This is a genomic window from Phyllobacterium brassicacearum (assembly GCF_003010955.1).
Taxonomy (GTDB): domain Bacteria; phylum Pseudomonadota; class Alphaproteobacteria; order Rhizobiales; family Rhizobiaceae; genus Phyllobacterium; species Phyllobacterium brassicacearum.
Genome location: NZ_PGGO01000033.1, coordinates 1 through 42,900 on the forward strand (window position 1 = coordinate 1; position 42,900 = coordinate 42,900).

The 42,900-nt window shown below is 56.9% G+C and carries 47 protein-coding genes and 2 pseudogenes; 22 read left to right on the plus strand and 27 right to left on the minus strand.

What is annotated here, in order from left to right:
• Positions 1-107: 107 nt before the first annotated feature.
• Positions 108-404 (plus strand): annotated as a pseudogene (locus tag CU102_RS30665) (DUF779 domain-containing protein); the annotation flags it as partial.
• A 173-nt stretch (positions 405-577) separates the two neighbouring features.
• On the plus strand, positions 578-2,527 hold the full coding sequence (gene acs, locus CU102_RS26175; RefSeq protein ID WP_106714004.1) for an acetate--CoA ligase: 1,950 nt from the start codon (positions 578-580) through the stop codon (positions 2,525-2,527).
• Positions 2,528-2,583: 56 nt separating this feature from the next.
• Here acs and cobO read toward each other — a convergent pair whose 3' ends face one another.
• Entirely contained in the window at positions 2,584-3,222 is a 639-nt protein-coding gene (cobO, locus tag CU102_RS26180) for a cob(I)yrinic acid a,c-diamide adenosyltransferase (RefSeq protein WP_106714005.1), read from the minus strand.
• Positions 3,223-3,335: 113 nt separating this feature from the next.
• Here cobO and CU102_RS26185 point away from each other — a divergent pair, with 113 nt between their 5' ends.
• Entirely contained in the window at positions 3,336-4,847 is a 1,512-nt protein-coding gene (locus CU102_RS26185; RefSeq protein ID WP_106714006.1) for a UbiD family decarboxylase, read from the plus strand.
• Positions 4,844-5,422 (plus strand): UbiX family flavin prenyltransferase, encoded by a 579-nt coding sequence (locus CU102_RS26190; RefSeq protein WP_106714007.1) that lies wholly within the window; start codon positions 4,844-4,846, stop codon positions 5,420-5,422. Before CU102_RS26185 ends, CU102_RS26190 begins: the two co-directional genes overlap by 4 nt.
• 4 nt (positions 5,423-5,426) lie before the next feature.
• On the opposite strand, the gene CU102_RS26195 is transcribed toward CU102_RS26190, so the two are convergent.
• From CU102_RS26195 to CU102_RS26240, 10 genes are all read right to left on the minus strand, one after another.
• The gene (locus CU102_RS26195) at positions 5,427-6,116 is read right to left on the minus strand and encodes an NnrU family protein (RefSeq protein WP_106714008.1); all 690 of its coding nucleotides are present in this window, start codon (positions 6,114-6,116) and stop codon (positions 5,427-5,429) included.
• 163 nt (positions 6,117-6,279) lie between these two features.
• Positions 6,280-6,444: a cbb3-type cytochrome oxidase assembly protein CcoS gene (gene ccoS, locus CU102_RS26200; RefSeq protein ID WP_106714009.1), complete on the minus strand. Its 165-nt coding sequence runs from the start codon at positions 6,442-6,444 to the stop codon at positions 6,280-6,282.
• On the minus strand, positions 6,441-8,702 hold the full coding sequence (locus CU102_RS26205; protein ID WP_106714010.1) for a cation-translocating P-type ATPase: 2,262 nt from the start codon (positions 8,700-8,702) through the stop codon (positions 6,441-6,443). The genes ccoS and CU102_RS26205 overlap by 4 nt, the downstream gene beginning before the upstream one ends.
• 4 nt (positions 8,703-8,706) lie before the next feature.
• Positions 8,707-9,495 carry a DUF2189 domain-containing protein gene (locus tag CU102_RS26210; protein ID WP_106714011.1) on the minus strand — a complete coding sequence of 263 codons (789 nt, stop codon included), beginning with the start codon at positions 9,493-9,495 and terminating at the stop codon, positions 8,707-8,709.
• 46 nt (positions 9,496-9,541) lie between these two features.
• Positions 9,542-9,730 (minus strand): hypothetical protein, encoded by a 189-nt coding sequence (locus CU102_RS26215; protein ID WP_106714012.1) that lies wholly within the window; start codon positions 9,728-9,730, stop codon positions 9,542-9,544.
• Positions 9,727-10,635, minus strand: coding sequence for a cytochrome-c oxidase, cbb3-type subunit III (gene ccoP, locus CU102_RS26220; protein WP_106714013.1), 909 nt, complete (start codon positions 10,633-10,635; stop codon positions 9,727-9,729). The genes CU102_RS26215 and ccoP overlap by 4 nt, the downstream gene beginning before the upstream one ends.
• Positions 10,626-10,799, minus strand: a complete 174-nt coding sequence (locus CU102_RS26225) for a cbb3-type cytochrome c oxidase subunit 3 (RefSeq protein ID WP_106714014.1) — start codon at positions 10,797-10,799, stop codon at positions 10,626-10,628. Before CU102_RS26225 ends, ccoP begins: the two co-directional genes overlap by 10 nt.
• Position 10,800: 1 nt before the next feature.
• Positions 10,801-11,532 carry a cytochrome-c oxidase, cbb3-type subunit II gene (gene ccoO, locus CU102_RS26230; protein ID WP_106714015.1) on the minus strand — a complete coding sequence of 244 codons (732 nt, stop codon included), beginning with the start codon at positions 11,530-11,532 and terminating at the stop codon, positions 10,801-10,803.
• A 3-nt stretch (positions 11,533-11,535) separates the two neighbouring features.
• Positions 11,536-13,194 (minus strand): cytochrome-c oxidase, cbb3-type subunit I, encoded by a 1,659-nt coding sequence (gene ccoN / locus CU102_RS26235; protein WP_106714016.1) that lies wholly within the window; start codon positions 13,192-13,194, stop codon positions 11,536-11,538.
• 56 nt (positions 13,195-13,250) lie between these two features.
• Positions 13,251-13,406, minus strand: coding sequence for a hypothetical protein (locus tag CU102_RS26240; RefSeq protein WP_106714017.1), 156 nt, complete (start codon positions 13,404-13,406; stop codon positions 13,251-13,253).
• Positions 13,407-13,541: 135 nt separating this feature from the next.
• Between CU102_RS26240 and CU102_RS26245 the strand changes: the two genes are divergently transcribed.
• The 6 genes and pseudogenes from CU102_RS26245 to CU102_RS26270 all read left to right on the plus strand — a co-directional run bounded on the left by CU102_RS26245 (position 13,542) and on the right by CU102_RS26270 (position 19,142).
• Positions 13,542-14,081, plus strand: coding sequence for a cytochrome c oxidase subunit 3 (locus tag CU102_RS26245; protein ID WP_106714018.1), 540 nt, complete (start codon positions 13,542-13,544; stop codon positions 14,079-14,081).
• 4 nt (positions 14,082-14,085) lie between these two features.
• Positions 14,086-14,376, plus strand: a complete 291-nt coding sequence (locus tag CU102_RS26250) for a cytochrome C oxidase subunit IV family protein (RefSeq protein ID WP_106714019.1) — start codon at positions 14,086-14,088, stop codon at positions 14,374-14,376.
• Between the two features lie 164 nt (positions 14,377-14,540).
• Entirely contained in the window at positions 14,541-14,993 is a 453-nt protein-coding gene (locus tag CU102_RS26255) for a c-type cytochrome (protein ID WP_106714020.1), read from the plus strand.
• Positions 14,994-15,016: 23 nt separating this feature from the next.
• Positions 15,017-16,324, plus strand: a pseudogene (locus CU102_RS26260) (cbb3-type cytochrome c oxidase subunit I); the annotation flags it as partial.
• Positions 16,325-16,434: 110 nt separating this feature from the next.
• The gene (locus CU102_RS26265) at positions 16,435-17,259 is read left to right on the plus strand and encodes a CbbQ/NirQ/NorQ/GpvN family protein (protein WP_106714021.1); all 825 of its coding nucleotides are present in this window, start codon (positions 16,435-16,437) and stop codon (positions 17,257-17,259) included.
• Positions 17,259-19,142 carry a nitric oxide reductase activation protein NorD gene (locus tag CU102_RS26270; protein WP_106714022.1) on the plus strand — a complete coding sequence of 628 codons (1,884 nt, stop codon included), beginning with the start codon at positions 17,259-17,261 and terminating at the stop codon, positions 19,140-19,142. The genes CU102_RS26265 and CU102_RS26270 overlap by 1 nt, the downstream gene beginning before the upstream one ends.
• A 54-nt stretch (positions 19,143-19,196) precedes the next feature.
• Here the strand turns inward: CU102_RS26270 and hemN are convergent, their stop codons facing one another.
• The gene (hemN, locus tag CU102_RS26275; RefSeq protein WP_106714023.1) at positions 19,197-20,549 is read right to left on the minus strand and encodes an oxygen-independent coproporphyrinogen III oxidase; all 1,353 of its coding nucleotides are present in this window, start codon (positions 20,547-20,549) and stop codon (positions 19,197-19,199) included.
• 221 nt (positions 20,550-20,770) lie between these two features.
• On the opposite strand from hemN, the gene CU102_RS26280 reads away from it, so the two are divergent.
• Genes CU102_RS26280 through CU102_RS26295 form a run of 4 tightly spaced genes read left to right on the plus strand, consistent with a single transcriptional unit; the run spans position 20,771 to position 23,296 of the window.
• On the plus strand, positions 20,771-21,061 hold the full coding sequence (locus CU102_RS26280) for a DUF2249 domain-containing protein (protein ID WP_106714024.1): 291 nt from the start codon (positions 20,771-20,773) through the stop codon (positions 21,059-21,061).
• Positions 21,062-21,092: 31 nt separating this feature from the next.
• Positions 21,093-22,439 (plus strand): hypothetical protein, encoded by a 1,347-nt coding sequence (locus CU102_RS26285; RefSeq protein WP_106714025.1) that lies wholly within the window; start codon positions 21,093-21,095, stop codon positions 22,437-22,439.
• A gap of 10 nt (positions 22,440-22,449) precedes the next feature.
• Positions 22,450-22,983: a DUF2249 domain-containing protein gene (locus CU102_RS26290; RefSeq protein ID WP_106714026.1), complete on the plus strand. Its 534-nt coding sequence runs from the start codon at positions 22,450-22,452 to the stop codon at positions 22,981-22,983.
• The gene (locus CU102_RS26295) at positions 22,976-23,296 is read left to right on the plus strand and encodes a metal-sulfur cluster assembly factor (protein ID WP_106714027.1); all 321 of its coding nucleotides are present in this window, start codon (positions 22,976-22,978) and stop codon (positions 23,294-23,296) included. The genes CU102_RS26290 and CU102_RS26295 overlap by 8 nt, the downstream gene beginning before the upstream one ends.
• Before the next feature lie 161 nt (positions 23,297-23,457).
• On the opposite strand, the gene CU102_RS26300 is transcribed toward CU102_RS26295, so the two are convergent.
• On the minus strand, positions 23,458-23,757 hold the full coding sequence (locus tag CU102_RS26300) for a DUF1194 domain-containing protein (protein WP_245425577.1): 300 nt from the start codon (positions 23,755-23,757) through the stop codon (positions 23,458-23,460).
• Between the two features lie 336 nt (positions 23,758-24,093).
• Complete coding sequence (locus CU102_RS26305) at positions 24,094-25,311, minus strand: NnrS family protein (RefSeq protein WP_106714028.1); 1,218 nt, start codon at positions 25,309-25,311, stop codon at positions 24,094-24,096.
• 370 nt (positions 25,312-25,681) lie between these two features.
• On the opposite strand from CU102_RS26305, the gene nirK reads away from it, so the two are divergent.
• From nirK to CU102_RS26320, 3 genes are all read left to right on the plus strand, one after another.
• Positions 25,682-26,809 (plus strand): copper-containing nitrite reductase, encoded by a 1,128-nt coding sequence (nirK, locus tag CU102_RS26310; protein WP_106714029.1) that lies wholly within the window; start codon positions 25,682-25,684, stop codon positions 26,807-26,809.
• 118 nt (positions 26,810-26,927) lie between these two features.
• Positions 26,928-27,872 carry an SUMF1/EgtB/PvdO family nonheme iron enzyme gene (locus CU102_RS26315; RefSeq protein WP_106714030.1) on the plus strand — a complete coding sequence of 315 codons (945 nt, stop codon included), beginning with the start codon at positions 26,928-26,930 and terminating at the stop codon, positions 27,870-27,872.
• Positions 27,869-28,570 carry a Crp/Fnr family transcriptional regulator gene (locus CU102_RS26320; RefSeq protein WP_106714031.1) on the plus strand — a complete coding sequence of 234 codons (702 nt, stop codon included), beginning with the start codon at positions 27,869-27,871 and terminating at the stop codon, positions 28,568-28,570. Before CU102_RS26315 ends, CU102_RS26320 begins: the two co-directional genes overlap by 4 nt.
• On the opposite strand, the gene CU102_RS31200 is transcribed toward CU102_RS26320, so the two are convergent.
• The 3 genes from CU102_RS31200 to CU102_RS26335 all read right to left on the minus strand — a co-directional run bounded on the left by CU102_RS31200 (position 28,567) and on the right by CU102_RS26335 (position 29,844).
• A complete protein-coding gene (locus CU102_RS31200) occupies positions 28,567-28,731 on the minus strand; it encodes a transposase (protein WP_170115312.1) in 165 nt (54 codons plus the stop codon). The two genes, CU102_RS26320 and CU102_RS31200, sit on opposite strands and share 4 nt — an antisense overlap.
• Before the next feature lie 288 nt (positions 28,732-29,019).
• Positions 29,020-29,631, minus strand: coding sequence for a class I SAM-dependent methyltransferase (locus CU102_RS26330; protein WP_106714032.1), 612 nt, complete (start codon positions 29,629-29,631; stop codon positions 29,020-29,022).
• A 24-nt stretch (positions 29,632-29,655) separates the two neighbouring features.
• A complete protein-coding gene (locus tag CU102_RS26335) occupies positions 29,656-29,844 on the minus strand; it encodes a DUF1059 domain-containing protein (RefSeq protein ID WP_106714033.1) in 189 nt (62 codons plus the stop codon).
• Between the two features lie 445 nt (positions 29,845-30,289).
• Between CU102_RS26335 and CU102_RS26340 the strand changes: the two genes are divergently transcribed.
• A complete protein-coding gene (locus CU102_RS26340) occupies positions 30,290-30,739 on the plus strand; it encodes a pseudoazurin (RefSeq protein ID WP_425351608.1) in 450 nt (149 codons plus the stop codon).
• Positions 30,740-30,857: 118 nt separating this feature from the next.
• Positions 30,858-31,019: a twin-arginine translocase TatA/TatE family subunit gene (locus CU102_RS26345; RefSeq protein ID WP_106714035.1), complete on the plus strand. Its 162-nt coding sequence runs from the start codon at positions 30,858-30,860 to the stop codon at positions 31,017-31,019.
• Between the two features lie 81 nt (positions 31,020-31,100).
• On the opposite strand, the gene CU102_RS26350 is transcribed toward CU102_RS26345, so the two are convergent.
• Genes CU102_RS26350 through napE form a run of 6 tightly spaced genes read right to left on the minus strand, consistent with a single transcriptional unit; the run spans position 31,101 to position 35,715 of the window.
• Entirely contained in the window at positions 31,101-31,805 is a 705-nt protein-coding gene (locus CU102_RS26350) for a cytochrome c3 family protein (RefSeq protein WP_106714036.1), read from the minus strand.
• 6 nt (positions 31,806-31,811) lie between these two features.
• Entirely contained in the window at positions 31,812-32,303 is a 492-nt protein-coding gene (locus tag CU102_RS26355) for a nitrate reductase cytochrome c-type subunit (protein ID WP_106714037.1), read from the minus strand.
• Entirely contained in the window at positions 32,273-34,774 is a 2,502-nt protein-coding gene (gene napA, locus CU102_RS26360) for a periplasmic nitrate reductase subunit alpha (RefSeq protein ID WP_106714038.1), read from the minus strand. The genes CU102_RS26355 and napA overlap by 31 nt, the downstream gene beginning before the upstream one ends.
• The gene (locus CU102_RS26365; RefSeq protein WP_106714039.1) at positions 34,752-35,036 is read right to left on the minus strand and encodes a chaperone NapD; all 285 of its coding nucleotides are present in this window, start codon (positions 35,034-35,036) and stop codon (positions 34,752-34,754) included. Before CU102_RS26365 ends, napA begins: the two co-directional genes overlap by 23 nt.
• Positions 35,029-35,529, minus strand: a complete 501-nt coding sequence (gene napF / locus CU102_RS26370; protein WP_106714040.1) for a ferredoxin-type protein NapF — start codon at positions 35,527-35,529, stop codon at positions 35,029-35,031. The genes CU102_RS26365 and napF overlap by 8 nt, the downstream gene beginning before the upstream one ends.
• A gap of 9 nt (positions 35,530-35,538) precedes the next feature.
• Positions 35,539-35,715: a periplasmic nitrate reductase, NapE protein gene (gene napE, locus CU102_RS26375; RefSeq protein ID WP_106714041.1), complete on the minus strand. Its 177-nt coding sequence runs from the start codon at positions 35,713-35,715 to the stop codon at positions 35,539-35,541.
• A gap of 377 nt (positions 35,716-36,092) precedes the next feature.
• Here napE and CU102_RS26380 point away from each other — a divergent pair, with 377 nt between their 5' ends.
• Together CU102_RS26380 and CU102_RS26385 are read left to right on the plus strand one after the other, a co-directional pair.
• Positions 36,093-36,620 carry a YcnI family copper-binding membrane protein gene (locus CU102_RS26380; protein ID WP_106714042.1) on the plus strand — a complete coding sequence of 176 codons (528 nt, stop codon included), beginning with the start codon at positions 36,093-36,095 and terminating at the stop codon, positions 36,618-36,620.
• Between the two features lie 85 nt (positions 36,621-36,705).
• A complete protein-coding gene (locus tag CU102_RS26385; RefSeq protein ID WP_106714043.1) occupies positions 36,706-38,346 on the plus strand; it encodes a copper resistance CopC/CopD family protein in 1,641 nt (546 codons plus the stop codon).
• A gap of 59 nt (positions 38,347-38,405) precedes the next feature.
• On the opposite strand, the gene CU102_RS26390 is transcribed toward CU102_RS26385, so the two are convergent.
• From CU102_RS26390 to ubiT, 4 genes are read right to left on the minus strand one after another with little or no spacing between them, the layout of a single operon-like run.
• Entirely contained in the window at positions 38,406-38,771 is a 366-nt protein-coding gene (locus tag CU102_RS26390) for a hypothetical protein (protein ID WP_133624734.1), read from the minus strand.
• Between the two features lie 44 nt (positions 38,772-38,815).
• Positions 38,816-39,751: a ubiquinone anaerobic biosynthesis protein UbiV gene (ubiV, locus tag CU102_RS26395; protein ID WP_106714045.1), complete on the minus strand. Its 936-nt coding sequence runs from the start codon at positions 39,749-39,751 to the stop codon at positions 38,816-38,818.
• An 8-nt stretch (positions 39,752-39,759) separates the two neighbouring features.
• Entirely contained in the window at positions 39,760-40,737 is a 978-nt protein-coding gene (gene ubiU, locus CU102_RS26400; protein ID WP_106714046.1) for a ubiquinone anaerobic biosynthesis protein UbiU, read from the minus strand.
• Positions 40,728-41,231, minus strand: a complete 504-nt coding sequence (ubiT, locus tag CU102_RS26405) for a ubiquinone anaerobic biosynthesis accessory factor UbiT (RefSeq protein WP_106714047.1) — start codon at positions 41,229-41,231, stop codon at positions 40,728-40,730. The genes ubiU and ubiT overlap by 10 nt, the downstream gene beginning before the upstream one ends.
• A gap of 286 nt (positions 41,232-41,517) precedes the next feature.
• Here ubiT and adhP point away from each other — a divergent pair, with 286 nt between their 5' ends.
• On the plus strand, positions 41,518-42,543 hold the full coding sequence (gene adhP / locus CU102_RS26410; RefSeq protein WP_106714048.1) for an alcohol dehydrogenase AdhP: 1,026 nt from the start codon (positions 41,518-41,520) through the stop codon (positions 42,541-42,543).
• Positions 42,544-42,900: the final 357 nt, after the last annotated feature.

A 42,900-nucleotide genomic window follows, 5' to 3' on the forward strand; every position in this document is an offset into this window, starting at 1 on the left:
CTATAGCCCGAAGAAGCTGGGTTTCTTCTGAAGGCTCCTTGCCAGAACTGAACCGTCGGTAGCGCTTTCATAGTGCCGCCGACGACATTTCCGGGAGGGAAACAAGGATGGAAGACAAAGTCAGTGCCACACCAGCGGCGCTTGAGCTGATCGCCACATTACAGTCGGAGTACGGGCCGATCCTTTTCCACCAGTCCGGCGGTTGCTGTGACGGATCATCGCCAATGTGCTATGCGCAGGGCGATCTCATCATCGGCGATCAGGATGTTTGCCTTGGCGAAATCGGCGGTGCTCCGGTCTACATCAGCGCTTCGCAATACGACGTCTGGAGACATTCCGAGCTGATTGTCGATGTCGTGCCAGGACGCGGTGGCATGTTCATGCTCGATAATGGAAACGAGGTTTCTGAAGCGGTCATTGGTCGGCATAATTGCCGACTAGCGGCCATACTTACCCGATTTGCTCATCTGTGTAACATCCCCATAGGTGGGGGCGTTCTAGTTTCGCACCATGACCCTGTTCGTGGTTTGATTGTATGGATGACCTTGCCGAAACAACAGATTTCTGGAGGAAATTGATGTCCGAGGTTTATCCCGTGCTGGCAAGCGCGAAGAAAGACGCGCTCATCGACAATGAGACCTATCTCAACTGGTACAAGCAGAGCATCAAGGACCCGGAAAAGTTCTGGGCAAAGCACGGGAAACGCATCGACTGGTTCAAGCCCTATACCAAGGTCAAGAACACCTCGTTCGAAGGCAAGGTCGCCATCAAATGGTTCGAGGACGGGGTCACCAATGTTTCCTATAACTGCATCGACCGTCATTTGAAAAAGCGCGGCGATCAGGTCGCCATCATCTGGGAAGGTGACAACCCCTACCTCGACAAAAAGATCACTTACAATGAGCTTTACGAGCAGGTCTGCCGCCTCGCCAATGTGCTGAAGAAGCACGGCGTCAAGAAAGGCGACCGCGTCACCATCTACATGCCGATGATCCCCGAAGCATCCTATGCGATGCTCGCCTGCACACGCATCGGCGCCATCCATTCCGTCGTTTTCGGCGGCTTCTCACCGGACGCACTTGCGGGGCGCATCGTTGACTGCGAGTCGACCTTCGTCATCACCTCGGACGAAGGCATGCGTGGCGGCAAGCCGATCCCGCTCAAGGATAATACCGACAAGGCGATCGATATCGCCGCCAGGCATCATGTGATGGTGAAGAACGTGCTGGTCGTGCGCCGCACGGGCGGCAAGACCGGCTGGGCGCCGGGCCGCGATCTCTGGTACCATGAGGAAATTGCCAGCGTTAAGCCGGAATGCAAGCCGGAGAAGATGAAGGCGGAAGATCCGCTGTTCATCCTCTACACCTCCGGTTCCACCGGCAAGCCAAAAGGTGTTCTTCACACCACTGGCGGCTATCTGGTCTACGCCTCGATGACCCACCAATATGTCTTCGATTACCATGACGGCGATATCTATTGGTGCACGGCCGATGTCGGCTGGGTCACCGGCCACTCCTATATCGTCTACGGACCTCTGGCCAATGGCGCGACGACGCTGATGTTCGAAGGCGTTCCGAACTATCCGTCCGTGTCCCGCTTCTGGGACGTCATCGACAAGCACAAGGTCAACATCTTCTACACGGCCCCAACCGCCATCCGCGCCCTGATGAGCGCCGGCGATGAGCCGGTCAAAAAGACGTCGCGCAAGTCACTGCGTATCCTCGGCTCGGTGGGCGAACCCATCAATCCGGAAGCCTGGGAATGGTATTATCAGGTGGTCGGCGACAAACGCTCACCCGTCGTCGATACCTGGTGGCAGACCGAGACCGGCGGTATCCTCATCACGCCGTTGCCCGGCGCGACTGCTCTGAAGCCAGGCTCTGCCACACGGCCCTTCTTCGGTGTGCAACCGCAGCTCGTCGACAATGAAGGCGATGTTCTCGAAGGCGGTGCCGACGGCAACCTCTGCATCATCGATTCCTGGCCCGGCCAGATGCGTACCGTCTATGGCGATCACAAGCGCTTCATCGAAACCTACTTTTCGACCTACAAGGGCAAGTACTTCACCGGTGACGGCTGCCGCCGTGACAAGGACGGCTATTACTGGATCACGGGCCGCGTCGATGACGTCCTCAATGTCTCCGGCCACCGCATGGGAACGGCTGAAGTGGAATCAGCGCTGGTATCGCACGACACCGTTTCCGAAGCCGCTGTCGTCGGCTATCCGCACGACCTCAAGGGCCAGGGAATCTACTGCTATGTCACGCTGATGGCAGGCCTCGAGGGCACCGACGAGTTGCGCAAGGAACTCGTCACCCATGTACGCAAGGAGATCGGTCCGATCGCCTCGCCGGACAAGATCCAGTTTGCACCTAGCCTGCCCAAGACCCGCTCCGGCAAGATCATGCGCCGTATCCTGCGCAAGATCGCGGAGGATGATTTCGGCGCGCTCGGCGATACGTCAACGCTCGCTGACCCCACCGTGGTTGAGGACATGATTGCCAACCGTCAGAACAGAAGGATTTGACGCATGGCGGCAGGTTCAGCAACGACCGTGGTCTAGGCGGATGAAACAGGCGATCGTTAGAACTCGATACCCTTTTGGGCTTTGATTCCCGAGCGGAATGGATGCTTGATCATCTCCATTTCTGTTACGATATCGGCGAACTCGATGAGCTCAGATTTTGCATTTCGACCCGTGATAATGACATGCTTCATATGCGGCTTTCGTCTCAACGCATCGATCACTTCCTCCACGGGCAAGTAGTCATAGCGCAGGGCGATGTTCAATTCGTCGCACAGCACGACTTCGGTCACATCATCAAGAATCATCGCCTTGGCTTGCTCCCAGGCGTTGCGCGCCATGGCGATGTCACGCAGTCGGTCTTGAGTTTCCCACGTGAAGCCGTCGCCCATGGCTGATATCGTCACCCGATCTGAAAAAGTCTTCAGAAGCAGCCGCTCACCCGTATCCCATGATCCCTTCACGAACTGGACCACGCCGACCTTCATGCCATGACCGAGCGCGCGGAACACCATGCCAAACCCGGCGGTGGATTTGCCCTTTCCCTTGCCCGTGTTGACGATCACGAGGCCTTTTTTGTCGGTCTTGGTCGCCAGGATTTTGTCGCGTACCACTTTCTTTTTACGCATCTTTTCGTTGTGACGCTCGATGACTTCTTCCTCTGTCATGTTTTGCAGTCGTCGCGATTTCACGGCCATGCGGGGTTCCTTCCAAGGGGATTTATGGGCAGGGAGTCCGTTAACATCCACGCAGCAACAAGGGTTTGCGCTGGCGCAAAGACGTACTGATTTTATTGCGGCAAACAGCTTCGATGAAACACTCCGTACCTCCAGCGTCCCGCTACGCCAGCCTTCAGGAATTCGCCAACGAACTGGAAAGGCGAGGACGTTTGAAGCGGATCGCGCATCCCGTTTTTTTGCAGCACGAGATCACGGAAATTCATCGGCGGGTAATGGAGGCAGAAGGTCCAGCACTACTTTTCGAAAGGCCGATGGATAACAGTGGGAGGGTGCATGATATGCCGCTTCTCGCCAACGTTTTCGGCACGAAGGAGAGAATCGAATGGGGTTTCGGACTCGAGTCCGGAGGCTTGCCAAATCTGGCGGAAACGCTATGCAACTTGCGTGATCCCCAGCCGCCAAAAAACGGAAAAGACGTCTGGGACAAACTTCCATTGCTGAAAGCGGCGCTTGCCATGCGCCCGAAGCAGGTTCGTCGTGCTCCTTGTCAGGAGATCGTCTGGCGCGGCGCAGACGCGGACCTGACACGCCTCCCGATTCAAGGGTGCTGGCCCGGCGAACCGGCTCCTCTCATCACGTGGCCACTAGTGATCACGCGGTCGCCCGAAGACCCCAATGACGTCAATGTTGGGATTTACCGTATGCAGGTACTGGGGCCGCAGCAGCTCATCATGCGTTGGCTCGCCCATCGAGGAGGCGCAAGACACCATCTCATGTGGCAACGGCTTGGGAAAGACATGCCTGTTGCCGTCGTCATCGGGAGCGATCCTGCGACGTTGCTGGCGGCGGTCATGCCGCTGCCGGAGGGCATGAGCGAACTCAACTTCGCCGGCGTGCTGAGGGGCAAACGATCTGAAATCACCGAGGCAGTTTCAGTGCCCATGCACGTTCCGGCCAATGCCGAAATCGTGCTTGAAGGGCATGTATCGGCAACAAAGACAGCCGAGGAGGGGCCTTACGGTGACCACACGGGTTACTACAATTCAGTGGAGGCGTTTCCGGTGATGGCGCTTTCTGCCATCAGCAAGCGGCGCGATGCCATCTACCTGTCGACATATACCGGACGCCCTCCCGACGAGCCCTCCAAGCTGGGCGAGGCGATGAACGAATTGTTTGTGCCCCTCGTCAAACGTCAGCTTCCGGAGATCGCGGACTTGTGGCTGCCCTCGGAGGCGTGTTCCTACCGGGCTATGGTCGTTTCAATCGACAAGCGCTATCCCGGACAAGCCCGCCGCATCATGATGGCGTTATGGTCGCTGCTGCCGCAGTTCACATACACGAAACTTATCATCGCCGTGGATCCGGACATCAATGTCCGAAGCTGGCCGGACGTCGTGTGGGCGCTATCCACCCGTTTTGACGCTAGCCGCGACCTTATGGTGGTTTCGGACACGCCGATCGATTACCTGGATTTCGCATCACCGAAAGCAGGGCTTGGTGGCAAGTTGGGCCTTGATGCCACAACGAAGATAGGACCTGAAACGGAGAGGGAGTGGGGCAAGGTTCTTGGGATGTCTCCCGAGATTACCGATCGGGTCGACGCCATGTGGGCAGAGCTCGGGCTTGGAGGAGAAAGCCAATGACACCTCATCATGTTGTGGTCGCGGCCACAGGAGCTTCTGGTGCTGCAATACCATTGAGAATCTTGGAACGCCTCGCCACGACCACTGCGGTAGAGACACATCTGGTTGTTTCCGACGCTGCACGGCGGACGTTTCAGTACGAGGTTGGGCAGGATGCGGTTGAGCGGGCCGTTTCTTTGGCGTCACGCAGTTACCTGATCAGTGACGTCGGCGCAGCTATCGCAAGCGGCTCATTTCCGACCTCTGGCATGATTGTCGCCCCGTGCTCGATGCGGACGTTGGCAGGGATCGCCGCGGGCCTGTCGGACAATCTGATTACGCGAGCGGCAGATGTTCACCTCAAGGAGCGCCGTCGATTGGTCCTCATGACGCGGGAAACACCCTTACACCTCGGTCATCTGCGTAATATGTGTGCTGTCACCGAAATGGGTGCCGTCATTATGCCGCCCGTACCCGCCTTCTACAATTTGCCGCAAACGGTGGCGGAGATTGTTGACCATTTTGCTGCACGGGCGATCGATCTGTTGAACCTTCCCATCGCGCGCCAATCCGCTGTCTGGCACGGTCAGTTGTGATTGATCACGTGCCCGGCAAGGCCAACGCGAGAGGTTCCGCGACGAAGAGCAACGTGTGACCCCCGGCAAGGAGCCAGTATGTTAGTACGCCAGTCAAAATCAAAGCAGATGCCATTGGCGCATCGACTGACAATCTTGCTCGTCCATCAATGATCGCTCTGAAAGGCACTATTGAAGTTGTTCCGGCAATCCGGTCCCAGTCGTCGCCCAGACGCCTGCGAGCCCTTTTTTCCACGATGAGAAAGCCAGCTACGCAAAACAGCGCCAGACCAGCAAAAAGAAGGACCCCGCCCAAGTCGCCGTTGGGGACAAGGTGCGCTGTCGCCCAGATCAGAAAACCCCAAAGGACGGGGTGACGGGTGATGGCGACGATCGAGCCGCTATGGAATCCTTGCCGGATGGAAAGTGACAGCGGATTGACCGACGAGAGTCCAGCGAGGACGAAGAAAATTCCGATGGGTGCAGCAACCATTGTTGCCCAGGCCTGCCACGGTGCAGGGTCCCACAGAGGCACATAGTCAAGGTAGAGCGTCGCATGAATCAGCCAGCCAAGCACTAGCAGGGAAACGACCGAATAGGCGATGAAATATGAGCGCCTGCCGAACCTGTCGATCAATCCCTGACGTATCGGGGCGATCGCTGGAATAGAGTGGAGAATTAGAAACGCTCCAAACGCTATCAGAAATTCTTTCATCTAAAGGGAGTCCGCGGTTGTTGACGTTGTGTTGTCTTCCCGCGTTTTTCGTGTCTGTTCCTTGAGACAAATCAATAATGACATTTTTTATTGCGCGTGGCGCAAGGCGATACGGGCATTTTGGTCCGCGCACACTGGTTCGAGACATTTTCACATCAATGCTTCAATCGAGATAAGATTCGGAAGGCCTGTCATCGTCATAGAGAATGCGCTCGGACGCGCCGTCCAAATCCTCGTATTGCCCGTTTTTGAGAGACCAAAGGAACAGCAGCAGACCTGCCAGACCGAGCGCTAACGAAATAGGGATCAGGTAGAAGAAGTCTTTCATTCTGCCAATCGCCCCGACTGTATCTTTAGGCCCAAAGGCTTTGTCTTTCCCTGCATTGGCTCACCCCTGAGCCTCAGCGCGTTGGCTACAACGACTATGGATGACAGTGACATCGCCAGCGCCGCGACAAAGGGAGTTGCATGACCAAGGATCGCGACCGGAAGCGCCACGACGTTGTACCCGATGGCGATGACGAAGTTCTGCCGGATCAACTTGCCGGCATCCCGGGAAACCCGGTAGGCGAGAAACACCGTGTCGAGACTGTCTTGTAGAAAGACGAAGTCGGCATTGTTGCGGCCGACATCAGCAGCGCTGGCGGGGGCCATCGAAACGTGCGCAGCCATGAGAGCGGGCGCGTCGTTCAAGCCGTCACCAACCATCAGGACCTTGCGGCCCTGGTCGGACAGCACTTTGATGCGCTCAAGTTTGCCACCGGGAAGGATGCAGGCAGTGTACTCGGAAATGCCGAGTTCGAGGGCGATTTCCCTCACGGCAGATACGCTGTCCCCCGAAACAATCTCCATAGAAATTCCGGCGCTGCGCAGTTTGTCAACGAGCGCTCTCGCCCCGGGGCGCAACTTGTCCGAAAATGCGAAGACGGCAACCTGGCGTCCGTCGCATGCAAGAACGGTGTCCGGTGATGGGTTTTCCGTCCCGCACGCGAACAGTGCGCGTCCCAGTCGATAAACCTTGCCTTGGGAAATGCCCTCCAGGCCGAGGCCGGGGTACTCTTTTACGTCGTCGAAGCGATACGAGTTTCCGGCACTTGTCCTTGCGGCTGCTGATATAGCCTGGGCATTCGGATGTCGGGAGTGCGATGCAAGTCCGGTGGCGATGGAAAGCGCATCCCGGTCGATCAGATCAATATTGGTGACTTGCAACTGTCCCAGTGTGAGCGTGCCGGTCTTGTCGAAGACAACGGTGTCGATCTCGTTGAGCCGCTCCATGGCCGATCCATCCTTGACCATAATCCGGCTTTCGAACAGACGGCGCGCGGCCACGACCTGCACCATCGGGACTGCGAGCCCGAGCGCACAGGGGCAGGTGATGATCAAAACGGCAATGGCAATGGTTGCTGCCTGGTGAAAGTCCCCTTGCACGATCATCCAGCCGAGGAAGCTCAGCAGCGATGTCAGATGCACCGCCGGCGCGTAAAGACGGGATGCACGGTCGGCGATGCGTCGATAAACCGATTTGCCGGATTCGGCTGCTTCCATCAGCCGGATCGTTTCGGCGAGAAACGAGTCTTCGGCATTCGCTGTGGCGACGGAGGTCAACGATCCAGTGATATTGAGTGTCCCTGCCTGGAGGGCTACTCCCGATTCAACTTTGCGCGGGGCGCTTTCGCCTGTTACTAGCGAGAAATCGACGTCGGAAATCCCCTTGATGACCTCGCAGTCGACCGGAACGCGTTCGCCGGCGGTAAGCAGCAGGCGAGTCCCTGGCTTGATCTCTTTTAACGGTAGGTATTCGTATTCGCCGTCGGCTTTGATCGTCATCGCGCCGCGCGACGAAAGTTGCGCAAGGCCCTTGATCGCCGTCCGCGTGCGCTCCCGCATGACGTAGTCCAGCGTCCGTCCTATCAGAAGGAAAAACACCAGCGATGTGGCAGCATCGAAGTAGGCGTATTCGTAGCCGTGGTAACTGTCGTAGACGCTGAGGGCGAATGCCGCGGCGATGCCGATTGAAATTGGCACGTCCATGTTGGTTTGTCCGTGCTTGAGGGCACGCCACGCCGACTGATAAAATACGCGTCCGGAGTAGAGAAGCGTGGGGAGGGCAATGCCAGCGCAAATCCAGTGAAGGATGTCCCGCGTTGATCCTTCCGCGCCCGACCAGACCGAAACAGACAATGACATTATGTTCATCGAGCCAAATGCGGCGACCGCCAGCGCCCTGAGCATCCTCGAAAGTTCACCGTTCGGTTTCGCTTCCTCGGTCGGGTCGAAGAGATGCCCATCAAAGCCGAGCTCTTTTAGAGCACCAATCGCGTCGGGAGGAGTTCCTCGGCCGGACCAACGCAATGCCAATCTTTTGCTCGAAAGATTGACCCGCACGTATTGCACGCCCTCAAGCTTTGCCAGTCCGCGCTCAATTTTGTTGACGCAGCCGCCACAGTGGATCGAAGGCACCGAGATTTCCGTCTGCAAGATGCCGTCGCCTATGCTGCGGCTTGCCAGCCGGAATTCATCGGCCAGCGGACTTGAGGCCTGAACGGTATCGGTGGATACAATCATCGTTGCAGACGTGCAGGTCATGTCGTTAATCCGGATCTCGCATGGTCAGGTAAGCATGCCAGGTGGCATGACCGAGCAGCGGGAAAATGATGACGAAGCCGATCATCCCCGAAAGCAAGGCCATGATGGTAAGACTGAGGACGATCACCCCCCACATCAGCATGACTGGCAGATTGTTCCAGACAATGGAGATGCTGGTTCCCATGGCGGTGAACGCGTCGAACTTCTTGTCCAGCACCATGGGGATCGAGAAGACGCTGATGGCAAAGGCGAAGGCCGCGAAAATCCCCCCGATTGCCACTCCGACCACAAGCATCGCTACCCCGATCGGCGTGCCGAACAGCATGGGGAGGATATGATCCATGCCCGGGAACGGCCGCCATCCAAAAAACAGCGCGTAGAGGAGCACTGCAGCCCGCATCCACAGGAGCATCAGGCCCAACAGGACGGCCCCGACGAAAAGCACATGTTGGCTGGTACCGCGTTCCGGTATGAGCATTGACGCCAAGGTGACAGGCAAGCCTTTGGTCAATCGCTGGCTTTTGACGTAGAGGCCGGTTGCGAGCGCCGGGCCGACGACCAGAAAGCCGGCAAGTGCCGGGAAGAAGGCAAAATCCAGTGAATAGAACAGCAATCCGGCCGCGATCGCCATAGAGATTAAAGCAACTCCCGTGCCGTAGACCAGGCTGGGGAAGGGTACGGTCCACAGATCCCTCCAGCCTTCGACAAACCAGCCAAATGCCTGGTCCGCGGACACATGTCTGTTTCGGTCGATTGCCTTCGGAAGAGGCGGAACGGTCTCTGGAATTTTCATGGGATGCCTTTCCCTATCTGGGCTGAAGAACCGAAACGCGCTTCTTTCAACATGAGGAGTTCGCCGCGCGATATGTCCCGGGCTGATGGCTCGCATCTTTCATGTGTCCGACGCAATCCGGCTGCGAGAGAAATGCCACATACACCAGGTGGGCGTTGGCGAGGACAACCACCGCCGCTGCCGACGCCACCACCAACGCCACAAGGAACCTTGGCCTGGAAATCAATTCACTCATGATCCGCCTCCTGCCGCCGCTGTCGTGCCGCCCTCTTTTCTCAGATCAAGAACATAGAGCGTGATGATCTTGATGTCGGCGGGTGTGAGCCGCGCACCCCAGCTCGGCATATGGCCTTGACGGCCGTGGAAGATGCTCTCGTAAATATCCTTCCGCTCCCCACCGTAGATCCAGTAGTCGTCGGTGAGATTCGGAGCGCCGACCTCGACCAGCCCCTTGGCGTCGTCGCCGTGACAGGCTACGCACGTTGTAGCGAAGAGTTCTTTGCCCTTCGCAACATCTTCTTTGTTTGTGTCGGTGACCGTGGCCGGTCCGGACAGTGATTTGACGAAGCCGGCCAGAAGCGAAACCTGATCCTGCGTCAACGTCCCGTCACGGCCAAAGGCAAGCATTTGCGATACGCGGGTGTTCGGATCGGTGCCGTTGATGCCCGCCGTCACAGTTTGTAGGACGGTCTCCGGATCGTTGCCCCAAAGCATCGGCGACTGAACAATATTGGGAAAGCCCTTGTTGCCCTTTGCGTTGGCTCCGTGACAGGCCGCGCAATTGTCCCCGAAAAGCGTGAGACCGTTTTCACGGACCGTGCGCATCAAGTCAGGATCCGACTGGATCTGCGTCAGATCTTCCTTTTCGATACGGGCCATCCAGCCTGCACGCTCTCGCGCAGCGTCGGCAACGGACTTGGCGACGACCTCCTTTTGATCGACACCGAGCAGGCCTTTGAAGTATCCTGATCCGTATGGCCAGCTCGGCATGAGCAATGTCCAGGCCAAGGCGAAAATCCCCAGCGTGATCAGGAAGAAATAGACGGGCTTGGGAACTGGCGTGTTGAGCTCCTTGATGCCGTTCCATTCATGCCCCGTCGTTTGGTGACCAGTGAAAGGATCGCGCTCGCCTACTGACATGGCCTGTCCTCTTCATCGGACACCACTGCGGCAGCCGCCTGTGCAAATTGCTCCTTGTTCGATGGCCAGTACGCGTAGACCAACACGCCGATCGACATGGCGATCAGGTAGAACAGGCCGAAAGACTTGGAGAAACCCGTGAGCATTTCATGATCGATTGTCATGTCACTCCACCTCGTTCTGTGTTGATTGATGGGCGGCGTCGGTCAGGTGGCCGAGGATTTGCAGATAAGCAACGAGCGCATCCATCTCAGTGACCGCGCCTTGATTGCCGTCAAACAGGCTGACATCGGTCTTGTCGCCATATCGGGTGGTCACGCCCGCAGCCAGATCAGTATCGGGATTTGCCTGACCGATGGCGTCGCTTGATGCGTTCGAAACCATCTCATCGGTATAGGGCACACCCACCGCTCGTAGCGCCGCCAAGTGTTCGCCGAGATCGCCAGTCTTGAGCTGTTTGCTCGACAACCAGCGATAGGCGGGCATGTTGGATTCGGCAACAACATCTCGCGGGTTGGTGAGGTGCGCGACATGCCAGTCATTCGAGTACTTTCCGCCGACCCGGGCAAGATCGGGTCCGGTCCTCTTGGAGCCCCAGAGCATCGGGTGGTCGTATTTCGACTCCACTGCCAGGGAATAGGGGCCGTACCGTTCCACCTCGTCCCGCAACGTGCGGATCATCTGGGAATGGCAGGCATAGCAGCCCTCTCGCATGTAGATGTTGCGTCCTGCGACCTCGAGCGGCGTGTAGACCCGCATGTCCGGCGCTTTTTCCACGGTCTCGTCGATCGTGAACAACGGAGCGATCTCGATTAGGCCGCCGATACTTGCTACACCGATGATTGCGAGGACAAAGCCGATCGCACTTCGCTCAAGTCGGTAGTGTAAGTTGAACATTGTCTATTCTCCGGCTTGTGCGGTTAGTGTGGCCGGCTGCAAGGCCATCGGGATGTCCGAGGCGGATTCGGCCGCGACCGGCACCGGGATTCGGATGGTCATCCAGATGTTGTAGAGGGCAAGGACAGCGCCAGCCAGGAACAGTAGGCCACCGAACGCACGGGCGATGTAATAGGGATGCATGGCGACAAGCGAATCAACGAAGGAATAGTTCAAGGTCCCGCTATCGTTGTATGTCCGCCACATCAGCCCCTGGATAACCCCTGAGTTCCACATGGCGAAGACGTAGACGACCGTTCCAGAGAGGGCGAGCCAGAAGTGCCACTCAACCAGTTTGGGGGAGTAAAGGGCCGGACGTTTCCACAGCCACGGTGTCAGCGCGTAGAGCGAACCGTAGGTAATCATGGCAACCCAGCCAAGCGCGCCGGCATGGACATGGCCGACGGTCCAGTCGGTATAATGCGACAGCGAGTTGACGGCGCGGATCGCCATGAAGGATCCTTCAAAGGTGGAGAGTCCATAAAAGATTGCTGCCAGCATCATGAAACGCAGGACCGCATCATCGCGGACCTTGTGCCAGGCCCCGTTGAGCGTCAGCAGAGCATTTCCGGCAGATGCCCAGGACGGAACCAGCAACACCACCGAGAACGCCATGCCGAGCGTCTGAACCCAGTGAGGAAGCGCCGTATAGTGAAGGTGATGCGAGCCTGCCCACATGTACATGAAGGTGATGCCCCAGAAACTGATGATCGACGTTCTGTAGGAATAGATCGGACGACCCGCGCGTTTCGGCAGGTAATAATACATCATGCCGAGGAAGCCGGCGGTCAGGAAGAAGGCCACCGCATTGTGGCCGTACCACCATTGCGTCATCGCATCCTGAACGCCCGAGAACAGCGAATAGCTCTTGGCGTGTCCGAGTGAAACGGGGACAGCAAGGTTGTTGACGATGTGCAGGAGAGCGACAACCAGGATGAAGGCCATGTAGTACCAGTTGGCGACATAAATGTGCGGTTCCTTGCGACGCATCAGCGTACGGATATAGATCGAAAAATAGACGACCCAGACGATGACCAACCAGATATCGGCATACCATTCAGGTTCGGCATATTCCTTGGATTGGCTAACACCCATGAGGTAGCCGCTGGCCGCCAGGACACAGAACAGATTGTAGCCGAAAAGGACAAACCACGGACTGAATTGATCCGGCAGGCGAGCACGAGTCGTTCGTTGCAGGACATGCAGCGACGTGGCGATCAGGGCGTTACCGCCGAATCCGAAGATGACGCCGCTGGTATGCACAGGACGAAGTCGACCGAAGCTTGCCCATTCTGCGTCAACCGTCAGCTCCGGCCAGGCGAGGAGGGCGGCGACCCAAACGCCAACGAGCATGCCGACAACGCCCCATATTAAAGTCAGGACAATGCCGACCTTGCTGGGATCGTCATAATATTCGGACAATCGGGCGGGAGAGGGCTCCGGTGCACCATAGGCACGCAGAAGCGCTATGACACCAGCCACGGCGCTCAGTGCAATGATCCAGCCATGCGTGCCGATGAGATCGCCGCGACCGGCAGCGGCCATCGCCACTCCGAAGCAAATCAAGATGAGGAAGGTGAAGGCCGCAACGATGCGCTCGGTGCCGGTCAATTGTGAAATCATTTTGGTTGCCCCCGCCTTAATGAATTGCCAGTGCCTCTGACCATGAACATTTCGACTCACTGATTGAGAAAAAGCACGGCCGCGATTGCGACCGAAAAGACCACGGCCGTCATCGCGCCGGCACGCTGCAAAACGTCCATGCGGTTGAGAACGACCGCAAAGACGATGATTATTGGCGTGGCGACGATCAGTCCGATCTGTGCGTCGGTCATGTGCGAACTCCGTTTTGACGTCACCCTAGCGTGCCGAACGCACGTTTCTTTGATCCAGGTCAAAGAAGACCCGTCGCGTGCCTTCTATTTTTTTGCTCGACGTACCTCAGGAGATTCAGACCGTTGCACAGGGAAATGGAAGCGCTCGAAACAGCGGCGGCCGACACCGACGACTTCCTCGTCTGGGTTCTTGTCTTGAGCGAGCTGGCGGCGTTCGGAATCCTTATCGCGGCGTTCTTGTTGGCAGCGGTCAGGGATCCGGAAAGTTTTGCACTGGCGAGGCTCCATCTTTCACCGGGACTGGCCACCGCAAACACTCTGTTGCTGCTGACGAGCGGCTGGCAGGCAGCCATGGCGGCGCGAAGGCACGCCACGGTACGTCAGCAGCGAAGGGCGTTGGTGTTCGCTGCGTTGCTCGGATTCGTTTTCACGATAATCAAACTCGTCGAATTTAATTCGGAAATGCGATTTGCCGCGTCCGCGTCCTTCAATGCTTTTTTCGAACTTTACTTCATCATTACAGGATTCCATGTGATCCATGTAGTTTTCGGCGCGATGGTGCTGCTCCTCGTCGCCTGGAGACCCGGCAACTCCAATATCGCCCTCATCACCGCATTGTGGCACATGATCGATTTGATCTGGATCGTCATGTTCCCAATCATTTATCTGGTGTGAGCCGATGGTGACAAACACATCAGCACGCTTGGTGAAGGCCTGGTCGCTCCTTGTTGCTTTGGCGACCGCCAATGCGTTGCTGGTCGGCCTTGCGCCAGGCTTCGTGCCTCCATTCTATCTATCATCTATCGTAATTGTGCTCTCCCTCCTCAAGGCCCGTATCGTAATACTGGATTTTCTTGGTCTACGTGCAGGTCCGGCATTGCTTCGGTGGACCTTACTGGCCTGGCCGATGCTCTTGGCCGCCGCTACGATCGCAAAGATTGCCTTTCTGCATGTACACGCGGGCGGATAGCCACGAATTCTTTTTGTTTGTCAAAACGCAAAGAGGTCAGGGCGCGAATCCACGAATATGAACCGCCCGCAGCATTCGGCTGACAATTTCCTGTTGGGGATTTGACGGGGCAGGGATTGGGCCCGCCGCACTTTGAGGCCATCCGAACTTGAAAGGATGACGTGATGGCAGAACGCCTCACCAAAACAGGAGCCCGTAACGTGTTTTACGGCGGCTCCATTTTCTTTTTCACAATCTTCGTCGGCCTTACGGCCCACAGTCATTGGTATATGCGCACGACCTCGACCGACGAGAGCAAGCTCACCGAATCTGTCGCTCGGGGTAAGCATGTCTGGGAGAAAAACTCCTGCATCAATTGCCATACGCTGCATGGTGAAGGCGCGTACTTTGCCCCGGAACTGGGGAACGTGTGGAAGCGCTGGGGTGGTGACAGCGACCCCGAGGCCGCACGTGAAGCACTGAAGGCCTGGATGGCGGGCCAGCCTTCCGGCATCGAAGGCCGGCGGCAGATGCCACAGTTCAATCTCAGCGATCAAGAACTCAAAGAGCTCGCCGATTTCCTTGAATGGGCCAGTCGCATCAACACGCAAAACTGGCCGCCGAACGACGCTGGCTGATCCCCGCAACTGGAGCAAACGACATGAAATATCAATCGCAGCGGGTCGCATTGCTGTACTTTTACGGCGCACTCGGCCTGTTCCTGGCACAGGTTCTCTTCGGAGTATTGGCCGGCACGATCTATGTGCTCCCCAACACTCTTTCAGGGCTTCTGCCCTTCAATATTGTTCGCATGATCCACACCAACGCTCTCATAGTCTGGCTGTTGATGGGCTTCATGGGCGCGACCTACTATCTCTTGCCCGAGGAAACAGAGAACGAACTCTTCAGTCCGAAGATGGCCGTTGCGCAATTTTGGCTGTTCCTTGTCGCCGCCGCTGCGGCGGTCGTCGGCTATCTTTTCCACATCCATGAGGGGCGCGAGTTTCTGGAACAACCCTTCGCCATCAAGATCGGAATCGTCATTGTCTCCCTGATGTTCATGACGAACGTCACGATGACGATCCTGAAAGGCCGCAAGACTGTGGTCACCAACATCCTGATCTGTGGGCTTTGGGGCGTTCCGATCTTCTTCCTCTTCGCCTTCTACAACCCTGCGAACCTGGCGCTCGACAAGATGTATTGGTGGTATGTCGTCCATCTTTGGGTCGAGGGTGTTTGGGAACTGATCATGGCGTCCGTCCTGGCGTTCCTGATGATCAAGCTCAATGGCATTGACCGCGAGGTCGTGGAGAAGTGGCTCTATGTCATTGTCGGCCTGGCGCTTTTCTCGGGCATTTTGGGCACTGGGCACCACTATTACTGGATCGGCGCACCCGGTTACTGGCAGTGGATCGGCTCGCTCTTCTCTACGCTCGAAGTAGCACCGTTCTTCACCATGGTGGTCTTCACGATCGTCATGACGCGTAAAGCCGGACGCAAACACCCAAACCGTGCGGCACTATTTTGGTCCATTGGCTGCTCGGTAATGGCCTTTTTCGGGGCCGGCGTCTGGGGCTTCCTGCACACGCTGTCGGTCGTGAACTACTACACGCATGGCACCCAATTGACCGCGGCGCATGGCCATCTCGCGTTCTTTGGCGCATACGTCATGCTCAATCTCGCAGTGATGGCATATGCCGTCCCGGAACTGCGCGGTCGCGCTCCTTACAACCAAAGCATGTCGATCGCCAGCTTCTGGATCATGTGCACCGCCATGTCGGTGATGACCCTGGCTCTGACCTTCGCAGGTGCCGTGCAAGTGCATCTTCAGCGTTTCCTTGGTGAGAGCTTCATGGATGTCCAGGATCAACTGGCGGTGTTCTACTGGATACGGCTTGCTTCGGGAATCTTCGTGCTGATCTCAGCGCTGATGTTCGTCTGGGCTGTTCTGGTCCCTGGCCGCGAACGCAGCGGCAAACCCGGTCGTGCCACACAGCGTGAAATCGAGGAACCATCTGTCACAGTGGCTGCATTGATCCGTTCCCGGATGCCGTTCACACCATTTCATGGAGACAAGCTATGAATATCGCCCTGCAAATCACGCCGCGCGCAGTTCCCGAAATTCCGGCCTACAGTCCGGCCGGCAATGAGTGCGAACTGTTCGAAAGCGCATGGGAGCGGCGGTTGCCGCTGCTCCTCAAGGGACCAACGGGTTGCGGAAAAACACGCTTTGTCAGGCATATGGCGGCAAAACTTAATCTGAATCTTTCGACAATTTCCTGCCATGACGATTTGGCTGCCGCTGATCTCACGGGGCGCTATCTTCTCAAAGGTGGCGACACCGTATGGGTGGATGGACCCCTGACGAGAGCCGTCCGCGAAGGTGGCATATGTTATCTTGACGAAATCGTCGAAGCCCGCAAGGACGTGACCGTCGTGTTGCATTCTTTGACGGATGACAGGCGAATTCTGCCGCTTGAGCGTACAGGGGAGGTGCTCGAGGCACCACCAGGCTTCATGCTGGTCGCGTCCTACAATCCCGGCTATCAGAACTTGATCAAAACGTTGAAACCGAGCACCAGGCAACGCTTCGTCGCGATCGAGTTCGATTTCCTGCCGAGAGATCAGGAGATCGCCGTGGTAGCCAGGGAAAGCGGTCTTTCCGAAGCCATGGTCGCTCCGCTCGTCCGTCTTGCGGAAAAGTTCAGGTCCCTGAAGGGGAATGATCTGGAGGAGGGGGCGTCGACCAGGCTCCTCGTCTACTGCGCAACTCTGATCAACGGGGGCATGGACATTCGCCAAGCCGTTCTTGGGACGATGATCGAACCTCTGACGGACGATGCGGATGTCAAGGCAGCGCTCATCGAGATATCCAGCGCGGTGGTTGGCGGCAGGCGTTCGTAATGCTCGACCTTCTGGAACTCGAGGAGACTGTTGGGCGGTTCTGGCACCGCATGGTGGGCAACACGCGAACCTCGCCGCGCTACCCGGATCAGGCGGTCAGGTTGACAGACATCAAGCCTGTTCTCGGTGTTTGTTTTCGCGGTTTTGGCGGCGAACGGGCCGTGCAGCTCAGCCCTGCGCGCGGTCGTACGTCCACCCATCGTTTAAAATTCCGCCAGCGGCTCGGTCTGGGCGAGGAAAAACTTGTCCAGCCGGGCCGCAACCGCACGTCTTTGATGCTGCCTCCGGAAATTGACATTTTTCCCAAGCGCGAGCTCAATCTGGACCTCTATTTCTGGGTCGTGGCATACATGGCAGCCATGTCGCTTGAGCCGATCGGTGAGTCCGATCCCTTGCGTCGGGATCTCAACTCCCTGTCTCGAGCTCAGGTGGCGGTAACGGCGACACTGTCTGCATTTCCGGGGATGCAATATCGTTACCGACGCTTGTGTGCGGCAACGTTGGCCGAACGGCAAACGCGATCGCTTCCGTATGTGGAGCAAGAAGTTGAAAATCTGATTCTGCTTCTTCTTAGCGGTGGAAGGCGCGACAATCTCGCAGCGCTATTTACGCGAGGCGCACCAGCAGGGTACCTACCAATGTTGCCTGTGGCGCTTTGGCCAGATGCTCTGCGGCGCGACGAAGTCGACGGCCGTCAGGACGACGACCAGCCGGGACAAGGCAGCAAATCCCCGGAGATCGATCCCACTCCCCATGTTGCGGAGAGGGAGAAGAAAGACAAAACTGAGCGCAGTCCGTTCATTCTCAACCGTTTCGAAAAAATCCTGTCCATGGCAGAGATGGTCAACGTCGACAGGCCGGGAGACGACAGCAGCGACAACGATGCCAAGGCGGCCGACGAACTTGATGACATGACCCTCGGCGAACGAAAGGGAAGACCGTCGTCGCGCTTCCGCTTTGATCTTGATCTGCCACCCGAAGCGCTGGACATATCGCCGCTAACATCGGAGATAACCTATCCCGAATGGGACTATCGCAGCGCTGCCTATCTGCCCGATTATTGCCGCGTCCTCGCATCCCCAGCATCCGCTCTCGGCGAGCGTCCGGAACTCGATCCAACGACCGCCAGTCTCGTCCGTCGCGTCAGGCGGCAGTTCGAAGCGCTGAGGCCACGTCACGAAATTTTGCGAGCGCAGATCGACGGTGCCGAACTTGATCTTGATGCCGTGGTGCGTTCACGAACGGATCTCGCTTCCGGGGGGCAGGGCAGCGACCGCGTCCACCTTAACAGTCGCCCGCAAGCTCATGATTTGGCGGTGACAATTCTGGTCGACGTTTCACTGTCGACAGATGCCTGGTTCGCCAACCATCGCGTTCTGGACGTCGAAAAGGAAGCATTGCTGGTATTGTCACACGGACTGCAGGCTTGTGGCGACGACCATTCCATCTTGACGTTCACCTCGAGGCGGCGATCCTGGGTCAGGATCGAAACCGTTAAGGCGTTTAACGAGCGGATGGACCATCTGGTTGAAAGCCGCATAGCGGCGCTGAGGCCGGGATATTATACCCGCATCGGCGCGGCGCTTCGGCACGCATCCGCCGAACTCCGCCAGCAACCTAACCGCAGGAAGCTGTTGCTTGTTTTGACCGACGGCAAACCCAACGACGTTGACCACTACGAAGGGCGTTTTGCTCTCGAGGACAGCCGCCGCGCCGTGATGGAAGCAAGGCGGTCGGGCCTTAGCGTCTTCGGCGTTACTGTCGATCGTGATGCCAAATCCTACGTGCCCGCGATTTTCGGAAGGAACGGTTTTGCTGTCGTCGGCAATATTGCCAAGCTACCGTCTGCCCTTCCTGTCATTTACCGTGGTCTTGTCGGTTGAGATGGGACTGCGAAGAAAGCGGCCCGGCTCCAGTGCCGGCCGCTTGACTGATGATCATGCTGCCTGGCTGTGCGTCCGGGTGGACTCTTCAATATAGGCATCGAAAGCGGCCGCGACCGCCCGGATGACGAAGCGATGATCCTTTTTCACCAGGACGCAGCCGTTGTCGATCTTAACCACACCGTCATCTTCCAACATCTTCAGCCGCCTGTTGCCCTCGAGCAGTACGGCGGGATCGAAACCGTGCGTGGCGGCAATCGATGGAATGTCTGCGCTGAAATCGCACATCAGCCTCTCGATTACCTGCGCGCGAAACTTGTCGTCTCCGGTAAAACGATAGCCCTTCACCGTGGCGAGATCTCCGGACCTGATGTACTGGGCAAAACGTCCTGGTGCGACTTCGTTCTGCACATATCCGTCCACCATCCGACCGATTGCTGACGCACCGAACCCGATCATCGTCTCGCAATTGTCGGTGGTGTAGCCTTGAAAGTTCCGTCTCAACTTCCCGGCATCTTGGGCAATCACGAGATCGTCGGTCTTCAGGGCGAAGTGGTCGAGGCCGACCTGATGGTATCCGGCCGAGACGAGCGTTTCGCTGATGGCCTCAGCCTGGGCGTTCCGCCCGGCGGTGTCGGCGAGGGCAGTTTCGTCGATCATCCTCTGATGCTTCTTGAACGATGGGATGTGGGCATATCCAAACACCGAGAAGCGGTCTGGCTTCATGGCGATGGCAGCCTTGGTTGTTTCGACACAGGATCGCTCCGTCTGGTGCGGCAGCCCGTAGATCAGGTCGAAATTGATGCGGCGCACCCCGCTCTTGCGAAGGTCGCGAACTGCCTGGAGCGTCTGTTGTTCGGTCTGGATTCGGTTGATGGCTTTTTGGACAACGGGATCAAACGTCTGCACGCCGAGGCTTGCACGGGTGACCCCTCCTGCTCCGAGTGCCGCCGCCATGTCGTTGGTCAGCCGGCGCGGATCGATCTCTACGGCGATGTTTGTTTGGTCGGAAACGTCGAACCACTGACGCAGCAGCGCCGTCAACTGCAGAAACTCTTCGGGTTGGATTATGGTGGGCGTGCCCCCGCCGAAATGAATCTCACCGATCGGCAATGGTTTGGGAGCGCGTTGGGCAACCATGTCGATTTCACTCTTCAAGAAATGAAGATAGTCGCTGATCGGCTGATCCTGCTGGCTGATGGTCGTGTGACAACCACAGTACCAGCACATGGATCTGCAAAAAGGGATGTGCAGGTATAGCGAGACCGGATCGTTGATAGGAATGTTCTCCAACCAATCTCCATAGGTTCCCTTGCCGATGGCCGGGGAAAACCGCGGGGCGGTCGGGTAACTTGTGTAGCGAGGCAGTCGGGCTTTGCCGTACTTTCTCAAAATCTCCGGGTTCATGAGACGTTCCTGATCTATGTGTGACGGTGGCGTCAAAAGTAGGTGTTTCAGTCTCCGGGGTCTTTGCGCGAGATCAACAACGAGTTGCCAAAGCCATTCTCTGAATTGTTTGCGCTGCCTCAAGTTTCCGCGACCGTCTCCGATGTAGGAATCGTGTGGTCCGGACCAGCTTTGGCCATGCATTCCGGATTTTCTTGCAACCGGCCGCATGAGAGATCGTCATGGTAGATACAGCCACCGAAAAGGAACACGTCCTGGATGTGCGCACGCTTGCGCCCCACGTGCGTCACTCCACTATTTTCACACTCATCGACGCGCTGCCCATGGGAGCATCGCTCACCATCATCAGCGACCATCCTCCACGTCCGCTGCACTATCAGCTTGAAACGAAGTTTCCCGGGCAGTTCTCGTGGGATTATCTCGAAGAGGGTCCAGAGGAGTGGCGCGTTTCAATTGGAAGACTCACCGCCGCCGCCGTCGACACACATGAATGCACCTGCGGCGGACACTAACCTGCGGACATTCTGACCGGAGATTGATATTATGCCCGGAGCGGCGCTGTCCCGCTGGACCATGACCTACTTTGCTGCTGCACTCTTGTTCCTCATTCTTGGAGAGACAATGATGGTTGCGGGCTACGGGTTTCCTTCAGCGCCGCTCAGGGCACCCGAAACCTTGATGCTTGTCCACATCGTCGCCATTGGCTGGTTGACTTTGCTCATGCTGGGAGCGCTTTTGCAATTTGTGCCTGTGTTGGTGGGACGATCACTTCGTGCGCAGCGTTTGGCATTGCCGGCACTGCTGCTGATCCTCGTCGGACTTCTGTGTCTGGAGGCAGGTTTTGCCGCTCTTGCCGGTATGGTCCCGCTCTACACCTCTGATCTGGCTGCGGGAGCGGCCGCCCTGGTTCTGGGCGTTGCGATGGCAGTGATGATCATCGGTCTGACGCTTTGGCAAGCACGGCCTTTAACGGCGCCGGCCCGTTTTGTTGCAATCGGCATAGGATGCCTCGTGGTCACCGCGATGCTTGGAGGAGCGTTCGCTCTTGAACTGTCCGGAATTGCAGAAAACGAAATCTTCTCTCGGCTCGATCTGAACGGATTGTCGATCCACGCCGTCCTCGGTCTTGGTGGTTGGATGAGTTTTACCGCAATCGGAGTCAGCTATCGCCTGCTGATGATGTTCATGTTGTCACCGGACAGCGCCGCACGCGTTGACCGCGCAGTGTTGTGGATCGGTGCGGGTGCTTTGATGCTCGTCGCTGCGGGAGTCCCGTTCATCATTGCGTTTGCGGCACCCTTGACCGCAAGCCTGACGATTGCGGGGATACTTGGCGTTGTGGTTGTCGGGCTCTATGTAAGCGACGTTGTCCGCATCTACCGTAAGCGTGTGCGCAAAACAGTCGAACTCAACAGCTCGGCCAGTGTGGGTGCCTACGGTGCACTGGTTGCTTCTGCAGCGCTCCTGGCCATCGTTTATTTTGACCATGGCGATTACGCAGCGGCCGCGTTGACATACGCTTTCGTCTTTGGCTGGTTGACCGGGTTGGGACTTGCCCAGCTCTACAAGATCATTCCCTTTCTCACCTGGCTTGAGTGCTATGGGCCCGTCCTGGGAAAATCACCCACACCGCGTGTGCAGGACCTGGTTCGGGAGAAGGGTGCAAGCGTCTGGTTTGTGATCTACTATGCAAGCGTTGCTGCGGGGACAATCTGCATTCTTTCGGCACAGGCAAACCTCTTCCGCGGCACTTGTCTCGTCCAGCTCTTGGCCACGCTCGTTATCGTCGCACAATACGTGAGGGCCCGCTGCCTTGCCGACGTGGCACCTGCACTGCAATTGCCCCACGGGGCGCGGCGACCGAACCTGTTCTTGTCACGTTCGTCATGAGGAGACGCAAATGAACCAACAGTCCCATGAACTCGATGTCCGTCCGATCCTGCGGAGCGGCGGGGAACCCTTCCAGGCGATCATGAAGGCCGTGGCGGACCTGAAGCCCGGTCAGGGATTGAGGCTCCTCGCCACCTTCCGCCCGGAGCCGCTCTTCCGCGTGATGGAGGGACGTGGGTTTACCAGCGTGGCCCGTGAAATCGACGGCGGAGACTGGGAGGTCCTGTTCACGCCCAGGGTTGCCGCCGAACCTCCCGTCGACGTGTCGACAAACGCGGAGATGCCGCAGCTCTGGCCCGATCCAGACACCAGTCTGGACCTCACAGATCTCGATCCACCGGAACCGATGGTTCGGATCCTGGCCGCCACAGAACAGATGGAGCCGGGTAGGGTTCTCTTCGCACTGTTGTCCCGGGAGCCGCTGTTTCTTTTTCCCGAGTTGACCCGTCGGCATCATCAGTGGGTCGGGAGTTTCGACGATACCGGAGAAGCCTATCGAATCCTCATCCGCATTGGTACAAGGACGGAAAACAACAATGGATGAAGCCGGGATTGCATCGCTTCGATCCTCGGTGCGGGAATCGCTGAAGATCATACTCGATCCCGAACTTGGCGAAAACATCGTCGACCTTGGGTTGATCTATGGGCTTGACGTGGCTGCCAATGGAAATGTTCGTGTCACAATGACAACTACCACGAAGGCATGCCCGGCAACGGGTTTCCTTCAGGAGGCAGTGAAGTTACACATCTCCGGAGTGCCAGGTGTGAGTGCTGTACAAGTCGATCTTACATACGAGCCACAATGGTCGCCCAAATTGATCATGGGCGAGGCGCGTACTTTTTTTACAAGTCGATGACCATCGACCTGAGCAAAATGCGACGACATGATCGATTTGCCCGAAGAGCGGCACAACCCCCGATCACACACGCCTCGTAATGGCATCAGGTCTGGGATCGGGGCAACAGGAACCGGAGCGCCGGCATTGTTGGACTCATCGCCCGAAACATCGATAACCCGTCAGCTTGCTCGAAATCGATTGGTTCGAATAAGCTCACGCGCGAACGCCAGCGCGTTCGAGATCGATGTAAAGGATATCCTTCTTATTGGTTGCCGACGCAAGTCTTCAGCAAACCGAGCGGCAGACTCTGAACCGTCAATCAGAGTCCACGGCACAACCTGAACAGCCGCGCCACCGCACTCGACGAAGGTCACTGCGATCTTTTTCAGTTGCCCCGCGAGTACCGAACTGACGATCTCAGCGCTCCGAAAGGCATTTACATAACCTTCCCTTTGAACTTTCTGTTCTTCGATATCCATTGAATAAGAAACATCAACGGCAATGAACAGTTCGAGGTATACGGGAACAGGATATAGTCCGGCGAAAGTGTGCTTCCGCCCAGAACACAGAACGATGCAGAAGTGCCCATCCCAATTTCATTGCGGAAATCCCGCGCTGCGCTCCCCACGGAGCATTTCGGCGTTCACCGGCAAAACTCATTGGCCGTTGAGACTATCAAATTGGTCATCTTCCACAACGCAATGGCAATGAAGTCCTCAAAGAACGAGTGTTCCACGATCAACCAGCAGAGCCCGTGACGGTGGTATTGGCTCAAAGCAGACCTGATAGGCGGTTGTCACCGCGTTGCTTCCAATTCAGTCTGTGCTCCGGGCACCGCGTTTGGCATGTGTCAGCATTGGGGCATATTCCAACAGGAACAGTCCGAAGGCAACGATCCACAACACCCCCGCCACTGATACCATTACCTGGTATGTTGCGGGAAAGACGTTGGCGAGGGGGCGAATGATCGCCGCCGCGATGATTGCAAGGTAGGTGGCGTTGGTCCTGGCCGACGATGTCAGCAAGCGTCCGGTGTGCCCGCGGCTTACGCGAGTCATCACAGCGAGCATCATGCATGCAATCGAACCGATTGTGAGCAGGTGCAATACGGAGATCTGATCGATCAACCCTGTTGCACCGGCTGCCATGCCGATGAAGCTCAGTGGAACGAACAAATAGGCAGCGTGAAGCACCAAAAGCAGCTTTTCCGGATGTGTCGTCCAACCGCGCCAACGCATCAGCCGTACACTGTGCAGGGTCGCCGCGGCAAGAGCAGCTATTCCGGTCAGCTTACTCTCTGGCCAGAAAGTCCAAAGGGCGAAAGTCCCGAATGCACCGAAAATGGCGGTGACATCAAACCCATCGTAGGGCACGGGGAAGTCGGTTCGACCGAAGCGATTGAGCCAATTGCGTGTGAAGCTCGGAAGAATGCGGCCACCGACGATAATCACCAGCATTGTATACGCGGAAACCGCCAGGCGGGTCGCGGTGCCCGTGGTGTCGCCGCTGATAACGGAACAATGGAAGAATATGTTCGCAGTCGACAGGGCGGCCAATCCGGCGATGACTTTCAGATCCTTCCACTTGCGGCCAGCAACGACTTCCCGAGCGCAAATAAAAAGGAGCGACAGCAAAAACGATGCGTCGATAGCGGCGGCGGGCAGGACGCCGATGGTGCCTGTCAGGAACATTGCAACACGTCCGGCAACCCAAATCGAGAGCAGCGCTAACAGCGGAACCCCGGACACCGGAAGTCGTCCAGTCCAGTTGGGAACCGCCGTCAAAAGAAATCCGGCAAGTACCGCCGGAGCGAATCCGAACAACATTTCATGGGCATGCCACTCAATTGCGCCATAGGTGCCACCGACCGGAAAACCCGATGTGATGGCCGCCATCCACAACCCCATTGCGAGTATCGCCCACGAAGCAGCGCCAAGAAAAAACGGACGGAACCCGTAAGAGAATACTATAGGGCCAGTGTTTGAAATGCCGCGCGGGATACCACCCCGTTTTTGTGCGGGAGTTCCGTCCATTTTACTCTCCGATCAATTTGCTGTTCCTGGCGACTCTGCATCATATCGGACGAGGGATCCTTGCGTTTGCGCAAACGGTCAGTCGGAATGGCCGATTCTGCGCATCTTAACGACAAGCTCAAAGTCTTTTTTGATCCAGATCAAACAATTCTTTGACGTTTATTTGTCGACGGCAATCGATTTGCAGCAACGGCGAGCCAGTTCTTTAGAATGTCTCTAACAAAATTGCATCGTAGATAGTCTCTGCGACAAAAAAGCTTTCACGGTTCCCCTGCTGTTTGTTGTGCATCAAAGAGTGCTTCGCGAGGACTGCTATTGATGGTCATGCCGGCTAACATTCGCCCGGTATCGTCCATCAAGGAGAACAGCGATGACGAACCAAATGAAAATTTCTCGCCGCACTATCCTGGCCGGCGCAGCTATCACTGGGGTCCTGACACCCATTCTGGCCAATGCGGCCACTCCTGCAACCAAAGCTCCGGTTAAGCTAACGCCAACGGATATTGCTTCGCTTCCCCGCAGGAAAATAGAACTCGTAAAACCCCCATTCGTCCATGCTCACACTCAAAAGGCAGAAGGCGGACCAGTGCTCATTGAAGTCACCCTCACCATCGAGGAAAAGAAGATAGCGATCGATGAAGAAGGTACGGAAATTAACGCGATGACGTTCGACGGTTCTGTCCCAGGGCCCATGATCGTTGTCCATCAGGGCGACTATGTTGAGGTGACACTCGTCAATCCTGACACCAACACAATGCAGCACAATATCGATTTCCATTCCGCGACAGGTGGCCTGGGCGGCGGCGCATTGACGGTTGTCAACCCTGGTGAAAAGACAGTTCTCCGCTTCAAAGCTACGAAAGCCGGCGTGTTCGTTTACCACTGCGCACCTCCCGGAATGGTTCCCTGGCACGTAACTTCGGGCATGAATGGAGCGATTATGGTGCTCCCACGGGAAGGCCTGACGGACGGCAAGGGCAACGAACTGACTTACGACAAAATTTACTATGTCGGCGAACAGGACTTCTACATACCAAGGGATGCAGACGGCAAATTCAAGAAGTATGAGACGGCCGCCGACTCCTACGCCGATACCCTCGAAGTCATGCGCAGGCTCACACCCAGTCATATCGTCTTTAACGGTGCCGTTGGCGCGCTAACCGGAGAAAATGCTCTGAAGGCCGCAGTTGGTGAAAAAGTGCTGATCGTGCACTCTCAGGCCAATCGGGACACCAGGCCCCACCTCATCGGTGGCCATGGTGACTTCGTCTGGGCGACAGGCAAGTTCCATAATACTCCGGACTATGATCAGGAAACATGGTTTATCCCGGCCGGCACCGCAGGCGCGGCATTCTACACCTTCGAACAGCCCGGCATCTACGCTTATGTAAACCACAACCTGATCGAAGCCTTCGAACTGGGCGCTGCGGCCCATTTCAAGGTCACCGGTGATTGGAACGACGATCTGATGACTTCAATCCTGTCCCCGGGGAGCTGATATCCCGAAGCTGAATGTCGAACGGGCGATGCCCGTTCGACATTTACTCATGCAAGAGTTGAAACTAACCTCGTAAGTAGCATGAAAACTTGCATATATTTTGCACTGGAGGCCACAAATGGCAGCCGCATTGCACCACCGCGAGATTTCCGCATTATCGATCTTCACGCCCATGCTTTTGGTCGTAGCGCTCGGCGGTCTGAGTGCCGCACAAATTGGTTTGCTCGGGAACAACGCGCCTTCCATGCATGTGAACCCGCCCGAAACAATAACTGTTGCACCACGAGAATTCTCCTACCGTAGCCACGGGGAGTTCTTCAGGGGCGCGATTGCCGTCGACGGTCCGATCATGACTGTCAGAGCGTCTGCGCTGGAAATCATGAAGTACGAAGTGACATCGGTTGATTATGCGCGCTGCGTTGCCGACGGTGCCTGCCAGGCCGCTGAACCGGAACACGCCGTTACCGATGGGAAGGTTGCAGTAACGGGTGTGAGTATCGTTGATGCCCAGGACTATGCGGCATGGCTCAGCAATCGGACGGATGCCACCTGGACCTTGCCAACCGACGAGCAATTGGCGTTTGCTGCCGGATCCCGCTTTCCCGACGATGGGCTGGGCGATAGTGCCGACAGCAGGAATCCGGCGATCCGCTGGCTTGCGGACTACGATCGCGAAGCCGCGAGGAAGTCTGCCGCCAATCCAATTCCGCAGGTGAGTGGATACTTTGGGGAGAATGAGTTCGGTTTGGCAGACTTTGCCGGAAATGTTTGGGAATGGACCACGACCTGTAATCGCAGGGTAAATCTTGACCATCCTGGCGCTGCCGATGAGGATTCGTGTGGAGTGTACCTTGCCGTCGGCAAACATCGCTCACCGATGAGCTTCTTTATCAGGAATCCAAAGGGTGGAGGTTGTTCAGTAGGCGCTCCGCCCGAAAATCTGGGCTTCCGCCTGGTCCGCGACGGAAATTGGTATGTTCCTTATTTGCAGTGGTTTAAAAGGACCTTGGGCATTGGTGCAGTGAGCGGCGATGCTGGCGCAACCATAGGACAACGCAATTGAAAATCGACCGGACAATCGTGAAGTCGCTTCCCCTGTTTGCCAGGATGAACGATGCGGACCTGGACGGGCTTCTCGATTCCGCCACGGCGAAGCGTATCCCGCAAGGGGAAGCGGTGTTCGAACAAGGCCAGAACGCAGTCTCATTCTTCCTGCTCTTACACGGTCGACTGAAGGTGCTGCAGGTCACAGAGGATGGACAACAGATAATTGTACGGATGGTCCATCCCGGCGACTTGTTTGGGTTCGCGAAGGCACTGCAACGCACCGATTATCCGGGAACCGCCATGGCTGCCGCCGAAAGCGTGGTCCTTTGTTGGCCGACGGATCTGTGGCCACAGTTCGTCGAACGTAATCCCAGCCTTGCCGTGACCACCATGCAAACGATTGGTCAGCGCCTGGAAGAAGCCCACACCCGCATCCGTGAGATGTCGACCCAGGAGGTTGAACGTCGTGTCGCACATGTAGTGACACGCCTCGCAAAACAAGCGGGCAAACAGGAAGGCAGCAGCATTCGGATCGATTTTCCGATCACCCGTCAGGATATAGCCGAGATGACTGGCACAACGCTTCATACCGTGTCTCGCATTCTGAGTGCGTGGGAAGCCAAAGGGCTGGTCGAAGGCGGTCGCCAGAAACTGCTGATCTGCAACCTGGACGGGATCATGCTCTTGGCCAACAGTGCGAAGGACCGCGGTTAGGTCATGGACACATTAACGCGAAGCCAGAGCAGGATGGCCGCTAGTTTGATGAAGGCGTGGAAGTTGGCGGCCTGTTTCTCATAACGCGTTGCAATGCGCCGACACTGCTTAATCCTGTTGAAGAGCCGTTCGAGCTGATTTCGGTGGCGGTAAAGGTGCAGGCTGAATCAAATCGGATCACGCCGGTTCCGGCGGGGCGGGATGTTCGCCCAGCCTCCACGGGAACTCACGAACGCTCGTAACTCGGTCGCGTCGTAGGCCCTTGTCAGCCAGGACCATCCCGCCGCTCGCTAGGCCTTCAACTAGAGCGCATGCGGCCAGGTTTTCATGCTGCTGGCCGCCGCGGGGATTTCGGCCTTAACGGCGAAATTAGCCCTATCTCTCGCGCGGCACTCGGTTTGCTCAAAGGAAGGCGCTATCCAACGGCGCGTGGAACTGTCAGACGGGTGCTATCTGGGCCTTGCACCCCCTTCGTACATGAACGTCATAGGCTTCGGGCCTCGCATGTACCCCATCTCAATCCGATCGATCCGGAAGCCTCCGTCTTCTATCATCGATCTGATCGGGCGATTGAGATGACAGCCCCCGTTGATACGTCTCCAGATCGGAGTGAGGCTATCCTGCCACCAGCGCACCCTACGGTCAGGCGAAAGCCCATGCTCGACGAACAACAGCCTGCCCTGCGGCCTGAGTACCCGGCGCATTTCCGCCAGTGCCGTCGCGGCGCGGGGAATCGTGCACAAAGTCCAGGTTGTCACGACCGTGTCGACGCTCTCGTCATCCAGCGGAATGGCTTCCGCAGACGCTTCGATGAAGTTGACCGGCATCTTTGAATGCGAGGCGCGACGGGCCATCGCGAGAAGGGCCGGATCAGGTTCCAGCGCGAGAATTTCCCGAACGTCCGGGCGATAAAAGGGCAGGTTCAGGCCCGAGCCGCTGCCTATCTCCAGGATGCGGCCTTCCGCAGCGCCAATCACGCGCTCGCGATAGGGGTGCAGGCGCTTGTTGCGCATGGAAAGGTCGCAGAGCTTCGGCAGAATGACATCGCTGTAAATGCCCATGCGCGCTCCTCCGTGCGCCCCATCCTACGTTTCGCGAATTAAGTTTTTGATCTGTTGCCGATCTTCCAAGGACCACTTGTCAGGCTGCTCCTGATGAGCGGTCGCTCCGTGGAGTTCAATGTGTTTCCAAAGCTCCGCTTCAGTCTCGGCCACGAACGACGCCGGACAGGCGTCCATTCCAGGGTAATCCTTGCAGCGATATGAGTAGGCCATCGCTTCACCCTCCTACGCTGTCATCACAGTAGCACGCCTCGTGTTGACAATGAACAGAGCCCAATGCAGCACTCTATAGCGCGGACCTACGACGGACTCTACGCGTAACTGCTTTGGCTCAAAGCAGACTGCTGAAGGCAACCGTACGGTCCGCTTACCGGTGGTAAACCGGACATCGCCAAGTCCATGGCGTCTGGAACTATGAGTACACGCCCTGGCATCCAAGCCCGATAGGCAGAGTTGCCAGGCGTGCCACGCCGTCCGATTGGAACAGCTCGTAACAGTTGCTGACACTTGCACAGCGTTCAGCGAAATCTTCAAGAAACTCTTCAAGAAAACTAAATACCAACTGTCATGTTTGCGTGGGATCAAAGACGCAACAAGTCGAGCGGTCTAATTCCTTCATGAAGGGGCCCGAAGTGTCCCGGCAACAAGGAGTAGTAAAATGACCAAATCGGTCCTGAAAATGTTTACTGGCGCGGTGATCGGCCTGTCGATGCTTGGAGCACCTGCTTTCGCTGCGGATTTCGAAGTAAAAATGCTCAACAAAGGTACCGACGGTGCGATGGTATTCGAGCCAAGTTTCGTCAAGGTCGCCAAGGGCGACACTGTGACGTTCGTCCCGACGGACAAGGGCCACAATGTCGAAACGTTCAAAGATTTGATCCCGACCGGATCAACACCGTTCAAGAGCAAGATGGGCGAAACGTTCAAACAGACGTTCGACGTCGATGGCGCATATGCTGTGAAGTGCACGCCTCATGCGGGCATGGGGATGGTTGGGCTTATCGTTGTTGGTGATGCGCCGGCCAATCTGGAAGCCGTCAAGACCGCAACGCTGCCGAAAAAGGCACGGGAGCGTCTCGACGGCGACATCGCTAAGCTCGGTTCGTAAATCGAGCGTTGTTCGCGGATGGTTGCGGGATGGTTCCCGCCACCATCACCGCAATGGATCGCGGGCACAAAGACCTCCGTTCTGTGCTGCTGCCGACCGCAAAAAGCGGAGAGAGATAATGGGTTCGTTAAGTATATGGCACTGGCTCATCGTGTTGGCCGTCGCTGTGTTGTTGTTCGGGCGCGGAAAGATCCCCGAGCTCATGGGCGATGTTGCCAAAGGTATAAAAACCTTCAAACAAGGCATGCGCGAAGACGACACTCCACGCGAACAGAAATGACATGGATTTGAGTCCGGCCGCGAATATCTTTCGCGGCGATCGCTTGTTCCCTCTGGCGTCGTAGCTTTGCTTGGAACCGAACTACTGATCCTTCAACATTCCGCCATGCGCAGTGGCGATCGCCCGCTTCAGATCATCGATGGCATTGGCGGAAGGCTGTTTTTCACCTTCAAGTTCCGGTGGCATTTTCCAGCCGGGATCGACGCCCTGCATGTTGGGCAACTCGTGGGCGATCCCCTTGTGGCAATCGATGCACGTGGCAGAGCCGGACAACAGGTAGCGCGTGTGGATATCTGCCGCTCGCTGCGTCTGTTTTGAAAGGTCCATCGCCACCGACGAATGGCAGTTGCGGCATTCCAGACTGTCGTTGGCCTTCAGCCGTGCCCACTCATGCTGTGCCAGCTCAAGCCTGTGATCGAGAAACTTCCTGCGCGTGTTGATTGTGCCGAAAATCTTGCCCCAGACTTCCTTTGACGCCTGCATCTTGCGGGCAATTTTGTCGGTCCATTCGTGCGGAACGTGGCAATCAGGACAGGAGGCGCGCACGCCCGAGCGGTTGGAAAAATGAACTGTGCGGGTCAATTCCTCATATACATTGTCTTTCATTTCGTGGCAGGACGTACAAAAGGCCTCCGTGTTGGTCAGCTCAAGTGCGGTATTGAAGGCACCCCAAAACATCACGCCGCCAACGAAGCCACCCAACGTCAGGAATGCGAGGCTAAGGGTCGCCGCAGGTGTACTGAGGACTTTCCAGACCCAGGCCAGGATTCTTCTTACCCGCTTCATCACCCGCTACTCGCTCCCCGCCGGCTTGAAACCCAATTCGCTCATATCCTTGAACTTGTTCTCGACGAGGGGGCGAACATCTGCCTGCGGCACATGACAGGCGGTGCAAAAATAGCGGCGCGGGGACACGTCGGCCAGCATCTGGCCTTCACGGGTCATGTAGTGGGTGACGCTGATCATTGGGGCTCCCGACCCTTGTGTAAATTCGCGCTTGTGGCACGACAGGCAGCGGTTGGTGTTTACGGACAGCTGATAGCCCTCGATCGAGTGCGGGATGACAGGCGGCTGGTCCGGATATGCCCGCATCTTGCGGATATCATCGACGATCCACTTTGGCATCGGCGCAGCCGGGACTTCCTCCATTGCCTGGTCCGGGCCGGACAGCGGGGGAACCATTTGGGCGATTGCAGCGGGTCCCACGAACAGAGCCATGGTAACGATGAACAGCACCCATCGTGGTCGATGGACTATGCGACCGAGACAATCTTGACAGCGCATTTTTTGAAATCCGTCTGTTTGGAGATGGGATCCGTTGCATCAAGGGTGACCTTGTTGATGAGTTGGCTGGCATCGAACCAAGGCACGAAAATCACACCCGCGGGCATTCGATTGCGTCCCCGGGTATCGACACGGGAGCGTATCTCTCCCCGCCTGGAGATGATCCGGACCTCGGCCCCCTGGTTGATGCCGCGTTTGCGGGCATCGTCGGCATTCATGAAACATCGGGCCCCGGGAAAGGCCTTGTAAAGCTCCGGAACGCGCATGGTCATCGAACCGGAATGCCAGTGCTCGAGCACACGTCCCGTAACGAGCCAGATGTCGAATTCATCGTCGGGAGATTCGGCCGGAGGCTCGTACGGAACGGCAAGAATGACCGCCCTGCCGTCGGGCCGGCCGTAGAATTTTACGCCTTCGCCTTGCTTGACGTACGGATCATAGCCCTCGCGATAACGCCACTTCGTCTCCTGGCCGTTGACGACGGGCCATCGTAATCCCCGTTCTTCGTGATAGCGGTCGTAGGGTGCCAGATCGTGCCCGTGCCCGCGTCCAAAGCTGGCGTACTCTTCAAAAAGACCTTTCTGGATGTAGAAACCAAATGCCTTCGCTTCATTGTTGTCGTAATCCGGATTGATTTCACGCGCCGGGAAGCGGTCGACAACGCCGTTGCTGAACAGCACCTCGTAGAGTGTCTTGCCGCGATAGTCGGGATTGGCATCCAGGATCTCGGCAGGCCAGACCTCATCGGTGATGAAACGTTTGGAGAACTCGACCAGTTGCCACAAATCCGAACGCGCCTCGCCTGGTGCCTGCACCAGCTGGTACCAGACGTGGGTGCGCCGCTCGGCGTTGCCATAAGCGCCTTCCTTCTCCACCCACATTGCAGCTGGCAGAATCAGATCGGCGCTCATCGCCGTGATGGTTGGATAGGCATCCGAAACCACGATGAAGTTGTCCGCATTGCGGTATCCTTGGTACGTTTCGTTGCTCGTGTTGGGAGCCGCCTGCACGTTGTTATTGACCTGGACCCAATAGAAATTGAGGTTGCCGTCCTTCAGCATCCGGTCCTGTTCCACGGCGTGATAGCCAGGTTTTTCCGGTACAATACCGTGCGGCACATGCCAGATCTCTTCGGCGTGCTTGCGGTGCTCCGGGTTGGTGACGACCATGTCGGCGGGTAGGCGATGCGCGAATGTGCCCACTTCGCGCGCGGTGCCGCAGGCCGAAGGCTGACCCGTCAATGAGAACGGGCTGTTACCGGGTTCTGAGATTTTTCCCGTCAATAAATGGATATTGTACACCATCTGGTTCGCCCAGACGCCGCGTACATGCTGATTGAAGCCCATGGTCCAGAGAGACATGACCTTGCGATTGGGGTCAGCATAAAGCTCGGCAAGTTCTTCAAGGAAACCGGAATCAACGCCAGACAGGTCCGCGACTTTCTTGAGCGTATATTCGGAAACGAAATTCTTGAATTCTTCGAAGTTCATCGGCTCCGTTTTGGCCGGATTGGAGGAATTTGCTGCCTTAACCTCCAGCGGGTCATCCGGGCGCAAGCCGTAACCAATGTCCGTGGCACCGCGCATGAACGTCGTATGCTGCTTGACGAACTCTTCGTTTACCCTTCCGGTCTGGATAATGTGATTGGCAATGTAGTTGAGAATGGCGAGATCTGTTCCCGGTTTGAAGACGATCGGAACGTCAGCAAGATCCATGCTGCGATGGGTAAACGTTGAAAGCACCGCGACCTTGACGTGTTCATGGCCGAGCCGCCGGTCAGCGACCCTCGTCCAGAGAATCGGATGCATCTCCGCCATGTTCGAGCCCCAAAGCACGAAGGCATCGGCGTGCTCAAAATCGTCGTAACAGCCCATCGGCTCGTCCATGCCGAAAGTGCGCATGAAGGCATAGGCTGCAGAGGCCATGCAGTGCCGGGCGTTCGGATCGAGATTGTTGGAGCGGAACCCGGCTCGCATCAGCTTGGTCGCAGCATAGCCTTCGAAAATTGTCCATTGCCCGGAGCCGAACATTCCGACAGCTGTCGGGCCCTTTTCCTTCAGCACCCTTTTGCACTGCTCGGCCATGACGTCGAAGGCTTCCTCCCAACTCACTGGCTCGAACTCACCGTCCTTGCTGTAGACGCCAGCTCTCTTGCGTAACAGCGGAGTCGTCAAGCGATCAGCGCCATACATAATCTTCGACAGGAAATAGCCCTTGATGCAGTTTAGGCCGCGATTGACCTCGGCTTGCATGTCGCCGTGCGTTGCTACCACCTGGCCTTCCTTGACGCCCACCATGACGCCACAGCCCGTTCCGCAGAAGCGACAGGGGGCTTTCGACCATTTGATTTCGAGTGCGCTCACGCCGCCCGGAACTGGCTGCGCGAACGCAGGCAATGTGATGCCGGCTGTGGCTGCGGCAACTGCAGCCGCATGTGCCCTGAGAACTTCACGCCGCGTCAGTTCGGTCATTGCTTCCGGTCTCCTCCGTTTCGACGTGCTCGAAAACCATGTTCGCCGCCATCACCCCCTCAAGGGCGGAGATCTGAGACAATCGGTCTCCGAGAATGCCCGTGCTTATGCCCTCGATCACGACGACGATCTTGTTGCCCTGATGCGCATGGACCTCGACATTCGCCATTTCGCGGAGCCGTGTGAGCACGGCATCTTGCATTGCCGGCAACGTCATGATGACGGCGCTTGAAATATGGTAGGTTTGTCCCTTGTCACGCATGTGCCGCCTCATGTGACAACTCACGAACGTTGATGGCGGCTACGGGACAGACGCTGATGCAAGCACCGCATCCATTGCAGACTTCGTCGTCGAGAACAGGCAGAAAAGGTCCGCGGATCTGAGGGCGAAAACGGATCGCCTGCTCGGGACAGGCGTCGCGGCACGACTGACACTCGACGTGGTTTCGGGCCAGACAGCTGTCAGTGATCAGGGCTACATGCGGAAAACGATGCAGTAAGTTGGCTTGGAATACCTGCTCCGGACAAACGTTCGCGCATTCGCCGCAGAAGGTGCATTCGCCATGGGAAAAATCGAGCGTCGGCAAGTCACCGACAAGGCAGATGATGTGGGTGGGACATGCATCCGCACAATTGCCGCAGCCGCTGCAGGCGAGCAAACTCTCTGCGGTAGTACCCGGCGGAAGGATGCGACGAAAACCGGGTGCCTGTCGCCCGACCAGGAAAGCCCGTCTTGAAATGTTCGTCGCCGTCATTTTGCTATCTCAATGAGAGGGAGGGCCGGGCGGCCCGAAAATGATCTGCAGCATCCAGACAAGGAAGCCGTAGCCGCCGACGACACCCACGGCAACAACCGGCCAAATACCGAATGCAAGCACCAGAAATGTGATGATTTCCACCCGCCGCCGCGCCGGCACGGGCAGGTCGGGTGGTTCGGACATCAACGTCTCCTCCCAAGGCACGGTCGCATCGGAAACCTATCATGCCAAAAGAGAGGTTGGTAGTCTGCTGGTACAACTTCCTCGAGCAAATGAGATGAATTTATTTTGGTATTTCTTCGCAAGACTTGAATTTTACTCAGACCTGCAATCGATCCTTGATATAAATCTTGATTATGTCACTCAACTCTAAACTACTTGATGCAGGTCAAAGAGGTAGTCCCGAACCCGTCGTAATAACGCCTGGTGGAACGGTTGCTGTGCTTTTGACCGCGATGGTGCAGCGTAGGAGGTCTTCAATACGTGCAGGCGACATGTTTCCATTTTAGTCCGCGCTCAGCCTTCGATGACCGGGGCGCGCGCACTCTAGGAGAAATACGATGCTGAAGCTAAAGTTGGCGTTCACAGGCGCGGCGCTTTTGATGACAGGGATGACGGTGGCGCTGGCGCATGTGTCGCTTGAAAATCCGGAGGCCCAGGTTGGCTCGACATATAAGGCCGTCCTGCGCGTGCCTCACGGATGCGACGGAGAGCCAACCGTCAAAGTACGGGTACACATCCCCGAAGGCGTTATCGCGATCAAGCCCATGCCGAAAGCCGGATGGAAACTCGACAAGGTCACGTCGAAATACGAGCAGTCCTACGACTACTATGGGAAGGCAACGGATGTGGGCGTAACAGAAGTCGTCTGGAGCAACGGAAACCTTGCTGACGATGAGTATGACGAGTTTGTCTTCCGGGCATTTTTGACCCCGGACCTGAAAGTCGGCAAAATCGTCTATTTCCCCGTGGTGCAGGAATGTTCCGATGGCGCAACAGAGCGCTGGATTGAAATTCCCGCGGAAGGAAAAAACGCGGACGACTATGAGATGCCCGCCCCTGGTACGAAAATCGTGCCCAAAAAATGAACTGCTAGCACAACTCCAGGATGCAGCGACCCGACCATGATATTGGGGGGGCGATGCATCTGCAATCGACAACGGAATGAGATAGATGTCGCTGGGAAAATGCAATGTTCGTCTGGCGACATTGGTTGAGCGCCTGGCAGCTACGCTTTGGATAGCCCTGATCCTGGCATTGGCAAGCATCGGCGTGTGCCATGCGCACGCTACTCTAGTGATGTCGAATCCTTCAGCCAACTCTATCCTCGACGATTACCCTCAACAGTTTTCTCTGGAGTTTTCAGAACCTGTTTCATCTATTTTCTTTTCGCTTGTTGAGCCTGACGGGACTATCCAAAATCTGGAGTCAATCGAGGCAGCCGGAAATATGGTCACCTTACACGCCCCCGACATACGGCAACGCGGAACCCATGCCTTGAATTGGCGAGTTGTTTCTGCGGATGGTCATCCGATCGGAGGTTCTATCGTCTACTCGATCGGAGCACCTACCGCTGCGATCCATCCTGAAGGCCCGAAAACCGACAGCGAGGTCCGTGACCTCATTTGGCTCGCAAGGCTTTTGATCTATGCAGGTTGTTTCTTCGGGGTTGGAGGCATTTTTTTCTTCAATTGGATGGAGACGGATCATCACGACAAGCGGGATCCCGTTCTGCTGGCGGTTCTCCTGCCTGGCCTCGCTGCCGCAGCCTTTTCGATTCCATTGCAAGGACTGGACGTCCTGTCATTGCCGATTGGCACATTCTCCAAAAACTCGGCATGGAATGCTGGATTCGCGACAACATATGGAACATCCGCGTTATTTGCGGGATCAGCTATCTGCCTGGCCTTGTTTGCGCATCTGTTCAAAATTCGGGTCAGACTGCTGTCCGCGATTGCCTTGATCGCTGTAGGGCTTGCGTTCGGTTCAAGCGGTCACGCTGTGACGGCAGCTCCGCAATGGTTGATGCGCAGTGCGGTAATCATCCATGTCATGAGCGCTGCTTTCTGGGCAGGATCGCTTTATCCGCTCGCCAAGCTGTTTGCGACCGGCTGCGCAAGCGCTCCGTCTGTTCTACGGCGTTTCTCGAGAACGGTACTTTTTGCAGTTATTCCGATGCTCGTGGCCGGAGTCGTGCTTGCATTCGTCCAACTCGGGAGGGTTGATGCATTGTGGCTGACTGACTACGGACGGGTTCTGGTCGGCAAGTCCTTGTTGGTTGGAGTTGTCCTGATATGCGCTGCCGTCAACCGCGTCATCTTCACAAGTCCGGCAGTAAGGGGTGACCTTGTCGCCGGCAGAAACTTGAGGACAACCACTCACGCGGAAATCCTCCTCATTTTGGGCATTCTCGCCGTCGTCGGCTTGTGGCGATTCACGCCTCCGCCGCGAACGGTCATGGCCGAGCCAGTGGCTGCCGCAGAAGTACACATCCATACCGAGAAGGTGATGGTGGACCTCTCGCTGACTCCAAAGAGAATCGGAGCGATGACGGCTCAAATGTCCGTAACTACCGGGGACTTTGCGGCTCTCCACGAGAAGGAAGTGACGTTGGTGATGTCCCACCCGACACTCGGGATAGCGTCGCTCAAGCGTCGCGCCGTGAAAATCGGGGAAGGACTGTGGCGGGTCGAGAACCTGAACGTGCCATTTCCTGGCGATTGGCTGATCCGCCTGGACGTCCTGGTATCCGACTTCGACCTCGTAAAGCTCCAGGCGACGGTGCACATCGGCTCTAAAGTCGCGCCGTCCTGACGTCTGTATAATCCGGAGCAAGCATTTTCGCGATATTCGCCAAATGCCAGACTCCCGGCTTATGGCGTGGTCGCCGGCTTATCGAACGTGGACGACACATCCGACGAGACCAGCTTTAACGAATGAGAAGCAGCCTGGGCTGCGGCCGCAATATCCTCGAAAAGAAGAGCGGCCTCACGGAGCACGCTTTCGTCCATGTCCTGAAAGCCCAGTTCATCAAACTCCCGCAGCAGTTCGAGAATGGTTTCAATGGTCCGTCTCTGGTGATGCGCGTCTTCGAGTGACCTCTTTTGGTCGCGCAAGTGCTCAAGTGCCGCGAAGCGTTGCAATGCACTGTCCACACGATGGCGACAGTCGCAGTCCAGCGCCGTGTTCATAATGACGGTTCGGATGCGACGAACTGCGTTCGACAGATGTCCGGCCATAAGTGCCTGGCCGGAACCTTCAACAGGAAACAAATGACGGCCACTCATATCTCGGCCCCAAGGGAAACACTTTTCGTGTGCGCTATCCACGCCGCACCCACCTGGCCGTGATGGAAGCCGTTTGATAACGGCACGCCGGGATAGATTTGATGCAGCCGGGACATTGCATCCTCTACATCAATATGGTGCTTCAGAACATCATCGTAGACACGGCTGACCGCCACCATATCGCAATCTTGGGGAGACAGGACAAAACGTGACACGCCGCACAGCGCCAGATCCGAGAGTTCTCCAACAAGCGCCTGGCATGTGTGGGAGACGGTCTGAACACCATTCAATGCCAGGAACGGTCGATGTTCGAGTGTATCCACGGAAAGTCCATCCGGATCCTCGCTACAGACAAACTGACAATTATCCTTGGTGTGGCCTTTGGACCGAGCGTGGGCGCAACGCGCTGAGATGGCCAGTGGCACGCGGCCGAAGGAGAACACCTCAAAAGCAACTTCAGGCACACCAGCCACGATCTGCGCGACCGAGCGCATGGGCAATTCCGGCGGCAAACATATACTGGTCGCCCCGCGAGCAGCCAACACTCGTGCCGCAGCGACGTTGTAGACGTTGACCAGCGGTCCCACAGCGTGGGGACGTCCGTTCAGAAGTCTGAGGGCGGACAGGTCGTTCGCTTCGACAATATGTCCGCTGTCCCGTATCAGGCTTCGGACATATTGGCTTTCACGCTCTAATGTCACAATTGCCAAAGACACGACACGCACGGTCTTGCCTGCAGTTTGCAGGCGTTCAATCACGTCGGCGATATACGGTTCGGTAAAGTGCAGGCGTTTCGAGCAGACAGTCTCACCAACGGTGACGTGACTAACGGGAGCCTCATCGGCAATGCGAAAATAGAAATCCCGCCATTTCGGCCCGTCCCACAAATAGAGCACTGGTCCAAGGGCCAATGTTGGAGCTGGTTTTTTCATGTGCGATCCTATCTCCAGCGTTTTTCGTAGGCACCGGACGTTGTCTGTTGGCCCTCACTCAGAAGCTTAAGTCGATGGATCAGGGCAGGGCGGCTTCTAGAATCGGCAGAAAGCGTGCGCCTTAAGGTCGAAACGACTTCGGCAACGTAGGCCTTTCCGCGCTGCCTTCCTTCAATCTTCAAGGCGCACACGCCAGCCTCGCGAAGCCCATCAATATGGTCCATGACATCGAGCGAAACGGGATCCTCGAATGCATATCCGTATTGGCCTGCCACCTCGAAGCGTCCTTTGCACAGAGTGGGATAACCTGCGGCTTCTCCATCCGGAAATCGGTTTATGGTGTAGTCACCGAGCTCGGAGACGAGGTCGTTGCCGTCCTGGCGATAACGGACATGGCTGGCTGGCGAACATACGCCATTCATGTTCGGCGACTTTCCGGTGGCATAGGACGACAGCGAACAACGACCTTCCGCCATCACGCAAAGACCCCCGAAAACAAAAACCTCGATCTCGCACGTGATCTGGCGTGCAATTCGGGCGATGTCGGGAATGGTCAGAATCCGGGGCAGCACCACCCTCTTGGCCCCGAATGCGTCGACAAGGAAATTGATGGCATCGACGTTGGAGGCGGAGGCCTGTACCGAGACGTGAAGCCGTTGGCGCGGATGGTATTCAGCGACATAGGCCATCAAACCAAAATCCGCGACGATGACAGCATCAGCGCCAAGGCGCACGGCATCGTCCACCGCTTCGTACCATACGATCTCGTCTCCAGCCCTCATGAACGTGTTGAGCGCGACGTAGGTCTGGGTGCCCTTGCTTTGGGCATAAGCAATGGACTGTTCCAGTTCTTTGCGGGTGAAATTCAGGCCTGGGAAATTACGGGCATTCGTCTCATCGCGGAAACCACAGTAAACAACGTCCGCCCCCGCATCGACTGCTTCTCGAAAAGACGCGGGGGTTCCTGCAGGGCAGATCAGTTCCATACGGATTCTCCCGAAAGGGCTCGATCGCGGATCCAGCCGGCGGCACGTTTAAACAGGGGACGCAACGGGCCTGCTGCAACGCTGAGATCGCGGGGAAGATCCACGCTGCAATCGTCCAGTGCATTGCGAAGCGACATGATCGATTCCATGTCGCCGGTGACCGCCAGGTCGCGCGAGAAGAAAAGAGCGTCAGCATCGCCGCGTCCTTCGAGCAACGCCAGCAGAAGGAAGAATGGACCTTCCACAATCGCATCTGCGTGAGGCGTTCCTGGCTTGCGTGAGACGGTGATCATCGGCCTCGCTGGCTCGACCACAAAGGTGAGCGGAAGATCGGTCGGCACAAAGCCGTACCGCTTCCCAAGATGTTCGCCGAGGCGATCGAAAAGACCCGGATGCTGTTTCAGCACCCGGAACAGCATCAGCCTCGTCGCTCGATTGATTACTGGAAGCGGAATCACGGCGAATGGCGCAGCCAGGAGAGGCGGAAGTTTCATTTGGGTGCCTTTTGAATGATGGATTCGCGCCATCGTATCAGCGTGATTGCTGACGCTGTTTGATCCAGCTCAAAGACAATGCGACTTGACTGCCGTCTCATCTGTCCAGGATGTCGGCCGCTTGCAATGGGAGATCAGTAGCCTTTCCCGTTGGGCTTCGGAAGATCGGCCGGAATCGCCACAACCGCGATCAGGAGGAATCGCAAATCGAACATCGGGGGTTGATCGATCAGCATAATCGCTAGCCGCTTGCGGCCATTTTCCTGTCTTACAAAAGGAGACCTGCATGACCAGTATGATGAAAGCGGCGCTCGTTCGCGAATTGGGCAAACCTTTGACGATCGAGGAGGTCCCCATTCCGGAGCCGGGCCCGGATCAAATATTGGTGCGCATTGCTGCGACCGGCGTTTGCCACACCGATTTGCATGCGGTCAGGGGGGATTGGCCGGTCAAGCCCGCAGTGCCCTTCATCCCGGGCCATGAAGGGGTCGGCACTGTGGTCGGCATCGGCCGTTCGGTGAAACGTGTCAAGGAAGGCGATCGTGTTGGAATTCCTTGGCTGCACACAGCGTGCGGTTATTGCTCGCATTGCCGCACCGGGTGGGAGACGCTCTGCGGTTCGCAGAAGAACTCGGGATATTCGGTGAACGGCAGTTTTGCCGAATTTGCCGTGGCCGATCCCAACTACGTTGGTCGCCTGCCTGATGCCCTTGACTGGGGTCCCGCCGCACCGATCCTGTGTGCGGGCGTTACCGTTTACAAGGCATTGAAGGAAACAGAGGTCAAACCCGGTGAGTGGATCGTGATTTCCGGCATCGGCGGGCTGGGTCATGTCGCTGTGCAATACGCCAGGGCGATGGGCATGCATGTCGCGGCCGTAGACATCTATCCGGACAAGCTTGAGCTTGCGGCAAAATTCGGAGCCGAAATCGTCATCAATGCATCTGAAGTCGACCCGGGCGAAGAGGTGCAGAGGCGGATAGGGGGCGCACACGGCGCACTCGTTACCGCCGTATCGCCAACCGCGTTTGAGCAGGCTTTTGCCATGCTACGGTCGCACGGTACGATGGCACTCGTTGGGCTTCCTTCCGGAAAATTTGCAATGCCAATTTTCGACACGGTGTTGAAACGCATAACCGTGCGCGGGTCGATTGTCGGAACCCGCCAAGATCTGGAGGAGGCGCTGGACTTTGCTGCTCGGGGATTGGTGCAGGCACATTTCTCTTGGGATAAGCTCGAGAACATCAACGCCATCTTCGAACGTATGGAGAAGGGCGGCATCGACGGCCGCATCGTACTGAGTCTGGAATGAGATCAACAAAACTGGTGGTGGAATTGGTAGAGAAGGCCGGCGTCGGTGCCCCGGTGGCCCATTCACCGTCGACCTTCAGAAGTTCAAATTCGTGATGCCCGGGCCGATACGATCCTTCACCTCGCACCTGGCTACCGCTGAGATCACGCAAAAACCTGAAACCGGCGTTCCAGAATAAACGCCGGCTCCGGACTCGCACAAGGTATAGCAGTTAGCCGCCGGCCTTTGATACAGCGAGCGTCACCACCCGTTCGCTGGTCTCGACTGCCGGTGCGCTGTCTTTGGAAAACGGAATGCCCAGCGCTGTCCAGACTTCGACCAAGGCATCTTTCAACTCAATAACGAGTTCGTTGGAAT

Coding starts and splice junctions, on each gene's coding strand:
- CU102_RS26290 (WP_106714026.1), top strand. CDS start 22,450: ATGAACCAACAGTCCCATGAACTCGATGTCCGTCCGATCCTGCGGAGC.
- ubiU (WP_106714046.1), bottom strand. CDS start 40,737: ATGGAACTGATCTGCCCTGCAGGAACCCCCGCGTCTTTTCGAGAAGCA.
- CU102_RS26190 (WP_106714007.1), top strand. CDS start 4,844: ATGACACCTCATCATGTTGTGGTCGCGGCCACAGGAGCTTCTGGTGCT.
- CU102_RS26390 (WP_133624734.1), bottom strand. CDS start 38,771: ATGGCCGGACATCTGTCGAACGCAGTTCGTCGCATCCGAACCGTCATT.
- CU102_RS26265 (WP_106714021.1), top strand. CDS start 16,435: ATGAATATCGCCCTGCAAATCACGCCGCGCGCAGTTCCCGAAATTCCG.
- CU102_RS26340 (WP_425351608.1), top strand. CDS start 30,290: ATGACCAAATCGGTCCTGAAAATGTTTACTGGCGCGGTGATCGGCCTG.
- CU102_RS26315 (WP_106714030.1), top strand. CDS start 26,928: ATGGCAGCCGCATTGCACCACCGCGAGATTTCCGCATTATCGATCTTC.
- cobO (WP_106714005.1), bottom strand. CDS start 3,222: ATGGCCGTGAAATCGCGACGACTGCAAAACATGACAGAGGAAGAAGTC.
- ubiT (WP_106714047.1), bottom strand. CDS start 41,231: ATGAAACTTCCGCCTCTCCTGGCTGCGCCATTCGCCGTGATTCCGCTT.
- CU102_RS26350 (WP_106714036.1), bottom strand. CDS start 31,805: ATGAAGCGGGTAAGAAGAATCCTGGCCTGGGTCTGGAAAGTCCTCAGT.
- nirK (WP_106714029.1), top strand. CDS start 25,682: ATGACGAACCAAATGAAAATTTCTCGCCGCACTATCCTGGCCGGCGCA.
- CU102_RS26250 (WP_106714019.1), top strand. CDS start 14,086: ATGGTGACAAACACATCAGCACGCTTGGTGAAGGCCTGGTCGCTCCTT.
- CU102_RS26330 (WP_106714032.1), bottom strand. CDS start 29,631: ATGGGCATTTACAGCGATGTCATTCTGCCGAAGCTCTGCGACCTTTCC.
- CU102_RS26215 (WP_106714012.1), bottom strand. CDS start 9,730: ATGAGTGAATTGATTTCCAGGCCAAGGTTCCTTGTGGCGTTGGTGGTG.
- CU102_RS26240 (WP_106714017.1), bottom strand. CDS start 13,406: ATGACCGACGCACAGATCGGACTGATCGTCGCCACGCCAATAATCATC.
- CU102_RS26245 (WP_106714018.1), top strand. CDS start 13,542: ATGGAAGCGCTCGAAACAGCGGCGGCCGACACCGACGACTTCCTCGTC.
- CU102_RS26385 (WP_106714043.1), top strand. CDS start 36,706: ATGTCGCTGGGAAAATGCAATGTTCGTCTGGCGACATTGGTTGAGCGC.
- napE (WP_106714041.1), bottom strand. CDS start 35,715: ATGTCCGAACCACCCGACCTGCCCGTGCCGGCGCGGCGGCGGGTGGAA.
- ubiV (WP_106714045.1), bottom strand. CDS start 39,751: ATGAAAAAACCAGCTCCAACATTGGCCCTTGGACCAGTGCTCTATTTG.
- hemN (WP_106714023.1), bottom strand. CDS start 20,549: ATGAACCCGGAGATTTTGAGAAAGTACGGCAAAGCCCGACTGCCTCGC.
- napA (WP_106714038.1), bottom strand. CDS start 34,774: ATGACCGAACTGACGCGGCGTGAAGTTCTCAGGGCACATGCGGCTGCA.
- CU102_RS26305 (WP_106714028.1), bottom strand. CDS start 25,311: ATGGACGGAACTCCCGCACAAAAACGGGGTGGTATCCCGCGCGGCATT.
- napF (WP_106714040.1), bottom strand. CDS start 35,529: ATGACGGCGACGAACATTTCAAGACGGGCTTTCCTGGTCGGGCGACAG.
- ccoP (WP_106714013.1), bottom strand. CDS start 10,635: ATGTCAGTAGGCGAGCGCGATCCTTTCACTGGTCACCAAACGACGGGG.
- CU102_RS26335 (WP_106714033.1), bottom strand. CDS start 29,844: ATGGCCTACTCATATCGCTGCAAGGATTACCCTGGAATGGACGCCTGT.
- CU102_RS26185 (WP_106714006.1), top strand. CDS start 3,336: ATGAAACACTCCGTACCTCCAGCGTCCCGCTACGCCAGCCTTCAGGAA.
- CU102_RS26355 (WP_106714037.1), bottom strand. CDS start 32,303: ATGCGCTGTCAAGATTGTCTCGGTCGCATAGTCCATCGACCACGATGG.
- CU102_RS26210 (WP_106714011.1), bottom strand. CDS start 9,495: ATGAAAATTCCAGAGACCGTTCCGCCTCTTCCGAAGGCAATCGACCGA.
- CU102_RS26365 (WP_106714039.1), bottom strand. CDS start 35,036: ATGCGTGACAAGGGACAAACCTACCATATTTCAAGCGCCGTCATCATG.
- CU102_RS26280 (WP_106714024.1), top strand. CDS start 20,771: ATGGTAGATACAGCCACCGAAAAGGAACACGTCCTGGATGTGCGCACG.
- adhP (WP_106714048.1), top strand. CDS start 41,518: ATGACCAGTATGATGAAAGCGGCGCTCGTTCGCGAATTGGGCAAACCT.
- CU102_RS26270 (WP_106714022.1), top strand. CDS start 17,259: ATGCTCGACCTTCTGGAACTCGAGGAGACTGTTGGGCGGTTCTGGCAC.
- CU102_RS26255 (WP_106714020.1), top strand. CDS start 14,541: ATGGCAGAACGCCTCACCAAAACAGGAGCCCGTAACGTGTTTTACGGC.
- CU102_RS26300 (WP_245425577.1), bottom strand. CDS start 23,757: ATGGATATCGAAGAACAGAAAGTTCAAAGGGAAGGTTATGTAAATGCC.
- ccoN (WP_106714016.1), bottom strand. CDS start 13,194: ATGATTTCACAATTGACCGGCACCGAGCGCATCGTTGCGGCCTTCACC.
- acs (WP_106714004.1), top strand. CDS start 578: ATGTCCGAGGTTTATCCCGTGCTGGCAAGCGCGAAGAAAGACGCGCTC.
- CU102_RS26195 (WP_106714008.1), bottom strand. CDS start 6,116: ATGAAAGAATTTCTGATAGCGTTTGGAGCGTTTCTAATTCTCCACTCT.
- CU102_RS26295 (WP_106714027.1), top strand. CDS start 22,976: ATGGATGAAGCCGGGATTGCATCGCTTCGATCCTCGGTGCGGGAATCG.
- ccoS (WP_106714009.1), bottom strand. CDS start 6,444: ATGAAAGACTTCTTCTACCTGATCCCTATTTCGTTAGCGCTCGGTCTG.
- CU102_RS26225 (WP_106714014.1), bottom strand. CDS start 10,799: ATGACAATCGATCATGAAATGCTCACGGGTTTCTCCAAGTCTTTCGGC.
- CU102_RS26285 (WP_106714025.1), top strand. CDS start 21,093: ATGCCCGGAGCGGCGCTGTCCCGCTGGACCATGACCTACTTTGCTGCT.
- CU102_RS26205 (WP_106714010.1), bottom strand. CDS start 8,702: ATGACCTGCACGTCTGCAACGATGATTGTATCCACCGATACCGTTCAG.
- CU102_RS26345 (WP_106714035.1), top strand. CDS start 30,858: ATGGGTTCGTTAAGTATATGGCACTGGCTCATCGTGTTGGCCGTCGCT.
- CU102_RS26380 (WP_106714042.1), top strand. CDS start 36,093: ATGCTGAAGCTAAAGTTGGCGTTCACAGGCGCGGCGCTTTTGATGACA.
- ccoO (WP_106714015.1), bottom strand. CDS start 11,532: ATGTTCAACTTACACTACCGACTTGAGCGAAGTGCGATCGGCTTTGTC.